Source organism: Streptococcus sp. 29887, from assembly GCF_032595075.1.
In the GTDB taxonomy this organism is placed as follows: Bacteria; Bacillota; Bacilli; order Lactobacillales; family Streptococcaceae; genus Streptococcus; species Streptococcus iners.
Genome location: NZ_CP118735.1, coordinates 90,001 through 147,671, shown reverse-complemented (window position 1 = coordinate 147,671; position 57,671 = coordinate 90,001). Strand labels below are relative to the sequence as shown.

Here is a 57,671-nt window from a genome sequence, read left to right as displayed (position 1 = left end):
TTGTCAGATTATTCAGATGATTGTCTTGCTGTTCAAGTGAAGCCAGGGTTGTCATTGTATGCGCAAAATCAATTTGTGCATTTGGAGATTCATGATTTATGTCAATTGCATTTGTAGCAATAATTCTATTATAATGGTCATACGGCTTAACAAAATTATTAAGTAATTTTTGTAATTTATCTGTACTGTAACTACTGTAAGCAAGCATTATAGCCAAATCACGGTTGATTTTTGCCTGATCTCCTTTATGCTTTTCGCCTAATTTTTTAGCTAAAAAGTCAATATAATCAAGTGTGCTGTCCGAGTTAGCTCGAGTGTCGATGTTTAGATTTTTCTGGAAATAATCATTGATATCAAGTTTAGCCTGCTTGTCTTTTAGCTCCTTTTCCATAAGAGAGGGCGTTGAAGCATGTGTCCATGGTTTTACCTTTGGAGAAGTCTTGCTTGCTTTGTTTACTATTGACGGTTGATAGGTAGGGTAATGGGAAACTATCGGAGACTTTGGCTCAGGATTGCTACGTATTCGTGGCTGATTAACGGGATAGGTTGTTACAGGAGGAATAGCACGCGCTGGTAGAGTTTTGATTGCTGCTACTGGTTTACTAGAGCGCGAAGGTCGTTTTGTAGGTGGTCTATAAATACTTCTATGATAAAAGACAACCATTGGCTTCGGAGAGTTTGGCTTTTTAACAACCAATGGCTCCCTTGGATTTTTCACTTCCTTTGGTTTGACAGGTTCCAGTGGAAGTGAAACAGAGACAAGCTTGGGTTCACTTGGTTTTACAGGAGGTATAGGTTTGCTAAGGATTTGATAATTGGGAACTAGAGGCTCAGTAGGTCTTACTGGCTCGCTAGGGATATTGATAACTTCACGAATCGGTTTAATGGGTGCAATAGGTTCTGGATCGAGTATTCCTTTGGCTTTTACATCACTATTAAAGGCGAACCAATAGGCGAAACCATTACTATTTCCAAAGTTGAAACGAATTGTTTCGGTAGACTTTCCAACTATAGCACCTATGTAGGCATCTGGGCTAGTATTACTATCCCAGCCTGATGCTAGGCTTTCTTGAGGTGTAGAAGAAAAGTTCATTGCACGCCCGTCTTTTATGGTAATTGTAGAACCAGTAATTGGGAACAAAATCCCATTGTAACCTGCGACATACTCACCACTGCCGTTTAGGGAATTGATACTGGCAAAACTGGTTAAGGCATATTGTTTATCATTTGGAATGATTTCCATACCCTCATTGTCAAAAAACTGTACCTTCATTTCTATTTCAAATGATCCTGTTGTTCGATCATCTTTATTATAAATATGAACATAAGCAGTAACAGTTGGATCATCAATGGCCTGAAGAATGACAGACTCATCATAATGTGTAGAGTTTAAAAGGGTATAGGTATATCTCACGCGAGCCAGCTTATGACCTGAGAAACTAGAATTTTCTAGCCCGCTATAGTCAACTTGTACACTATCACCAATTTTCATATAGGCAGCGTTCCATTGACCTTTAGTGGTAACCGTTTTTGTAGAAATTGGAAAGTTGACTGTTCCAGGGTCAAACCAGTTATTTGTATGCTTTGACAAAAGCGCTAATTGTTCGGGAGAGATGTATTTTCCAGTAAAAGTTTGAGTTGTATTTGGCTCAGAACGGAAAATTAAATTTTGAGCCAGTACCTCTGTAAGATATCCTGTTTGACCAAGTTTCCCTTGAGCTTCCAGCATTTCCTCGTCATATCTCGCTTTAGCCAGTATATAAGTTTTCTGCTGATTTTGATAGATTTCTAGGGCTTGTTGATAACGTTTTTCCGCCTCTAAATCGTCTAATTGAGCTTGATCATAGTTTTTCTTTAAATTTTGGTAAGCTAATAAGTCTTGTTCGTACTTTTGTTTCGCTTCTTCATATTGCTTTTGAAGTGCTTCATTTGTTAATTGCCCATTTTCATAGGCTTGAAGATTATCTTCATATGTACGAGACGCCTCTTCATAGGTTTTAAGTTCTGATTGATAGGTATCTTGTTTTTCTTTGTTTGCTACTAACGTTTCATCATACAATTTTTTATCAGCCTCGTATTGCTGATAATTTTCCTGATAGGCTGCAATTTCCTTTAGGTAGTTTTCATACTTGATACTATCTTGCTCATATTTGCTCTTATCCTCCAGATAAGTTTGGTAATTTTGAACCTCTTGATTGTATGTTTGTTCCTCTATTTTTGCAGATTCCACTGCTTGGTTGATCGTATTGATTTGTTTCTGAGTATCTTGCTCAGCTAATGGCTCGTCTTGAAATACCTGTTCCTTAGTTTCAACTAAGATAATTCCATTTTGCTTGGCAGCTTCAATCGATGTATCTAGTGTATTTGGAGAAGAATTGGAGTTATAATCAGTGTTATCTTCTTTTGTACTGACAATATCATCTGCTAGTACGTTATCATTTGTTTGTAACAGTAGAACTGTACTAAAAGAACTAGTCCAAATGATTGTAATAAAGTGCATTTCTTTTTCATATTACCTCTTTTTCATAATTTCATAAAAGTTCATTATAGCACAACTGCTTTAAGATAATCTACCTTAATTAGCTTTTAGTCACGCCATAGGCATGAAAAAACGCATATAATCTTTTTCAAGCTACATGCATTTTTCAACAATATTTTCGCGACTTTTACATACTTGCGTGGATATATCCTTATTTTCCCTTACATTATCAAAAGTCTCAGGATAAAAATATAAGTTTTTATGAAAAATTTATTTCTACCAAACCCCAAGCATCCCCTGCCAAACCAGTGTCAGCACCATCACTCCCAGCCAGCAAACCAGTCCGACCAAGAGTGCAGCTCTGCCATTTTTCACCAAGGAAAATAAATTGGTCCGCAAGCCAATAGCAGCCATGGCCATACAAATGAGAAACTTGGACAGGGTTTTGAGCGGGCCAAAAAGATCCGTCCCCAATCCAACATGACCTGCCATTGTAGTCACCAGACTAGCCAAGATAAAATAGAGGATAAAGGTCGGAAAACTTGCCAAGAGGGACTGCTTGTCTGCCTGAACTCCCTTTCCTCGAGCCTGCCAAATCGCCAAAACCGACGTAATGGGAATAATTGCCAGAGTCCGCGTCAGCTTGACGGTCACTGCCGTGTCCAAGGTCTGACTGCCCAGTCCGTAAAGGCTGTCCCAAGTGGCTGCTGTCGCGGTGACCGACGAGGTGTCATTGACCGCCGTTCCGGCGAAGATCCCAAAGGCCTGACCCGAATCGGTCGAAAACCCAAGCCAAGTTGCCAAAGTCGGAAAAATCAAAGCCGCCAAAACATTAAAGAGAAAGATGACTGAGATAGCCTGAGCCACATCCTCATCATCTGCCTGAATAACGGGAGCTGTCGCCGCAATGGCAGAGCCTCCACAGATAGAGGTCCCTACGCCAATCAAGGTCGCCAGATGAGATGAAATGGGCAAGATTTTCCACATCAGGAATGCCAAAATCAAAGCAAAACTGATGGTTGACAGAATAATCGGTAGAGATTGGCGACCGACTGCCAAGACCGCAGATAAGTTTAATCCAAATCCCAAACAAATCACCGCATACTGCAAAATCTTCTTAGAGGTAAAGGTCAAGCCTGACTGAAATGAATTTTTCCTTGAAATGTAAGAATGCAGGCTCATCCCGATTAGAAGGGCAAAAACGGGCCCACCCACTACTGAAAACCAACTTCCTAAGCACCAGCTTATTCCAGCCAAGACTATACAAAGTACCATACCTCTGGCATTTTCCTTTACCATAAGTCCCTCCTAAAAAAGCAAGCGGAGGGCAGCAGTCGTCAGAACGCCAACCAGGACAGCCAAGAGGATATTTTTTGTCTTCAAAACCACCCAGAAGGTCGGAAGGAGGGCTAGGCTTTCGACAGGGAGCAGGCTAGGTAGCGAGCCGACTTCTTCGTCCATGATGCTAGAGAGGGTCAGGGCAAAGATAATGGTAATGGGCAGGAAACTGAGGAACTTGACCATGCGGGGTGGTAGGGACTTGTTCTGCGTCAGGACAAAAGGCAGGACGCGTGGCAGCCAAGTCACTAGGGCTGACGCCAGAATAATCAGTAAAATACTAGTTTTTATCATCAATCATCACCCCCACAAAACAGCCCAAAAGCGTCGCCAGAAGCACCGCAACATAGGACGACACCAGCACAGACAGACCGACATAGGCCAGACCAACCGCCAGCAGAATCAAGCCGATTTTTTTCAACGGAATGATCCGAGCCATAGCCTCCAACTGACCTGAGAAAATGCCGACAAACATAGCCACTAGGGCAAAATCCAAGCCAAACTGCTCTGGATTTGGAATCAGCCCTCCAATCAGATTACCCAAAATGGTAAAGCTTACCCAAGAAGCGTAGCTCGCAAAGTTGTTACCGTACATCCAGCTAGAGGCAATCTGCTTTTCCTCAATGTGTTTCCGCAAGAGAACCGCATAGGATTCGTCCGTCACAAAAGAGCCAATCAGGATATTGGAGCCCAGACTATTGCCCTGAAAAATGGTCGTCGTGTGCAGGCACATGAGGAAATTCCGCAGATTGACAAAGAAAACGGTCACCGCAATCGACACCAAGGGGGCACCTGCCAAAATCATGGCACACATGACAAATTGGGCACTTCCTGCATAGACCAAAAGGCTCATCAGCCCCATTTCCACCGCAGAAATGCCGGAATTAACCGATACGACACCGCAGGCTAGACCGATACTGGCATAGCCCAGAGCTGTTGGGATGGCATCCCGCAAGCCTTCGCGAAAATCCTCTTTTTCCATCTTCTCTCCTTTGAAAAGCAAGTTATACTCAATGAAAATCAAAATCAGACGATCTCCAAAGGTTTGGGGAACCTTTGGAGGTTGGAGATAGAGCGAACGTAGTTCGTTTCTACTTAGCAGATAGAATCCTGTTACTATTTTGTTTCAAGGTAACCGGCTGAAAGGCTCCACTGGAGCCTTTCACTCATCAAATCAAGTCAACAAGGTCCGATTTTGATTTTCGAAGAGTATTATATCACTCTAGTATAGAGGACAAGCCCCCCTCCGTCAACAGAAAAAGTCGCTTTCGCGACCCATCTTTCTTACAAATTCTCAAAAGCCAGACTTGGCTTAGCATTGAGGTCCCATCCAGCAAGTTTTTCCTTGTTGTACTCACTAACGGCTGCCAAGGCAATCATGCCCGCATTATCACCGCAGAGGCGAAGCGGGGGAATAATGACCTCCACATCGGTGATTTCAGCTGCCAACCGCTCTCGTAAGCCCTGATTAGCTGCCACACCGCCCGCTACGACCAAGGTCTTAACAGGGTATTGCTCCAAGGCCTTCTTGGTCTTAGCCATAAGGATGTCCATAACACAGGCTTGGAAAGAAGCTGACAGGTCCGCATTAGACAAGGTTTCCCCTTTCTGCTGGGCATTGTGGTAGAGGTTGATAAAGGCAGATTTGAGTCCAGAAAAAGAAAACTCCAGATTATCTTCCTTGATCATAGCCCGTGGGAAGTTATAAATGTCCTGCCCCTCATGTGCCAACTCGTCAATCACCCGACCAGCTGGATAGGGCAGTCCCATAACCCGCCCCACCTTGTCATAGGCCTCGCCAACCGCATCATCTCGCGTTTCACCGACGATTTTGTAGTCACCTGCCTCTGACACATAGACCAACTCCGTATGTCCACCACTGACCAAGAGGGCCAGGAGCGGAAACTCCAATTCCTTGACCGCACGCGCCGCCATCAAATGCCCTGCCATGTGGTTGACAGGAATGAGTGGCAAACCATTAGCCCAGGCAAAGGCCTTGGCAGCCGAAATCCCGACTAGCAAGGCACCGACCAAGCCAGGTCCATAGGTCACAGCCACTGCCGTTAAGTCCTCTGCCGTCACTTCCGCCTCCAGCAAGGCCTCCTCGATGCAGGCCGTAATCACTTCCACATGGTGACGGCTGGCCACCTCGGGCACCACCCCGCCAAACCGCTGGTGGCTGGCAATCTGGCTGGCAATGACATTGGACAAAAGCTCCGCCTCATTTCGCAAAACAGCCACCGATGTCTCGTCACACGAGGTCTCAATCGCCAAAATCAATCTATCTTTCATCACGTTCTCTCTTCATCATCACCGCGTCCTCGACAGGATGGCGGTAGTAGTCTTTTCGTTTTCCTATTTTGGTAAAATGCTGGCGTGTATAGAGGGCCTGAGCTGCGCTATTGGACTCCCTCACTTCGAGGAAGATGTCCCCCTCCCAGTCCATCACAGCAGCCATCAGTTGACTGGCGATTCCCAACCTCTGAAAATCAGCCTTGACAGCAATCTGCAAGATTTCCATCTCATCCATCACCGTCTGCACAGCCAAAAAACCGACTAGTTCCTGACCCTCATAGGCCAGATAATAATCCTCATCCTGACTAGCCATACTGGAGGCAATCTGCTCCAAGGTCCATGGAGACTGCTCATAAACCGACTGCATAACTGCCAAAACAGCCTCTGTCAGATTTTCCTGACCATCGTAGTGTCTAATCTCTATCATACACGTTTGATATAACTTTCTGAGCCAGCTTGGTTGTCCTTGAGCCAGTTCTCCTCTGCCTCTACTCGCTTGAGATAGTTGGGCTCAAAGCTAGTGACATCCACTGCTGGCAAGTCTTGACCAATCACCGCCAGCTGATAGGCAGACGGCAGACTCGTTTGGTACTGAGCAGTTGGCAGTGCTTGCTCGATTTGCTCCATGAAGTTTTCTACTTCTCCGACAAAGGTGATGTTTTCCTTGCCAGACAGGCTAGAAAGTAAGTCCTCAAAAGACCAGTAGCGATCTACCTCGACTGCTCTGCCATTTTCATACACACCCGCATAGACGCAGCTACGGCGGGCATCAATGAGGGGTACCACCAGACCCGTCAGGCTGGACGGAACCAGGGACTGAAGACTGGATAGCCCCACCAAGTCGATCTTGAGGGTGTAGGCCAAGGTCTTGGCAGTCGCCACCGCTACCCGCAGACCCGTGTAGGAGCCAGGGCCCTGAGCGACCACAATCCGCTCCAAGTCTTTGGGCGTCCAGCCCACCTGTGCCACTAAAAAATCGACCACAGGCATGAGGCTGATACTATGATTTTTCTTGACGGCCAGCAGAGTTTCCGCCTGCAAACGACCGTCCTCCACCAAGGCCACCGATAGGGCCTGATTGGAGCTGTCTAAAGCTAGTATTTTCATAAGTTTCTCTTTCTTTACAAGTCTACTCTCTATTGTAAGCTATCTTGGATATTTTTTCAAATAATGAAAAGACTGGGTTGTGATTTCCCCAGTCTTTTCAGTGCTGTAGAATGAATAAGTACGAGTAAAGGGATAATAGCTCGAAAAACAACTATCATCAGTTGATTTTTCGATAGTGTTTTTTGATATAACTGTAAAAAGTATGAATAGCAATACTGTTCAAGAATAACAAGCCAAAACCTAATGTTATCAAAGAATCCGAGGTGACCGCCCCCTTATCCCAAGCATTTTTTAAAAAATACAATGCAAATAACTCTTGAACCGTTAACGCTATAACAATCATAATAGCTACTTTTTTCATAGGAACCTCCTATTGACAAATGCTCTTTCTACCAGATTCCCTACGCCCAACGTATCGTTTCCACTTCTTTCCTCCTTTCCAGAGCGACAGAAGAACCTCCAGTAGATGACCATTTCCGTATCAAAACATTTTACAACTTTAGTATGGCAAAAAAATTTGACATCCTTCCAACTTCATTTACGATTCCATTGCCACAGGCTACCTTCCTCCTATTTTTATAAAATAATCCGTTTTCATTTATTATAATATCCAAATATATATTTGTCAATTTCACTCATTTATCCATTTATTCTCTGCTTGTTTCTGAAAATCATGACACTTTTCCATTTTCCTACCTAACCCTTTTACCATCAGCATTTTTTATGGTATAATGAAGAGTATCATTTAGACTGAATAAATTGACAACTCGAGAAAATTGAATAGATAATACCAAGCAGAATAACTGTTTGGGACTTTTTTCATAGTTGCCAGTCAAAAAGAAAGGAACTATACTACACATGATTTATAAAGTATTTTACCAAGAAACAAAAGTCAGCCCACGCCGTGAGCAGACACAGGCCCTCTATGTCGAAGTTGACGCAACTTCTGAATTGGAAGGTCGCATCAAAGTCAAAGAATTGGTTGAAACAAAATTCCCAGCCTACAACGTTGAATTCGTTGACCTACTCTCTGACAAACACCTCGAATACGAAAAAGAGCACGCAGATTTCAAACTTACGGAGTTCTAATTTATGTCATCAGTCAATCTAAAACCTCATGAAGTTGGCGTTTTCGCCATCGGTGGTTTGGGAGAAATCGGGAAAAACACCTACGGTATCGAGTATAAAGACGAAATTCTCATCGTCGATGCGGGTATCAAGTTCCCAGAAGATGACCTATTGGGTATCGACTACGTTATCCCAGACTACTCCTACATCGTTGAAAACCTAGACCGTGTTAAAGGTCTGGTCATTACCCACGGGCACGAAGACCACATCGGAGGCATTCCCTTCCTGCTCAAGCAGGCCAATGTCCCAATCTACGCAGGCCCCTTAGCCCTTGCCCTTATCCGTGGCAAATTGGAAGAACACGGACTGCTTCGTGATGCAACCTTGCATGAAATCAACCACAAGACTGAGTTGACCTTCAAGCACCTCAAAGTCAGCTTCTTCCGCACCACCCACTCCATTCCAGAGCCACTCGGTATCGTCATTGACACCCCTCAAGGAAAAATCGTCTGTACCGGTGACTTCAAGTTCGACTTCACACCTGTTGGCGAACCTGCAGACTTGCACCGCATGGCTGCCCTTGGTGAAGAAGGCGTTCTCTGCCTCCTCTCCGACTCTACCAACGCCGAAGTTCCAACCTTTACCAACTCGGAAAAAGTGGTCGGTCAGTCTATCATGAAGCTGATCGAAGGCATCCACGGACGCATCATCTTTGCTTCCTTTGCCTCCAATATCTTCCGTCTGCAACAGGCAGCTGATGCAGCGGTTAAGACCGGACGCAAGATCGCTGTCTTTGGACGTTCCATGGAAAAAGCCATTGTTAACGGTATCGAGCTCGGCTACATCAAGGTGCCTAAGGATACCTTCATCGAGCCAAACGAGATTAAAGAATACCCTGCCAGCGAGATCATGATTCTCTGTACAGGTAGCCAGGGTGAGCCAATGGCTGCCCTATCCCGCATTGCCCACGGTACTCACCGTCAGGTGCAACTCCAGCCGGGCGACACAGTTATTTTCTCGTCCAGTCCTATTCCGGGAAATACCACAGGTGTTAACAAGCTCATCAATATCTTGATTGAAGCCGGTGTCGATGTTATTCACGGCAAGATCAACAACATCCATACCTCTGGACACGGTGGCCAGCAAGAACAAAAACTCATGCTCCGCCTGATCAAGCCAAAATACTTCATGCCTGTTCACGGCGAATACCGCATGCAAAAAATCCATGCCAGTCTAGCAGTGGATACAGGTGTACCAAAAGACAACATCTTCATCATGGAAAACGGCGATGTCCTAGCCCTGACCAAGGATTCTGCGCGATTAGCCGGCAAGTTCAACGCCCAAGACATCTACGTGGACGGAAACCGTATCGGTGAAATCGGTGCAGCTGTCCTCAAAGACCGACGTGATCTCTCAGAAGACGGCGTCGTCCTTGCTGTCGCAACCGTTGACTTCAAGTCCAAGATGATTCTGGCAGGACCAGATATCCTCAGCCGAGGCTTCATCTACATGCGCGAATCTGGTGACTTGATCCGCGAAAGCCAACGCGTTCTCTTTAACGCTATCCGCATCGCCATGCGCAATAAAGATGCCAATATCCAGACGGTCAACGGAGCCATTGTCAATGCCCTACGACCATTCCTATATGAAAAAACAGAACGTGAACCAATCATCATCCCAATGATTCTCACGCCTGATCAATAACACACTAAAATCCCATAGGTGATACCTGTGGGATTTGTTGTATCGGTCCAAAGAAGCCATCCTTGAAAATAGACCATTACTCGCTTTACAGTTTCTCGGCTCGTGAACAAAGGACCCGTCGGGGTCCTAATTCGCTATCTGGTTTTCAAGCTCATGAAAAAATGGTCCAAAGCCATTACTCGCTCTCTAATTTCTAAAGCTCGTGAACAAAGGACCCGTCAGGGTCCTTTGTTTAATACATATCCAAATAGTTGTCGATTTCCCATTGGGAAACATAGGTTGCGTAGCTTGCCCACTCGATTTTCTTAGCTTCCAAGAAATTCGTATAAATATGATCACCTAGGGCTGCACGAACTACCTCATCCTTACGAAGTGCCTTCAAAGCATTGTGAAGAGTTGAAGGAAGATCAGTGATACCAGCTTCACGGCGTTCCTCATCAGACATTGCATAGATATTTGTTTCAACAGGTGCTGGTGCCTCAATCTTGTTTTCAACACCCTCTAGACCTACTTCTAAAAGCACAGCCATTGCTAAATATGGATTAGCAGTTGGGTCAACTGAGCGCAATTCCAAACGAGTTCCCATACCACGAGAAGCTGGAACACGAACCAATGGAGAACGGTTTTTACCAGCCCAAGCGATGTAAACAGGAGCTTCAAAACCTGGAACCAAACGTTTGTAGGAGTTTACAGTTGGGTTTGTAATAGCAGTATAGTTATAAGCGTGCTTGATCAAACCACCCAAGAAGTGATAGGCTGTTTCTGACAATTGCATACCACGAGGATCTTCTGGATCAAAGAAGGCATTGTTGCCATCCTTGTCAAAGAGTGACATATTACAGTGCATACCTGAACCAGCGATACCATATTTTGGCTTAGCCATAAAGGTTGCATACATTCCATGTTTACGGGCAATTGTTTTAACAACCAACTTGAAGAGCTGAATCTTATCACAAGCACTCAAAACATCATCGTATTTGAAATCAATCTCATGCTGACCAACGGCACATTCATGGTGACTAGCCTCTACTTCAAAACCCATTTGCGTCAAAACATTGACAATTTCACGACGAGTATTATCAGCCAAATCCGTCGGAGCAAGGTCAAAGTATCCACCCTTATCGTTCACTTCAAGGGTTGGATTTCCTTGCTCATCCATCTTGAAGAGGAAGAATTCTGGCTCAGGACCCAAATTGAAAGAAGAAAATCCAAGTTCTTCCATGTGACGAAGGGCTTTTTTCAAGTTACCACGAGGATCACCAGCAAATGGCTCGCCTGCTGTTGTATAAACATCACAAATCAAGCCCGCTACTGAACCATTCTCATCACCCCAAGGGAAGATTGTCCAGGTATTCAAATCTGGATATAGGTACATATCTGATTCATTGATACGAACAAAACCTTCGATTGATGAACCATCAAACATCACCTTGTTTGATAAAACCTTATCCACCTGCTCATCAGTTGCTGGAATTTCTACGTTTTTCATTACTCCCATGATATCTGTAAACATCAGACGTAGGAAGGTAACGTTTTTCTCTTTGATATCGCGTTTAATGTCCGCTACTGTGACTGCCATTGTTTTTCTCCTCTATTTTTAAAAATATTTACGATGAACGGAAAATAGAACTAGGACTTGAAAAGCGTCCTTGACGACTGAATTCATCATGTAAGATACGGCGTACATCTTCATCGGTCAAGGTTTTCTGTTGTTTTTGGACCTTAGCTTTTGCTTCACGGTTTGCATATTCCTTCTTAATAGCCGCAATATTCAAACCCTCGTCCAAAAAATCCTTGATTTCAAGAAGCAAATCCATATCATTTAGAGAATACAAGCGACGATTGCCCTCATTACGATCGGGCTTAATCAAGCCATGATCTTCATAGTAACGAATCTGACGAGCCGTTAGGTCAGTCAATTTCATAACACTGCCAATTGGAAAAATGGCCAAGGAACGACGGAACTCTTTTTCTCTCATAATGAACTCCTTTCTGCAGACTATTATAGGAGAATTTTGACCATGGGTCAAGCGATTATGTTATATCTTCTAACATCTCCTCTTTTGGAAACGTTTTTTTATCAAATTAACATCGTAATTTACCAAAATCGCTATAAAAACACCCACAAAGGTTTCAAAAACACGAACAAAGACATACTGAATGGTATCACCTGCTGGAATTGATAAAGAAATAATCAACAGGGCCGATACCGCACCGATAATGCCAGCCTTATTATTCATAGCTACATTAGTCATAATAGTCAGCATGACAAAGATAGGCACAAAGACCGCAGTTACCCAGAACTGATCAGAAAATAATCTATCTAGTAAAAAGAAAATCAAGGCGTAGAAACCACCTATCGAATTGCCTAAAACACGAGAGGTCCCAAAATGGACACTCTGGTCAAAGTCCTCACGCAAACTAAAGACCGTTGTCAAGGCTGCAATCTGAATACCTTCCCAACCCAGATAACCAAAAAGCAAAATAACCAAAAAAACCGCTAGACCAGATTTAAAGGTCCGCATTCCTAATCGAAATTTTTTCGGATCAAACTTATATTTTTCAAACATATCTCTATTCTAACATGATTTTATGGAAAATGGGGTCATTATCCCAAGAAAGGCAGAAAAGAGTTGGTCACCCAACTCTTTTCGTCATAATTTTTACTTTTCAGTCAAGGCTGCACCTAGCCAGTCTTTCTAGGTCACACTTCCCAGAAAGACTAGGCATGGCACTAGGCACTCCGTGCCGTCGCAAGTCCTGGAAGAGCCTTACACCTTGCTAGACTTTCTAACTCGCTTAGCTTCGTAGAAACTCTACGCGATGCACTAGAAAAGAGCTGGAAATCCAACTCTTTTCGTCGTAAGTTTTTACTTTTCAGTCAATGCTGCAAGACCTGGGAGGACTTTACCTTCAAGGAGTTCCATAGATGCACCACCACCAGTTGAGATCCATGAGAACTTGTCTGCACGGCCAAGGTTGATAGCAGCAGCTGCTGAGTCACCACCACCGATGATTGATTTCACGCCTGGTTGTTTCACGATAGCATCCATTACACCGATTGTACCCGCTTGGAAGTCTGGGTTTTCAAATACACCCATAGGTCCGTTCCAAACAACTGTTTTCGCACCAGTCAAAGCTTCGTCAAACTTAGCAATTGACTTAGGACCGATATCAAGACCAAGGAAGCCTTCTGAAACTGCTTCGCCTTCTGTATCGCGAACTTCAGTGTAGCCAGCAAATGCGTTAGCTTCTTTTGAGTCAACTGGCAAGATCAATTTACCGTTAGCTTTTTCAAGAAGTGCTTTTGCCACATCAAGCTTGTCTTCTTCTACAAGTGAGTTACCGATTTCGATACCTTGAGCTTTGTAGAATGTGTACGTCATACCACCACCGATAAGAACTTTGTCAGCTTTTTCGAGAAGGTTTTCGATAACACCGATCTTATCAGATACTTTTGAACCACCAAGGATTGCCACGAATGGACGCTCTGGAGTTTCAACAGCTTCTTGGATGTATGCAATTTCGTTTTCCAAAAGGAAACCAGCTACTGCTTTTTCTACGTTTGCTGAGATACCAACGTTTGATGCGTGCGCACGGTGTGCAGTACCAAACGCGTCGTTAACGAAGATACCATCACCAAGTGAAGCCCAGTATTTACCAAGTTCTTCGTCGTTTTTAGATTCTTTCTTACCATCAACATCTTCGAAACGAGTGTTTTCAACAAGGAGAACTTGTCCATCTTCCAAAGCGTTGATTGCTGCTTCCAATTCAGCACCACGAGTAGCACCAGCGATGAAAGCAACGTCTTGACCCAATTTAGCTGCCAAGTCAGCTGCTACAGGAGCCAATGATTTACCTTCTTTGTCAGCTTCTTCTTTCACACGACCAAGGTGAGAGAAAAGAATTGCACGTCCACCTTGCTCAAGAATATACTTGATTGTTGGAAGAGCTGCTGTAATACGGTTATCGTTAGTGATAACGCCATCTTTCAAAGGCACGTTGAAGTCCACACGGACAAGAACTTTTTTGCCTTTCAATTCTACATCTTTAACAGTCAATTTTGCCATTAGATAAGAACTCCTTAATTTAAATTTACCCTACCATTGTACCATATTTTCTGTATTTTTTCTTGTATAAAGATATTTTTTTCACAAATCTACAAAAAGAACGAATGAAAAAAAGAGGCCGAAGTCTCTTTGATTTTCACTAAGGATTATTTAGCGATTTTTGCGAAGTACTCTCTATTCTACGCCTAGCTGTTGAAGAATATATTTTGAATATATTAAATCAAAATACTTATCCTGAGTAGCAAAATACGTCGTTATCGCTACTCCCAAAGCCAGAATCAGTAGAGTATAAACCAATTTTATTTTCATCATATCCTATTCTCCTATTCCTTTGTGTAGCCACTAGCCTCATAAACCCTATCTATCGCCCGACCATTTCTGCTTGTATATAATGTAGAATTAATTCCACTACTTTCAATATCCCATATTCCCCACTCATAAATTTCATCACCATTGACATTTTGCAAGAATACTTCAACTTTATTCAAATATACTCTTATCCGTCCGATTTTTCCTGTACGAGATAAGTAATTAACATTACCATCTTCAGAAATTTTGATAAACTTATCATAATCAATACCCCCATGACCATCATACTCATAGAAAGTATTTCCAATTATATAGTTTCTAACAATTTCAGGCGCTTTTGTTTCATATTCTAACATCATATCACGGTCATGACTAACTAAATAAGTCGTACCTGGTGTAAACTGAGCATTGAAATAACCTGTCAGGAATTCCATCGGTTCTAGCTTCAAAGCTTTCTGACGATTTTCTAGACTAGTTAAATCTCCTTTCAAAATGCGAGTTACTTCCTTTGCTTCTATCAGTTCAGAGTTTGAAAGTGAATACGATTCTAACCGAGATAGTTGTGAAAGAGCTTCGCCATAATTCTTGTTTTCAACAGCACCAACAAAAGTAGCAACATCGGCTTTGTATTGTTCCGTTTTCTTCTGTATAGCGAAAATTTGGTAGACAAACCATAATAGAGCCACGATTAGCAAACCCATAATAACTGCATGTATATTTTTCCTCATCGACACACCTATTTTCCTACTATTGCTTTTCAAATACAATCATCTTCCCTGAAAAATCGACCTCTAAATCTCCATTTTCTAATTTTTCATAGGTTCCTGAAATCGATTTGCTATCTGAAAGATCGATATCTATCTCTTGCCCCTGCAAATCTACACTGCCAGTAATGTCACTATCCACAATACCAACACTGGCTTCACCAGTAATAGTTTCACCATCGATTTCAAGGTCGAGCTCGAAACCATAGGCATTGGCAATATAACGTCCATCTACATTATTGATAGTTTCTACAACAACTTCCTCAGCCTTACTGCAAGCAACCAAGAAAAAAGTTCCCAAAACCAATACTGTAGCCGATAAATACTTTTTCATAATTATTTCTCCTTTAAATAAGTTTCTAAACAACGTTTTATATCTTCGAGAATATCTAAGTATAACTCCTTATATCTCATAACATCCTCTTCTTCTAGATCACCTCTATGAATAGAAAGGTAGTGATCCGATAGTTGCAAACAATACTTGCGAAACCTGAGTATCTGTTCTGTCTTATAGTCAGACAGGAGAGCCTCTGATTTTTGAACAAGCAACTCTACCAATTCTTCAACAATATACGGATTGCTTTCAAAAATATCCTGCAAAGGCATTGAACCTGAATAGGTAATAAGTGTCTTGAGCATGTCCAAATAAAGCATATTCTTTTGAGAACGACTTTCCTGCATCCGTAATTGATTTAATTGTTTATCAAATACCTCCGGACCTTCCTCATATAGAATATAATCATTCCATCCCTCAATTAGCTCTAATTTTTCTTCCATCACTTCTATAGAAGAATTAAAACTGTCAATGATTTCCAGAAAAGATACTTCTTTCTCAAAACTTTTTGCTTTTAGATACTGATAAAGACTTCCTACAATGGTCAGACCTCCAATAATCGTGACAATATCTGATGCTATTGATAACATATGTTTCCTAAAACCTCCCATTCTCCTTCAGGAGCCCAAATTCGTCAAAACCAGTATCCTCAGACCAGCCGAAAACATTTATGGTCGTAAAATATCCCTTATTCTCAATACCAAACGAAACATCAAACTCCACTCCGTACTTCTTCTTGATATGAGCCAGTTCCTCATCCGTTAATGCTCGACCGTTTTCTTTTATGTAGCTCTCCAACTCTGCATCTGTCGGATCAGTAACTTTATTATTAGCAATCTGCCACAGCCCCTTAGCTGTTTTCCGAATACTCGAGCCATACATTTGTAAAAAGTCGGATAAGGTGACTTCCTCTATCAAGACTTCCTCAATTGCCCATTTCTCAATCGGTTGTTCCCAAATGTCATAAACATCTTTGGATTTTGTGAATTCAGATTTTGGAGTATAACTTGTCTTAAAGGGACCATCTCTAAAACTATGTGCATGATAATGGGAATAGCTAACCAGTTTCTCCTTGTCAAACAGTAAAAAATTAGGAGTAAACACTGCATTTGTTTCATCAATCGTCAACACATCTTGCGGAACATATTCATTATGGCGGAAAACCGCTTCTCTCCGAAGCTTCTGGAACATGGATTTTAAAAGATCAACTTTACCATCACTATCTATATATAAGCCATTTGATAATATCTCTAGCCCCGTCAGCGTATCATCATCTATAGTATCTTTATACCGATAAAATCGAACATAACCATGCTCCTCTACAAGAATACCTATTTCTAATCCAACCGTTTCTTCCTGCTTATAGCGAAGCTCTCCATTCTTATCCAAATATGTTTCAGTAAGTCGCTCCCCCTTACTAATTATTTCATAGGTACCGTCAGGATTAACTCTTACTTGAACTTCATGCCCATTCTCAAGCCCTTTATAAACACCTACTAAATTAGCAATGTTTCTCGGTAGTCGATAGGACTTACCATCTTCTAACACTACTGAACTAGTATCAATCTTTAAGGGAGCATTTTTCACTTCCTCACTGATACGTGGAGTTAACCGATAATTTTCATATTGTGAATAGGCAAATGACAAACAAGCCAATGCTGCAACAAGTAACAAAATAAAACGAACCGACTTGGAATGTAGTTTAAAAAATTTTTTCATAACTTTCTCCGTGTTACTATTAGGTTAAGTATTGACTGGTAAGTCAATACTTGTTATGCATAGTATAACAAGCTTTTCTGCACAAAGAACATAGTTATATATGTTTTTGTGTAAAAAAAAGAGGCCGAAGCCTCTTTGATTTTCACTAAGGATTATTTAGCGATTTTTGCGAAGTACTCAAGAGTACGAACAAGTTGTGCAGTGTAAGACATTTCGTTGTCGTACCATGAAACAACTTTAACCAATTGCTCACCATCAACGTCAAGAACTTTAGTTTGAGTTGCATCGAACAATGAACCGAATGAGATACCTACGATATCTGAAGAAACGATTTGGTCTTCAGTATAGCCGTATGATTCAGTAGCAGCAGCTTTCATAGCAGCGTTTACTTCTTCAGCAGTAACTTTCTTGTTAAGAGTTGCAACCAATTCAGTTACAGAACCTGTTGGAACTGGAACACGTTGTGCAGCACCGTCAAGTTTACCGTTCAATTCTGGGATTACCAAGCCGATAGCTTTAGCAGCACCAGTTGAGTTAGGAACGATGTTCGCAGCAGCAGCACGAGCACGACGAAGGTCACCACCACGGTGTGGTCCGTCAAGAACCATTTGGTCACCAGTGTAACCGTGGATTGTAGTCATCAAACCTTTTTGAACGCCAAATGCATCGTGAAGAGCTTTAGCCATTGGTGCCAAACAGTTTGTAGTACATGAAGCACCTGAGATAACTGTTTCAGTACCATCAAGGATATCGTGGTTAGTGTTGAAAACGATAGTCTTAACATCGTTACCGCCAGGAGCAGTGATAACAACTTTCTTAGCACCATTTTCGTGGATGTGTTGCTCAGCAGCAGTTTTTGAAGTGAAGAAACCAGTTGCTTCAAGAACGATTTCTACGCCGTCAGCAGCCCAGTCAATTTTTCCTGGCTCACGCTCAGCAGAAACTTTAACGAATTTACCGTTAACTTCGAAACCACCGTCTTTAACTTCAACAGTACCGTCGAAACGACCTTGAGTTGTGTCGTATTTCAACAAGTGTGCAAGCATTACTGGGTCTGTAAGGTCATTGATACGAGTAACTTCAACACCTTCTACGTTTTGGATACGACGGAAAGCAAGACGACCGATACGTCCGAAACCGTTAATACCAACTTTAACTACCATGAATGATTTCCTCCTTATGAAAATCGAGTTCTTTATTTTAAAAGGCAAGCCTTTTAATCCTTTTGTGAAAATATTAACTTGTAAGCCTACAAGCATCTTTTCAACGTTTTTATTATATAACTTATTCAATAAAAAAGCAAGAATTTCATATAGTTTCATTGTTAATATTGTCGGAACTGCATGGAATTTCTGAAAACTTACTGATGCAATTGGATAAAACCTATAAAATTTGATACAATCATAAGTAATGTTTTAGAAAGTTATTACTCCTATGCCGACAAAATACTCAAAAATCCGCCAGAAACACTTATCCAAAAGAAAACATCGGTCTAAATTTCAAAAAGCCAGCCTCAGCATTCTCACTCCTTTATTCAGTTTAGGATTATGGTATGTATTAAATACAATCAGCATATCTATCCAGCCAGTCATCTCTACTATTTTCCCCAGTCATGTGCAAATGAGCTATAGCCTATTTTTCGCTTTTCTTTACAGTAGTTTAGTCCTTGCGCTCACACTTACCTTGTGGTTCTGGTGGAAAATACTCTTTAACGAAAAATTTACTTGGTGGAAGCCCTCTTCTCTCCTTTTCATCTTCCTTCCAGTTGTGCCGGTCTTCTTATTAGCCCGATACGAAGCCGCCTTTCATACCCCCAAAGCGCCACTCATTATTTCTCATCGCGCTTTAAACGACCACCACGCTATTGAAAATACCGTTGAAGCACTGCAATTAGCAAGTAAGAGCCAGCCAGACTACATCGAAATCGACCTTTGGGAAACAGCTGACCTAGAGTTTATTGCTTTTCACGATGCAAGTTTAATCAATTGGGCTGGTGTAGACTATCGTCCCCATGATCTTACTTTGGCAAACCTAACAGAAACCATCATAACAGATGCGACTGGCTACTCTGCCAAAATTGCAAGTTTTGACCAAATTCTAACTGAAGCTAGGGCACAAAATCAGAAACTCTTAATTGATTTTAAAACTTCTGCACAAGATAGTTCCCAAATGGTAGACAATTTTATGAAGAAATACCAAGCAAGCTTTGAAAATGAGGGGCATCAACTTCAGTCTGCTGACCCTCATTTCATAAACGCTATTCTAAAGTATGCTCCAAAATTTGAAACCTACTTATTGATGAGCGCACCTCCGGAAATTGAATTACCTAATCTGACTGGCTATAGTGTCCCCTTGGATCAACTCACTGATGAGTTACTTAATTATATTCGCAAATCGGGAAAATCTTTCTACGTATGGACTGTCAATACTCCTGAGGGAGTGCAACAAGCAGACACCATAGAAGTAGATGGTATCATCACCGACTACCCAACTCGTACACAAACAGTATTATCTAGCCTTTCACAAGCCAACAAATACACAAAACTGTATCAAGAACAATTACAATATTTTAAAATATTCCCCATCCAAGAACAATGATTTTATATCTAATAGGGATGGGAAAACGTCAACTTGATTATTTGCTTTCCACTTGGTTTGTCCGACTTCCACGTACCACAGTTCAGCCCTAGACTGTTGGAGGTGATTTTTAGTGAACTACAACACCTTGGCAGCCACCAGTTTAACTGGTGGTTTTCATTTTGTTCTTGACGAAAGAGAGATAGAAGGTATGAAAAAAGCCCGCTCTTTCGAGCAGGCTTGAGCAATCAATTAAGCGTTGCCGCCGTTTTTCTTGATGATTTCATCTTGTACAGATTTTGGTACATCTTCGTAGTGGTCAAATACCATCATGAAAGTACCGCGACCTTGTGTTGCTGAACGAAGAACAGTTGCGTAACCGAACATTTCAGCAAGTGGCACATAAGCACGAACGATTTGTGTGTTACCACGAGCTTCCATACCGTCAACGCGACCACGACGTGCAGTAACGTGACCCATAACGTCACCAAGATTGTCTTCTGGTGCAGTGATGGTTACAAGCATCATTGGCTCAAGGATAGTTGGTTGAGCTGATTTAGCTGCTTCTTTAAGGGCAAGAGATGCTGCCACTTTGAAGGCTGTTTCAGATGAGTCGACATCGTGGTATGAACCATCGTAAAGCTTCGCTTTAACGTCAACGATTGGGTAACCAGCAAGAACACCGTTCGCCATAGATTCTACGAGACCTTTTTCAACCGCTGGGATGAATTCACGTGGAACCACACCACCGACGATAGCGTTCTCGAACTCGAAACCTTTACCTTCTTCGTTTGGTGTAAATTCAATCCAAACGTCACCGAATTGACCTTTACCACCAGACTGGCGTTTGAAGAAACCACGAGCTTGAGTAGAAGCACGGAATGTTTCACGATATGATACTTGAGGAGCACCTACGTTTGCTTCAACCTTGAATTCACGACGCATACGGTCAACAAGGACATCCAAGTGCAACTCACCCATACCAGAGATAACTGTTTCACCAGTTTCAACGTTTGTTTCAACGCGGAATGTTGGATCTTCTTCAGCCAATTTAGAAAGGGCGATACCCATCTTGTCTTGGTCAGCTTTAGACTTAGGCTCAACCATCAATTGGATAACTGGTTCTGGAACGTGGATTGACTCAAGGATTACTTTTGCTTTTTCATCTGTCAATGAGTCACCAGTTGTAGTATCTTTCAAACCAACCGCAGCGGCGATGTCACCAGCGTAAACAGTTTCAATTTCTTGACGGCTGTTTGCGTGCATTTGAAGGATACGTCCGATACGCTCACGTTTACCTTTAGAAGTGTTCATTACGTATGAACCGCTGTTAAGGACACCTGAGTAGACACGGAAGAATGTCAAACGACCTACGAATGGGTCAGTCATGATCTTGAAGGCAAGAGCTGCAAATGGCTCTTCATCAGAAGCATGACGCTCTTCTTCAGCATCTGTATCTGGGTTGATACCTTTGATAGCAGGGATATCAACTGGGCTTGGAAGGTAGTCAATAACCGCGTCAAGCATCAATTGAACACCTTTATTCTTGAAGGCTGAACCACACAATACTGGGAAGAATTCAACGTTGATAGTCGCTTTACGGATACCAGCTTTCAATTCTTCGTTAGTGATTTCTTCACCTTCAAGGTATTTCATCATCAATTCTTCATCAGTTTCAGCAACTGCTTCAACCAATTTTTCACGATATTCTTGAGCTTGCTCAAGGTATTCAGCTGGGATATCTTCTTCAAGAATATCTGTACCAAGGTCGTTCGTATAGATTTCAGCTTTCATCTTGATCAAGTCGATGATACCACGGAACTCATCTTCAGAACCGATTGGCAATTGGATTGGGTGTGCATTTGCTTGAAGACGATCGTGAAGTGTGCTTACTGAGTAAAGGAAGTCCGCACCGATTTTATCCATTTTGTTAGCAAATACGATACGTGGAACACCGTATTCAGTTGCTTGACGCCAAACTGTTTCAGTTTGTGGCTCAACACCTGATTGTGAGTCAAGAACGGTAACCGCACCATCAAGAACGCGAAGTGAACGTTGTACTTCGATTGTGAAGTCCACGTGTCCTGGTGTGTCGATGATGTTTACACGGTGGTTGTTCCATTGAGCTGTTGTTGCAGCAGATGTGATTGTGATACCACGCTCTTGCTCTTGCTCCATCCAGTCCATTTGTGATGCACCTTCGTGAGTTTCACCGATTTTGTGGATTTTACCAGTGTAGTAAAGAATACGCTCAGTTGTCGTTGTTTTACCCGCGTCAACGTGCGCCATGATACCGATATTACGAGTTTTTTCTAATGAAAATTCGCGTGCCATGAGGTTTGTTCTCCTATAATTTTAGTTTTATACTTTATTATACCATATTTTAAGAAAAGCGAGTGGGCAAGTCCCACCCGCTTGATTTCTTACTAATGGTGTGAAGTGGATGAGGCAAGCCTCAATCCGATTTGTGATGATTGAACGAGAAGTTTGTACCATAATCATAATTGATTTATGTAGAACCGACTTAACGTCCTCACATCCTATCTTACCAGCGGAAGTGTGCGAATGCGCGGTTTGCTTCTGCCATTTTGTGAGTGTCTTCACGTTTCTTAACAGCTGCACCAGTGTTGTTTGCTGCATCCATGATTTCTTTCGCAAGGCGATCGATCATAGTGTGCTCACCACGGTTACGAGCGATTGTTACCAACCAACGAAGACCAAGTGTTGTACGACGCTCTGGACGAACTTCAACTGGGACTTGGTAGTTAGAACCACCGACACGACGTGCACGTACTTCAAGTACAGGCATGATGTTTTCCATTGCTGTTTCAAATACTTCAAGTGCATCGTTACCAGTTGCTTCTTTGATTTGATCAAAGGCACCGTAAACGATTGATGCAGCAGTACCACGTTTACCGTCCAACATAACACGGTTGATCAAACGAGTTACCAATTTTGAGTTATACAATGGATCTGGCAATACTTCACGCTTAGGCGCTTGATTTTTACGACTCATTTATATTTCCCCTTTCTTAGCCTTTTGGACGTTTAGTACCGTATTTAGAACGGCCTTGCTTACGATCGTTAACACCTGCAGTATCAAGTGCACCACGAACGATATGGTAACGTACCCCTGGAAGGTCTTTTACACGTCCACCACGAAGAAGAACAACGCTGTGCTCTTGCAAGTTGTGGCCGATACCTGGGATGTAAGCAGTAACTTCGATAAGGTTGCTCAAACGTACACGAGCGAATTTACGAAGGGCTGAGTTAGGTTTTTTAGGTGTCATTGTTCCGACACGAGTTGCAACACCGCGTTTTTGTGGTGATGAAACATTTGTTTGAACTTTTTTACGGCTGTTGTAACCAACGTTCAAAGCTGGTGATTTAGATTTTTCTACTTTAGACTTACGTGGTTTACGTACCAACTGGTTAATTGTAGGCATCTACATTCTCCTGTATATATTTTTATTTTTGGTGATAGGGCATTGGTGACAACCCCTATCTGTGTGTACTTTTGCAACATTTGTCAGCACGTCCCTGTACACTCTTGAGAGACCAAAAGTAAAAAGTACCGTCTAATATAGTACCACATCCCAAAACCATTGTCAAATAGATATGTTTGAAATTTTCAAGAAAAAAACACAGCCAAGCTGCTGTGTCATTTCTGTATTTTCTAATAACCCATACCCATTCCATCCATACCTTGTGGCATAGCTGGAGCGGCTGGTTCTGGTTTGTTGGCAACGACTGCTTCAGTTGTCAAAATCAAGCTGGCTACGGAAGCCGCATTTTGAAGGGCAGAACGTGTTACTTTAACAGGGTCAATGATACCTGCATCCATCATGTTGACCCACTCACCTGTCGCTGCGTTAAAACCAGTGCCAAGTTCTGAATTCTTCAACTTGTCAATGATAACTGAACCTTCATAGCCTGCGTTATAGGCAATCTGACGAACTGGTTCTTCCAAGGCACGCAGGACAATATTGCGTCCTGTTTCATCGTCGCCTGTCAACTCCAATTTCGCTACGCTATCGATAACATTGACAAGGGCTGTACCACCACCGGCAACGATTCCTTCTTCAACTGCGGCACGTGTTGCGTTAAGGGCATCTTCGATACGGAGTTTCATTTCTTTCAACTCAGTCTCAGTAGCGGCACCAACTTTGATGACTGCAACACCGCCTGACAATTTAGCCAAACGCTCTTGCAATTTTTCACGGTCAAATTCTGAAGTTGTTCCCTCAATTTGTGACTTGATAACGGCGACACGGTTGGCAATGGCTTCTGGATTTCCAGCACCTTCAACAATGGTTGTACCATCCTTGTCAACCACAACCTTGGCAGCTTGACCAAGTGCTTCAATGGTCGCATCTTTCAAGTCCAAACCAAGGTCTTCTGTAATGACTGTACCACCTGTCAAGATAGCGATATCTTCCAACATGGCTTTACGACGGTCACCAAAACCTGGAGCTTTGACTGCAACAACATTGAATGTACCACGAATCTTGTTGAGAACAAGGGTAGGAAGAGCCTCGCCATCTACATCGTCAGCAATAATCAAGAGAGGACGACTGGTCTGAAGGATGCTTTCCAAGAGTGGCAAAATGTCTTGGATATGAGAAATTTTCTTATCTGTAATCAAGATGAATGGATTTTCAAGTTCTGCCACCATTTTCTCATTATCTGTTACCATGTATTGTGAGAGGTAACCACGGTCGAATTGCATACCTTCAACTACATCCAATTCTGTTTCCATACCGCGAGATTCTTCAATGGTGATAACACCGTCTGTTCCCACGCGCTCCATAGCTTCTGAAATGTACTCACCAACTTTTTCAGAACGTGAAGACACGGCTGCTACCTGAGCAATTTCAGCTTTATTGGATACTGGGCTTGCTTGTGCTTTCAAGGCTTCAACCGCAGTCGCAACTGCTGCTTCAATCCCACGACGGATACCGATTGGATTGGCACCTGCAGTTACGTTTTTCAATCCTTCACGAACAATAGCCTGAGTCAAAACAGTGGCAGTTGTTGTACCGTCACCAGCAATGTCATTGGTTTTTGATGCCACTTCGGATACCAACTTAGCACCCATATTTTCAAAATGGTCTTCCAATTCAATTTCTTTGGCAATGGTTACACCATCATTTGTAATGAGTGGTGAGCCATAAGCCTTTTCCAAGACAACATTGCGACCTTTTGGACCCAAGGTTACTTTGACTGTATCAGCCAAAATATCAACACCACGGACCATGCTCTCGCGTGCATCTGCTGCAAATTTAATTTCTTTTGCCATAATTATACCCTCCCGCCTAAATCAATAAAAAATCCTATTTCACATTTCTTACAATTCCACAAGCGGGTTCAAATCCTTTTCTATAAGTTTCTTATTCAACGATTGCTAAAATATCAGCTTCACGAATGATGTGAACGGTCTGGTCACCGTCTTTGACTTCCAAGCCTGCATGAGCATCAATCAACACTGTGTCACCAACTGCCACAGCAGGAGCAACCAGATCTCCGTTCAAGGTACGAATCCCTTGTCCAATCGCTAGGACACTTGCTTCTTTTGTCTTTTCTTGGCTTGCACCTGCAAGGACAAAACCACCAACTGTTTGTTCTTTTTCTTCAATTTTTACGACGATACGATCGCCCAATGGTTTCAACATGGTATTACCTCCTGGTATTTTTAGCACTCTATGTTTGCGAGTGCTAACTCACATTTCCTATTGTATCACTTGGTCAAAAATAGTCAAGATTTTTTTACCACATCTGACAAAATCCGTCTCCAGGCGGACATACAAAAAACACCAACTTTTGTCGGTGTTTTTAAGGAGATATGAAAAATATTTAGGATTGACTATAGTATAGCCTACTTTTCAACATTCTCCATCGGTCTTGGGACCGATATTAAAACGGTAATTCCTCCTCTTCCAGAACTAAGTCAGCTAGGTCATCGACAGCATTAGTTTCTCGCATGGCCCGTTGGGCACGGCTTTCGAGTAACTGGAAAGTATTGCCCAAGATTTCAGTCACATAGTGATTGCTGCCGTCTTTTTCATATTTACGGGTCCGCAACTCACCGTCAACAGAAATCAGACTGCCCTTGCTACCATAGGAAACAAGTGTTTCCGCCAGTTTGCCCCAGAAAATAACATTCAAAAAGTCTGCATCACGTTCACCATTTTCCGTCTTAAAACGGCGGTTGACCGCGACGGTCACACGAGTCAAGTTTTTCCCGTTAGGTGTTTGAGTGAGTTCAGGTTGGGCCGTCAAGCGACCGATTAAAATTGTTTTATTATACATATTATATCCTCCTACTTATTTATTCGTAGAAGGATTAGAAAAGGAGCGAAAATTATGAAAGAATTTTTGATGGAAAAGATACAGACCTCCCAACCATATACCAATGCCGAACTGGCTTGGTTGCTGGAAAACATCGGTCATCCTGATCCTGCTATACGCGACGAACTGGTTTATGCTAGTTTTTGCCACATCTTTTTGGAGGGCTTGGTCACAAGGGAGCAAGCACAGTCGCTGCTACAATTCTCTCAAGAAACCAATCCTCTTTCCCTAGAAAGTTCCACACTAAAGCGAAGTTTTACTTGCTTACTTTACTATCTGTTGCTGTCTGTCGATAATGAGCCAGAGTCTATTTATCATGCATTTTTAAGCACTAACGACCGTGAGCTACTCTTCCAGCAGGCCTTGGATTATTTGGCGATTGAAAATGACTGGTCTGGCTACGATGAAAAACTCGGTTGGATCCATACCGCTGCCCACGGAGCAGATTTTCTTCTGGCCGTAAGCTGTCATGATCAATTTCCCACTGAAAAAAGCAAAGAAGTCTGGCAAACTATTGTCACTTGTCTAACCAGACAAAGTAAAGTTTTCTCAGCTGGCGAGGAAATCCGTCTGGCACAAATTCCTGTATATTTACTACTGAATGAAAAAGTAACCAGCCAAGAGCTGACAAGATGGATTAGCAAGCTGGACTTTCCAAATCAAGAACCAGTAGACTACTTCCGGTGGCTCAATCTTCAACATTTCCTGTCCAGTCTTTATTTCCAACTCAAATCACAACAGGCCTTGACCGAAGAAATCGGACAGGCTATTGAAGGAAAAATTGAACCAGCATAAAAGAATTGGCCACCTGACCAATTCTTCTTTTTCTATCCCTTCCAGTGTTTAGCTGGATCAAGTGCTTCTCCGACTACTGCGGAGTCGTCCAATTCGATAATGCCACGGACTTGTGGTGCGTTTGGTAATGCCAATTCACGTGGGCTACACATCATACCAAAGCTATCTTCACCACGCAACTTCCCTGGGAAAATCAGGCTACCGCTCGGCATCATTGCTCCCGGAAGAGCCACAATAGTTTTCAATCCTTGGGCAGCATTTGGGGCACCAGCCACGATTTGCACTGTTTTGTCACCAACATTGACCTGGCAAATATTGAGGTGGTCACTGTCTGGATGCGGAACCAGTTCCACAATCTGACCAACAACGAATTTCGGACTATTGTCGTTGACCAAGCTTTCAGTAAAACCTTCCTTAGCCAATTCAGCATTCAAGGTCGCAACTTGCTCGTCTGTCATGAAAACCTGACCATTTCCAGCAAGCTCAACCAAACTTGATGCTTCAAAGATATTCCAAGCGACTGTTTGACCCGTTTCCGCTAAGAAGACACGTGCTACCTTGCCCTTGCGTTCAAATTGAACAGCCTGACCCTTGTCTTCAGCCACAATCACCATCAGAACATCGCCGACCTGTTCCTTATTATATGTAAAAATCATTTCTTTTTCATTTCTCCTTTATGCAAATAGACCGGTCAGGCCCTTCCATAGATTTTCAAAGAAGGCACCGATTTTTTCTAAAATCCCTGAATCTTGTAGATTCTTATAGGCTTCTGAAATTTGTTGCTCCGCCTGTTGCTTGAACTGGTTGAGCTGGGCAGCAACCTCAGCCGAATCAATAGCAGAGGTTTCCTGATAAGCTTTGGCAAATGTGACTAGCTTAGAAATTTCATCTGCTGTGATGACATTTTCCAAACCATTTTGGGCCAAAACATCATTGATGATGGTGTTGATGTCAGCCTCAGAAGCCACCTGACCATTGGATTGCTTGTAATCTGCAAGAGCTGTCTTGATTTCTGCTACTGCCTTATCCAAGGCAGAGCTGTCAAATTGTTCATCACCAGCATGGGCTGTCGCTACTTCATTAACAGTTGTTAATTCTTGTTGAGCTACTTCAGTTCGAGCCGGATCAACTGTTTCACCATTGGCTGCAAGAGCCTTGTAAACACCTGTCAGAGCGGACTCCCCCGTCACCTGAATGGGTGCCGCAACGTCAATCAAGACATCTGTCGCACCAGCTGTAATAGCCGCATTGGCATACTGCGTTTCGGTAATCAAGGTGATGTTCTGTGGCGTCTTAATATCCACCACAACCCCTTTGCCAGCGTCCTGCTTTTGCACCAAGACAGATGAATAGAGGGAGGCTGTGTCCGCTCCAGATGTACCTAAAAACTGATCCATATCGGCACCGACAACAACCTGACGACTAACATTATTGACAGCCGAAATACCAAATAGATTGTTAACCTCTGTCGCCTGCGCATCTGACAAACCGCCACCGTAGACCAGTGTTGGCTTGCCCCATTTTTCATTGATGACATCCGTCTGGATTTCCGCTTGAACCAGCGGTGCCAAACTTAAACTCAATCCCAGCACCACAGGTGCTAAAAGGATTTTTCCTAGTGATTTCTTCATGTTTTTTCCTTTCTTTTGGGAATAGCAGAGCTTCTCTACTAATTTATCTACCCAGTCCAGATAAGAAGTTCATGATTTCTTCCTTGGTCTTGCGATTCTTATCGACAAAACGACCGATTTCCTTCCCATTTTCCAAAACAACTAGACTTGGAATGCCTAAAATAGCCCATTCTTGTGCTAGAGGCATAAAGTCATCTCGATCCAGTTGCACAAAACGGAAATCCGGAAAAGCCTCTTCGATAGCTGGCAAATGTGGTTTGATATAGTGGCAGTCTCCACACCAAGTCGTCACAAATAGAAAAACAGTTGGCTTGCCATCTTCAACCAAGGCCGCCACTTCTTTAAAATTTGTTGGAAAAATCATCTTTCTTCCTCCCTGTACTGAATAGAACCTTGGGTATTTTCAAATAAAAACACCTGTCCTGCCTCCATCACAACCCCGCCAATAAGCTGGTCACGAGTTGAGGCTGTTTCATCCACATAGACCGTGGCAATCTCTCCTAAATCAGTGAAAAAGTCACGCACCTCCTGCAAGGCCTGTGCTTTTTTACGGTCTTCTTGGATTTTACGGTAAAATTGAGCACTAGCGGTGAGCACACCTGCCCCCAATAAGCCTGCTAGCAAGGCTGTCTTTTTCTTTTTCATGTTGACTATTTTATCATATTTCTCCGGATTTTTCCCAAAAATGCCATTGGACTTGTGACAGCTGAGAATATCCTTTTGACATAATAGTAGGACAAGTCTAACTGTTCGTGATAAAATAGTAGTAATCATGTCATGGAGGAAGAAGAATGACTCTTTTTGGAAAAATCAAAGAAGTAACAGAATTGCAAAGCTTACCTGGATTTGAAGGACAAGTCCGCAACCATATCCGCCAAAAAATCACGCCACATGTGGACCGCATCGATACAGATGAACTAGGTGGAATTTTTGGCATCAAGGATACAGCTGTTGAAAACGCTCCTCGTATCCTAGTGGCCGCCCACATGGATGAGGTTGGCTTTATGATTAGCCAAATCAAGCCTGACGGTACTTTCCGTGTTGTTGAATTAGGTGGCTGGAATCCTCTGGTTGTTTCTAGCCAGGCTTTCACTCTTCAGTTGCAGGACGGTCGTACCATTCCAGCCATCTCAGGCTCAGTACCACCTCACCTTTCACGGGGAGCTAACGCTCCTGGCATGCCTGCCATTGCTGATATTATTTTCGATGCTGGTTTTGCCAATTATGACGAAGCCTGGGCTTTCGGTGTTCGTCCGGGGGATGTCCTGGTTCCCAAAAACGAAACAATTCTAACAGCCAACGGAAAAAATGTCATTTCTAAGGCTTGGGACAACCGCTTCGGTGTCCTTATGGTGACTGAATTGCTGGAAAGCCTATCCGGTCAAGCATTACCAAATCAGTTGATTGCTGGGGCAAATGTGCAAGAAGAAGTTGGCCTACGTGGAGCTCATGCCTCTACAACCAAGTTCAATCCAGACATTTTCCTTGCTGTTGATTGCTCGCCAGCTGGAGATATTTATGGCGACCAAGGAAAAATTGGTGACGGTACTCTGCTTCGTTTCTACGATCCAGGTCATATCTTGTTGAAAAACATGAAAGACTTCCTCTTGACGACTGCTGAGGAGGCTGGTGTCAAATTCCAATACTACTGTGGTAAAGGTGGAACAGATGCTGGTGCAGCCCACTTGAAAAATCATGGTGTTCCATCAACAACTATCGGTGTCTGCGCTCGCTACATCCATTCACATCAAACTCTCTACAGCATGGATGACTTCTTAGAGGCCCAAGCCTTCTTGCAAGCTATCGTTAAAAAGCTAGACCGCTCAACGGTTGATTTGATTAAAAACTATTAAAACAAAAGACTTTGCTAGGTAGAATGCCCGGCAAAGCCTTTTTTCTATATAAGCTCTTCTAAAATGTACTTCCTCACATGGGTAATGAAATAAAGCGAGCCTGTAACAAGGTAAAATTTTTCGAGATTGTCCAAGTCCGCCCGCTCCAACCACTCCTGATAGGTCTGAACTCGTTCATAACCTGACGGATAATCATTCAGCTGTACCGCACGGAAATCATCAAAGGTCGTCACGCTAACAGGACCAAATTGGCTAAGCTGGGACAACATCTGGTCCACTGGCTTGGTATTGATGGCCGCAAAGAGGATTTCAATATCCCTGTCCGCATACTTTTCTTCCAAGAGCTGGGTCAGGACGGCGATACTTTCATTATTGTGGGCTCCGTCAATCATAAGCGTTGGTTCCATCAATTCTAAGCGGCCTGGCCAGATGGCTTGGGACAAGCCCTGGCAGATGGTTTCATTGGTAATTGTTGGAAAATGAGGTTTAATGAGCTGAGCGGTTGTTACTGCCAAGGCTGCGTTGACCTCTTGGTGACGGCCCTGCATAAGCAACCTTAAATCTTCTACTCGGCCGAGAAGGCTTGAAACTGCAAAGCCTGCTCTGCTATTGTCCAAAAGAATCTCTCGCCCCACCGCATAGGTCGGACTCTGAAGCTGACGAGCCTGCTCCTCAAAAACTGCCTCCACTTCTGGCAAATCGGTCGCATAAATGAGAGGAACCCTCTCACGCAAGACGGCAACCTTGTGACGGGCTATAGCAGCGTGGGTCTCTCCCAAAAAAGCCTGATGGTCCAAGCCGATAGACGGGCAAACCACCGCTAGAGGATTAAGGACATTGGTCGCATCCTGCAAACCGCCCATGCCCGCCTCCACCAAAAGAATGTCGGGGCGCTGGTAGTGGGCAAAGTAGACAAACATAGCCACTACTACAATCTCAAACTCCGAGATGGCATCCAGTCCAGCCGTCTGGTCCAAGTCCTCAATCAAAGGCTGCAAGTCTGTCACAATCCTTGCAAAATCTTCCTCCGCGATCATCTCCTGCTGGTAGACAATCTGCTCTCGAAAATCAATGATAGACGGTGATGTAAAACGACCAACCGTGTAGCCAGAAGTCTGTAAGATAGACTGCAGGGCATTGAGGGTCGAGCCCTTGCCATTTGTGCCTACGAAGTGAATGGTCGGCACTTGAAGTTGGGGATTGTCCAAGACTTCCAATAGCCATTTGACACGCGCAACCCCATGTTCTAAATCAGAGGCCGGGCGACTAGACAACCACTGCCTCATTTCTAAATAATTCATTATTTCCTCTCTACAAAAAGCAACAGGGGGATGACCTGTTGCTAGATAGTTTCTTATTTAAGGCCCATTAACCTAGCCAATTCAGGTATTTTTTGTAAACTTGGTAAGACAAGCATGGTCACGACAATGCGTAATGGAATTTCAAAAATAGCCTTAATCAAACGACTGCTATACAGAACAATCCAAGGTGTTCCAAAATGGAAATGAAGAGCAATCGGTGTCATAACGAATGAAATCACAAGTTGAATTAAGACAACAACCCCAGCCACATAGAGCCAATCAGCCTTCTTCTTGCTATCGAGTGGTTTCTGATAGAAAAACCAGCCATAGAGAAAAGCCGATACCGCTTCAATCAAGATAAAACTGAATAGCATGGTCTGTCCACTAAACAAGACAAAAACTGGGTCTGAAATCGCCGCAAATACAGCAGCCCAAACAGGACCGGCAATAGCTCCCAAAATAGCATTTGGGATAAAGGTAAACTGGACCTGCAAGGTATCCGAAAGACGAATAGAGAAATAGTTCTCCACAATCATGACCAAGGCAAGGGTCACAGCAATAGCAGCCAACAGCTGCACCGTTAGTTTTGGAATTTTCTTTTCCATAAAAACGCTCCTTTTTTCAAAAAATGGAGCTGTCGTATGTATTCGACAGCGGATGCAATGGTTTACCGCGCTGACGCTTCGTTATGTGGCAACATCCCATCCACATACACTTAACGCAAACCACCTACTCTGTGCAAATTTCTTTGCTCGTCCATTATACCACACTCACCAGCGAGTAGCCAATAACTTTTAGCACTGATGAAAACTAAAAATCTATAAAAAAGGCCAGTAACTAGTACCGACCTCTCTACATTTTCTTATTTCAACCGCTCTACGTCGCGAGCAATAACCAATTCTTCATCAGTTGGAACAACCAAGACTTTAACGCGAGATTCTGGAGTTGAAATATCTCCTTCAGCACCACGAACATTCTTCTCTGGATCCAATTCCATACCGAACCAAGTCAAACCGTTAACAACCGCTTCACGAACAAGAGTAGAGTTCTCACCGATACCTGCTGTAAAGACAAGGGCATCAGCACCGTTCAAGACTGCAAAGTATTGACCGATGAATTTTTGCAGACGATTGACAAGCATATTGAAGGCAAGAGTACATTTTGCTTCGCCCGCCTCAAATCCAGCTTCGACCTCACGCATATCGCTCGATACTTCCGCAATACCAAGAATACCAGACTGCTTGTTCAAAACGTTGATAACATCTGCAGCGTCTTTCAAGTCAGCTACATTTTCAATCAAGTAAGGGATGATGGCTGGGTCAATGTCACCAGAACGAGTGCCCATCATAGGACCTGCAAGCGGTGTGAATCCCATTGAAGTATCCACTGATTTACCACCATCAATAGCAGAAATTGAAATACCATTTCCGATGTGGGCAGTGATAACTTTCACTTCCTCGATTGGCTTGTTCAACATTTTTGCTGCCTCGCGTGAAACATAAAAATGAGATGTTCCATGCGCTCCGTACTTACGAACTTGGTGCTCTTCATAGTACTTGTTTGGGATTGGGTAGCGGTAAGCTACCTCTGGCATTGTTGAATGGAAGGCCGTATCAAAAACAGCCACACTTGTTACTTCTGGCAAGATATCCTTGAATGCCTTAATTCCTGCAGCATTGGCTGGGTTGTGGAGCGGTGCAAGGCTAGAAAGGTCTTCAATCTGTTTCAAGACTTCATCTGTAATCACAACAGAATCCTTGAAGATTTCACCACCAGCTACCACACGGTGACCAACACCTGTAATTTCTGAGAAATCTGCGATAATATTGTGCTTGAGCAAGTCTTCCAACAAGATTTTTACTGCTTGCACATGGTCCGCAATATCCAAGACTTGTTCAGCTTTTTGATCCCCAAATTTTACTGTGACAATTGAATCTTTCAAACCGATACGCTCAACAATACCCTTTGCCAAGACTGTTTCTTCTGGCATTTGGTACAGTTGCCATTTTAAACTTGAGCTACCAGCGTTAATTGCAATTGTTTTTGACATAATATTCCCCTTTAAAAGCGTTTTCCTTATTAGTATAACAGATTTTCACCTAAATTGCATTCTCTTGCTTCCAATTTTTGAAATTGACCATGAACTTCTGAATAGCTTCAGGTTCTTGCAAACTCTGCAAAGGATAGACAAATGGTACTAGCGGTCTAGCAGTCTTCTTCTGCAATACAAAAATTGACTTGGCCATGGCTGCTTTGCCAAAAAGACTTGGTGGCAGGGCAATCATGGCAACGATATTAGCCTCTGCTTGCAACCAACCTTTCAACAAATCGCTCTGTGGACTGCTTAAAAGATCATTTGGAGCCAGCATAATCGCAAACCCATCTTTTTCAAGATACTTGAGGGACTGTTCCATGAGCAAATGATGAGCGTAGGTATGCTCCGTCTGGCTAGCCACCTGATAACGACTGGCAATCTGGTCATCTGGATAAAAACCAATCGGCAAATCCGCAAGAATGATTTGGCTTTCCTTCAAAATCTGCGGACGTACCGCATCACCCTGGGCAAAGGAAATCTCTGCCTGCATAACATCTGCCATGCTAGCTGATAAATCAATCAAGAGATCATCCACTTCAATCCCCAAGTAATCCAAGTCTTTCTGGCTGGCATTTAGGATGGTCTGCGCCAAGTTACCCGTTCCGGAACCAATTTCCAAGACGGTAACCTGCTGAGTCGTCACCAACTGGTCCACTAGGAAGGATAGAATAAAGCCGATAGAGTCTGGCGTAAACTGGTGATTGTACTGCATAGGCTCTGTCTGATTGGCCTTGATCAGTAGGAATTGAAAGGCACGACGCCATTCTTCCTTGGTCAAGTGCAAGTTGTGTAAGGTTTGATTATTGCGGACAATCAAATCCGTGTCGTGCTGACCAGCTAGATAGGCTGCGTTTTGCTCAATCATGGCATCATAAATATTGGTGCCTAGCTGGTTTTGGATGGTCTGTACGTTTTCTAATAGCAGGTCGTAGGCCTGTTCAATCTTCTCAAAATTCATACTCCTATCTTATCAAAATTTCACAGACTTTGCACTCAAAAGGGAAGTAGTAGTTAGCCACTCCCCTCGGGTACTATTTTAACCGGAAATTGATAGCGATACATTCCTCCTCTCCCTAATGCTACGATAATTGTTACTTGCTGGTTTTTGACATGATAGCTAGCCTGCCCCTCTTGAAAAGTGACCGTTCCCTTATCTTCTATTGGTTTGCTTTGCTCAGAACTAGTTTGAGCTGGTTTTTCAGCGGTTTCTTGACTTTCTCTAGTTGGTTGTTCCTCCTTTTTCTCCTTTTCATCGACAGTTTGGCTAGCAGCCATGGCATCTTCCTTCATTTCATCTGTTTGACTTGCTACCTTCTTGGCAATTGCTTCACGCTCTTGCAAGTCCTCTTCGACTTGGTCCAAGACCATCTGAGCCATGATGTAGGCTGTCGATTCTTGCTTAGCAAGTTGAGCTATTTGACTTTCAGCCTCTTGACGATGGAGATAAAACTGGAGTAGCAGACTAAAAACTGCCAACATCAAGAGGGCGTAGAGCAAAATTCCTGCCTTAACTTTTTTCTTTAAAAGCATAGATAAAGGTCCGCTCCTCTCCGTTTTTAAAGCTAAAGTCGATGCGCACCAGCTGGTTTTCTTGGGAAATGGCTGCGCTATCCACCTGATAGAGCATGGGCTGGTAACCCTGTCCCCTGTCATTTGTTTTCCGAAAATCATCCGACCGTGACTTGCCAAAGGCCAAAGCCTGTTCGCCTTTGTTGACATAGACCTTGCCATTTTCAACCTTGACCAATTCAGCCTGGTCCCACTCCGACCGCAATTGACTAGAGAAGACCAACCATTCCTTCTGGATGCTATTTCTTTGATAATGCGCTTCTTGGACCAGCAGTTTTGACAAGCCTTCAAAGATCAGAAGACTTCCTGATAGGATGACTAAGGCTACCAAGCATTCCAAGAGAGTAAAAGCAGGAATTTTACTTTTTAACAACCGATAAAACCTCCTTTCCTTCATGGAAAACCGCAACTCTTTCCGCAGTGCGTTGAACCCGGACTACAACTCCGTTTAAGGCTAGCTTATCTTGCTCGGTCTGCACGGCCATCTGAGCCAGATTGAGAACTTCCTGTTGTTCTAATTCCCAAGCCTGCCTCCTACGACCTGCATCCACCGCAGTCAAAATCAAGCTACAAATGGTCACTAGGGTCGCAAGGGCAACTAAACTTTCTAGCAAGATATAAGCCTTATTCTTCTGTTTTCTTATAGCGACCACTCCCTATATATAATTGATACGTAACTATTTTTTGACTAAGCCGAAAACGAATCTTGGTCAGAGAAGAATTTCCACCATCTTCTTCAAATGTGATGGTCTTTCCTTCCAACACTGCTACATTTCTGGGTATCTGTACAACTTGATGACCATTTGTAACCTCCTGTCCACCGATAGCAAGGTTCACTTTTTGATGGGAACTGGCTGCCAATTTCTGGCTGTCTTTGTAGATGGCTTCAAACTCCCAAAGAAAAATCTCTTCCTGAACAGACCGAAAGGCCGTTTGCACCGTTCCTGATAAGGAAACAGCTAGAAAACTAACGACAAATAGAGTTAACAAACTTTCAAACAAGGTAACGGCCTTATTGTTTCGCCGTAGCATACTGCTCCGCTTGTTTTGGAGTAATATAACCTTTCGCCTGCAACTCGGCCACCGTTGCTTCCGTGTCATGTTCCAATTCATAGAGCTCCATCTGACTTTCCACAACCTTGACGACCGCCGCATTCCCTTTCTCTTGAACAGCTTCTTTTTGCTTACTCAAATTTGGTACAAAGAGGAGCAAGAGTAGGCTAATGATACCCAAAACAACTAACATTTCCACCAGAGTGAAGGCTTTTACTTTCATTTTATTCAATTTTTTCATTTTATAACTCCATATTTTGATAAATCGGCAACAACATGGCTGCGTAGATAAGAACGACCATTAAGGCCACAAAGAGAAAGACCAGCGGTTGGATTAGATGCATGGCTCTATTGACCCGAGAGAAAAATTCCTCCCAACACTCAGCTGCATAGACTGTCAACTCGCTCCCTAATTTGGACTTGACCTGACCGTACTCGACAATCAAACTCAACTCCCGCTTAAAAAAGGCGTAGGTCTTGATGTGTTCGTGAAAATCCCGTCCATTGGAAAGCGACTGCTCCAAGTCCTGACCAATCTCCCAAAAGAGCTGAGATTGTTGTTCCTGCATCAGGCCCACAATCTGCGGCAGGTCCAAGCCTTGCCCAATCAAACTCCCCCACTCCCTAGCGTAATAGGCCGTCAGGTAGGTTTGGATGAGTTTTCCGAAAAATGGCAGAGCTGCCAAGCGGGAAAATGCTTTGATTTTGCTAGTTTTGCGAAACCAAACCATACCAGCTAAGACCGCCACCAAACTAAGGCCACTTAGAGATAAAAAGATGGTCGGTAGATGATTAATTAGCACGGTCGCTGCATTGCCTTCCTCCAACTGGGGCAAAAGGTAGTTTTTCAAACCCAGCATAATCAAGAGCAGAAAACCTAGCAAGATAACTGGATAGGTCGCCACCTCAATCAGCTTTTTACGAACCTTGCTGACGTTTTCCAGATAGGACTGAATATGACTTAAACTCAGACTGGTATTGCCATGAACTTCTGCCAGTGCCACCTGTGTGACCACCGCATCTGAAAACCGCAAATCCGCCAGCAAACTTGAAAAAGGTTTGCCTGCAAGAAGACCATCGGATAAAACTTGGGTATATGGGTCTGCCAAAAGCTGACTGCGTTTAAGAAAATCAACAATCTCCCCCAGATGAAAACCGCTGGCAAAGAGATTGTTAAACAGTTCAATGACCTTACGCTGGCGAGCCAAGGGCAATTTTTTCTGTTTCTGCCTGCCGAAGACTGATATGTCCTGCTGCAAAAAGGCGATCAATTTGTTCATTCCACTGGTTTGCGGAATGGTTTTGGTAGTCTCCATTTGCAAAATCCACTACACCTCCTCCCCCTATCAAGCGTTGATAGGCAATGCCTTGAAGGGCATTATTTAACTCTTCAGGCCTGACCCCCAATTCCAACATACGAGCATAGACACCTGAAATAGACCTTGCATGGACTGTTGAGAAAACGGTAGCTCCCGTCAGGCTGGCTCGAATGACTGCTCGAGCGGTTTCCGCATCCCGAATTTCACCGATGATGAGCAAGTCTGGTCGATGACGGAGGGACAGTTTGATCAGATTGTCGTAGGTGGCTCCGATGGCTTCATTGAGCTGGAGTTGCAGCATGTCCTCCTGCTTGATTTCGACAGGATCCTCGATAGTCAAAATCTGCTTGTCTGGGAATTTCAGCCTGGCAAGATGGTACATAAGTGTGGTCTTACCAGAGCCGACTGGACCCGAAAAAAGGTAGAGCCCTCGTCCCTTGATTTCTTCTGCAAGCCGCTCAGCCGCCTCAAACCAGAACTTGAGTTCCTTGTCATTGTCATAGAGCAGGCGGATAACCAGACTTTCCTTGCCACGATAATCTCCGACAGTTGATAAGCGAAGTGAAATCTCGCCGTTCCCATAATCATAGTCACAGGAACCCTGCTGGCTACGGCGTTTTTCACCGACATTTAAACCTGCTAAGAACTTGAAATGGCTGATGATGGCTGTTACTTCCTCCTCAGCCAAGTCGTGCACAAACTCCCGTTCGTCCATGATGCGATGGTAGACTTGGTAGTCCTGACCACGAGGAACCAGATAAATATCACTGACCCTATCCGCCACCGCCTCTTCAATCAACTTTCTTGCTTTTTCTTGAATCATAAAACCTCCTCACCCTATCTATTCGCAAGGAAACTTGATTTTCCATACTTTTTTGTTAAAATAATAAAAAACTTGGAGGTTCCTATGAAAAAATTAAAAAAAGGCGACCACATACGTGTAGTCAGTCCCTCTTCGTCTATTGAAAGAATTGGTGGTTTTGAAGCCAATCTTGCCGCCAAGGAAAAATTGGAAGACCTGGGCTTCAAACTCTCTTTCTCAGAACATTATTTTGAAAACGATATGTTCGATTCGGCTCCGATTGCTAGTCGTGTTGCGGACTTGGAAGCCGCTTTTGGGGATGAGTCGGTCGATGCCATTCTGACAACCATTGGCGGTTTCAACTCTAACGAACTCTTGCCCTATCTGGATTTTGACCTAATTGCGCGCCATCCGAAGATTTTCTGTGGCTATTCAGATACGACTGCCCTGCTCAATGCTATCTACGCCAAGACAGGCATACAAACCTATATGGGGCCAGCCTATTCTAGTTTTAAAATGGTGCAAGGCCAAGACTATCAAACACAATCTTGGCTAAATGCAGTAACTCAGAACACATATAAATTAAGTCCCAGTACAGAATGGTCTAGCGACGCTTGGTACCTATCAGACGCCCCTCGCACCTTTTACCCAACAGAATGGAAAGTTTACAATCCAGGACAGGCCTCTGGCATTGCCATCGGCGGAAACATCTCAACCCTCAATCTGCTGACTGGAACCGAGTTCGCACCCAAACCTGACAAGTATGTGCTCTTTTTGGAGGAGGCGGAAGACGACGATTATCTGATTATTGCTCGTCACTTGACTGCCCTGCTACAAGCCTATCCTAATCCGCAGGCGGTTGTCTTCGGTCGTTTTCCTAAGGAAACCAAGATGACGGAGGAGATTTTGCTGGCCATTTTGGACAAGCACCCGATTCTCAAAACCATCCCTGTTCTCTACGATTTGGACTTTGCCCATACCCAACCTCTTTTTACTATCACAATCGGAGGTCAAGTGGAGCTCGACACCAAAGCATTTTCTATCAGATTCAGCTAAAAAGGATTGACATTCCAATGTCAATCCTTTCAGAATGAAGACAAAGTCGTTAGAATTATATTTCTAACGGCTTTTTCATATGTAAAGTAGTATAATAGAGATAGGAATACTAGCTAATAAGCAGAGGGAGAATCGCTATGTTACACAAAGAAAATCCAGACTACAATCGCGGTCAATTTGGTTTCTACAGTTTAGATGACCTTGTTCCTCAAGATCATCTCCTTCGTCAAATAGAGGAAGCTATTGACTTCTCCTTTATCTATGACTTAGTCGCAGATAGCTATAGCGATGATACAGGGCGTCCTAGTCTTGACCCTATTCTGCTCATTAAAATTCCAATCCTTCAGTGTCTCTTCGGCATTCGTTCCATGCGTCAAACCATTAAGGAAATCGAAGTCAATACTGCCTACCGTTGGTTTCTTGGTCTTCGACTGGATGATAAGGTGCCTCATTTCACTACCTACGGAAAGAACTATGTCCGTCGTTTTCAAGATAGACAAGTTATTGAAGGCATTTTCACCCATATCTTAGGTCTCTGCGTCAATGCAGGCTTCATAGATCCAACAGAAATTTTCATTGACGGTACCCATATCAAGGCTGCGGCGAATAATCGTAAATTCATCAATCGTGAAATTGAAAAGCAAGCCAAGTTTATGAGTGACCAGCTAGAGATTGAAATTAACAGGGATAGAGAAAAGCATGCAAAAAAGCCGCTAGGGCCCGCAAAAGAGGAGGGACCCATCGCTAAGAAAATTTCTACAACTGACCCTGAAAGTGGCTGGTTTCATAAAGGGGACCATAAGGAAGTATTTGCTTATACAGCTCAGGTTGCTTGTGACAAGCATGGTTGGGCTCTGGCTTATAGCGTGGAGGCTGGCAATGTCCATGACAGCCAGGCCTTTCCTGTACTCTTCGCTAAACTCCAACCCTTTCAGCCTAGCTTTCTCGTTGCCGATTCTGGCTATAAGACCCCAAGTATCGCTCGCTTCCTCCTAGAACAAGAGATTACTCCAGTCTTTCCGTATACACGACCGAAAGGAAAGAAAGGGAAACTACGCTCGAAGGATTTTGTCTATGATGAATACTATGACTGTTATATCTGTCCTGAGAATCAGGTCTTAACCTATCGCACTACAACCAGAGAAGGTTATCGGGAATATAAGAGTGACTCAGCTATCTGTGCTACTTGTCCACTTCTATCAATTTGTACAGAAAGCAAGAACAAGCAGAAAGTGGTAACTCGACACATTTGGAAAGAGGCTTTAGAAAGCTGTGAAGAGATTCGGCACAGGAAAGGTATGAAGGAGCTCTACCAGAAGCGGAAAGAAACCATTGAACGCCTCTTTGGGACAGCCAAAGAGTACCACAATCTTCGTTACACAAGAGAGAAAGGCAAGTCCAAAATGGAGGATAAGGTTGGACTGACTTTGGCGTGTTTAAATCTCAAGAAATTGGTAAAAATGAGGGCAGGGAAGCCTTTTTATTTTGTCCAAATAGCCACTATTCTGGCAAAAAGACGGACTATCAGACCAATAAACAGAAAAAGACAAACATCAAGCGAGATGTTTGTCTTCATTCTGAAAGGATTGACATTCCAATGTCAATCCTTTTCTTCATGGTTCATACATTTGTCTTGTTTCAGCCTACAAGTACGCAAACGAGGGGGTGTCTGCGACTTGACAAAACCAGCAGGTAAATTTTCCTTAGCTTCTACTAGCATGAGCGAATGATAACGCTGTAAATACTCATCACATTCCTCACACCAATGCTGGTCTGATTCATCCCAAAAAGCCACCAGGGTTCCATTTTTACTCTGCTTCTTAGGGAATTTTTCTGACAAACGTACCCATTCTTTTTGAAAGGCAGTATAGGCATCCTCATAACGACTAAAGACATCCTTACTGACAATGTCTTCTTCCCAACCATCCAAGAACCACCAGGGTTCATAATCTCCATATAATTTTATTACCTGATACATAAGCACACACTTCCTTTTTCACACTCATTATATCGAATATAAAATCGTATAGAAAGTATTCTGCTTGTTAATTACTGATCAAATCCTGTATGCGCTTCATTTCCAAATAGCAAAAAACACATCCTTAGAAAACTAGAGATGTGTCTTTTGCAACTTATTCAGTTACAGCTTCGAGATTTGCTTCTGCAGCAAGCTCTTCAGCCACTGTGTCTTCAATGATTTCAACTTCATTGATGGCTTGTGGTTCAAGATTACGGTAGCGGGCCATACCAGTACCTGCTGGGATAATCTTACCGATAATAACGTTCTCTTTAAGACCGAGAAGGTTGTCACGTTTACCACGAATAGCAGCATCTGTAAGGACACGTGTTGTTTCCTGGAAGGATGCGGCAGACAAGAATGAGTTGGTTTCAAGGGAAGCCTTAGTGATACCCATAAGAACTGGACGAGCTGTTGCTGGGATACCACCAGCAATCACCACTTCAGCATTGGCATCTGTAAAGTCTGTGATATCCATGAGGGTACCCATGAGAAGATCTGTGTCTCCTGGATCCATGACACGAACTTTACGAAGCATTTGACGAACCATTACCTCGATGTGCTTGTCGCCGATTTCTACACCCTGGCTACGGTAAACTTTTTGAACTTCAGAAAGTAGGTAAGTTTCAACCGCCAAGACATCACGGACTTCAAGCAAGTGTTTTGGTTGAATAGAACCTTCGGTAAGAGCTGCTCCACGCGCAACTTGGTCACCAACTTCAACCTTCATACGGGCTGTAAATGGAACCACATATTCGCCTTCGCCAGTTTTACCTTTAACAAAGACTTTCTTGGTACGAGTTGCTGCATCTTCTTCGATGGCTGTAACTTCACCTTTGACCTCAGTGATAACCGCTTCCCCTTTCGGATTGCGAGCTTCAAAGATCTCTTGGACACGAGGAAGACCCTGCGTGATATCGCTGTTTGAGGCTACACCACCCGTGTGGAAGGTACGCATTGTAAGCTGTGTACCAGGCTCACCGATCGATTGGGCAGCGATTGTACCAACTGCTTCACCCACTTCAACCGCATCACCTGTCGCCAAGTTGATACCGTAACAATGACGGCAGACACCGTGACGAGTGTTACATGTAAATACGCTACGGATAGTGACTTGTTCAACACCGGCATTGACAATTTCACGAGCAATGTCTTCGGTAATCAATTGGTTTGGACCGATGATAACGGCACCCGTTTCAGGATGTTTAACAGTTTTCTTAGTGTAACGACCTTGCAAACGCTCTTCAAGTGGCTCGATCATTTCCTTGCCATCTGTGATTGAACGGATGTCAAGACCACGGTCTGTTCCACAGTCGTCTTCACGGATAATAACGTCTTGGGCAACGTCAACCAAACGACGAGTCAAGTAACCTGAGTCGGCTGTCTTCAAGGCCGTATCCGTCATACCCTTACGGGCACCATGAGTGGAGAAGAACATTTCCAATACCGAAAGACCTTCACGGAAGTTAGACAAGATTGGCAATTCCATGATACGTCCGTTCGGAGCTGACATCAGACCACGCATACCGGCCAACTGGGAGAAGTTGGAGATGTTACCACGGGCACCAGAGTCCATCATCATAACGATTGGGTTCTTAGGATCTTGTTTTTCAACCAGGCGTTTTTCCAATTTTTCCTTAGCTGAACGCCACTCATCTGTAACCGCTGTGTAACGCTCGTCGTCTGTAATCATACCACGACGGAATTGTTTCTTGATTTGTTCTACACGTTCGTGAGATTCTTCAATAATTTCAGCCTTGTTGTCGATAACTGGGATATCGGCAATACCCACTGTCAAACCAGCAAGTGTTGAGTGATAGTAACCCAAGTCTTTCAAACGGTCAAGAAGGGCTGATGTTTCAGTTGTACGGAAACGCTTGAAGATTTCAGCGATGATGTTACCAAGATTTTTCTTCTTGAATGGCAGGTTGATTGGCAATTCTGCAATAGCAGCCTTAATATCTGATCCTGGTTCCAAGAAGTATTTATCAGGAGTTCCTTCTGTCAAGTTAGCGTTGTTTGGCTCTTGTAAGTAAGGAAGTCCTTCAGGCATAATCGCGTTAAACAAGATTTTTCCGACAGTTGTCATCATAATCTTGTGCTTTTGGTTGTCTTTCCATGGTTTGTCCAAGCTATCCGTTGCGATACCAACACGGGTATGCAAGTGAACATAGCCATTGCGGTAAGCCATAACAGCTTCATCCGCATCCTTGAAGACCATACCTTCGCCTTCGCGACCAGCATCTTCCATGGTCAAGTAGTAGTTACCCAAAACCATATCCTGAGATGGTGTTACAACTGGTTTACCATCTTTAGGGTTAAGGATGTGTTCTGCCGCAAGCATGAGGATACGAGCTTCTGCTTGTGCTTCTTCTGACAATGGAACGTGAATGGCCATCTGGTCACCGTCGAAGTCGGCGTTGTAAGCTTCACAGACAAGCGGGTGCAAACGAAGGGCTTTACCGTCGATCAGAACTGGCTCAAAGGCCTGGATACCCAAACGGTGAAGGGTAGGTGCCCGGTTCAAGAGAACTGGGTGTTCTTTAATCACTTCTTCCAAGATATCCCAAATACGATCATCACCACGTTCAATCAAGCGTTTAGCTGCTTTCACGTTACCTGCAATCTCACGGGCAACGATTTCACGCATGACAAACGGTTTGAAGAGCTCGATAGCCATTTCACGTGGCACACCACATTGGTACATTTTAAGCGTTGGACCAACGGCGATAACGGAACGTCCTGAGAAGTCAACACGCTTACCAAGCAAGTTTTGACGGAAACGACCTTGCTTACCTTTAAGCATGTGGCTGAGTGATTTGAGCGGACGGCTACCTGGTCCTGTAATTGGACGACCACGGCGACCGTTGTCAATCAAAGCATCCACAGCTTCTTGGAGCATCCGTTTTTCGTTCTGTACGATAATGCCTGGAGCGTTAAGTTCCAAAAGACGAGCCAAACGGTTGTTACGGTTAATAACACGGCGATAGAGTTCGTTCAAGTCAGACGCCGCAAAACGACCACCATCCAACTGAACCATCGGGCGCAAATCTGGTGGAATAACTGGAAGGATGTTAAGAATCATCCACTCAGGTTTATTTCCAGATTTATAGAAGGCATCGAGTACATCCAAACGACGTACAGCCTTGATCCGTTTTTGTCCTGTAGCAGTTTTCAATTCTTCTTTCAAAGCTGCGATTTCTTTTGGAAGATCGACTTGCTTCAAGAGGTCTTGAATGGCTTCTGCACCCATCTTAGCAACGAAAGAACCATAACCATGTTCACGCAAACGCTCACGGTATTCGCGCTCAGTCATGATTGACTTGTGCACAAGGTCTGTATCTTTTGGATCAATGACCACGTAGGCTGCGAAGTAAATAACTTCTTCAAGCGCACGCGGACTCATGTCCAAGGTCAAGCCCATACGGCTTGGAATACCTTTGAAATACCAAATGTGTGAAATTGGCGCTTTCAACTCAATGTGTCCCATACGCTCACGACGGACTTTGGCACGAGTTACTTCAACACCACAGCGGTCACAAGTAATCCCTTTATAACGGATACGCTTGTATTTACCACATGAACACTCCCAGTCTTTTGTTGGACCAAAGATGACTTCGTCAAAAAGTCCATCACGTTCTGGTTTAAGTGTACGATAGTTGATTGTTTCAGGTTTTTTAACCTCACCGTAAGACCATGAACGAACCTTACTTGGTGAAGCTAACGTGATTTGCATACTTTTAAATCGATTTACGTCAACCACTAATAATCCCTTTCTTTTCTTGTGAGAGGCTGGATTCCCAAACCTCAAATTCTTGAACAATAAACAGCAGAATAAGTAGCTGATAAGCTATTCTTTCATCAAGCAAATAGAGGAAGACCGTTGGTCCTCATCCCTTTCCGTTCTGAGATTTGGACCAACTTGTTCCATCCATTTGAATTACTCTTTGTCTTCCGCTTCTTCCGCTGCAAAGGCTGCCGCTGCGTCAGCTGCTGCTTTTGCACGTGCTTTTTCAAGATCATCTACGTGGATGATGTCATCATCTTCACCTTCATCAAGGTCACGCAATTCTACTTCATTGTTATCTTCATCAAGGACACGCATATCCAAACCAAGTGATTGCAATTCTTTGACAAGAACGCGGAATGATTCTGGAACACCTGGTTTTGGAATTGGTTTACCTTTGGTGATGGCTTCATAGGCTTTCAGACGGCCTGTCACATCATCTGACTTGTAAGTCAAGATTTCTTGAAGGACGTTTGAAGCACCGTAGGCTTCAAGGGCCCAAACCTCCATCTCACCGAAACGCTGACCACCAAACTGAGCCTTACCTCCGAGTGGCTGTTGGGTAACGAGTGAGTATGGTCCGACTGAGCGGGCGTGAAGTTTATCATCAACCATGTGGTGAAGCTTGATCATGTACATGACACCAACAGATACACGGTTGTCAAACGGCTCACCGGTACGGCCATCGTAAAGAATGGTCTTGGCATCTGAGTCCATACCTGCTTCTTTAACAGTTGACCAGAGGTCTTCTGAACTTGCACCATCGAAAACTGGTGTTGCAATGTGGATGCCCAAGTTGCGAGCCGCCATACCCAAGTGAAGCTCCATAACCTGACCGATGTTCATACGCGATGGCACCCCAAGTGGGTTCAACATGATGTCAACTGGTGTTCCGTCTGGAAGATACGGCATATCCTCAACAGGTACAATACGTGAAACGACACCCTTGTTACCGTGACGACCGGCCATCTTATCTCCGACCTTGATCTTACGTTTTTGAGCGATGTAAACACGGACCAGCATGTTAACACCTGATTGCAATTCATCACCGTTGGCACGGGTAAAGATTTTCACATCACGAACGACACCATCGGCACCGTGAGGTACACGAAGAGATGTATCACGAACTTCACGTGACTTATCACCGAAGATAGCGTGCAAGAGGCGCTCTTCAGCAGAAAGATCTTTTTCACCTTTTGGAGTGACTTTACCAACAAGAATGTCGCCTTCTTTAACCTCAGCACCAATACGGATGATCCCCATTTCATCCAAGTTGCGAAGAGCATCTTCACCAACGTTTGGAATTTCGCGAGTGATTTCTTCAGGGCCTAACTTAGTATCACGGGTTTCTGATTCGTATTCTTCCAAATGAACAGATGTATAGACATCGTCTTTCACAAGGCGTTCAGACATGATAACCGCGTCCTCGAAGTTGTAACCTTCCCAGGTCATGTAGGCAACGATAGGGTTTTGACCAAGAGCCATTTCCCCACGTTCCATAGAAGGACCATCTGCGATGAAATCACCTTTTTCTACAACATCGCCCAATTTAACAAGGGTGCGTTGGTTGTAGGCTGTACCTGAGTTTGAACGACGGAATTTCTGAATGCTGTAAACATCCAAAGAGCCATCTTCACGACGAACCTCAACTTTGTCTGCATCCGCGTAAACAACTTTACCATCGTGTTGGGCAATAACTGCGGCACCTGAGTCATGGGCAGCCTGGTATTCCATACCTGTACCAACGTAAGGCGCTTTAGGATCAATCAATGGAACGGCCTGACGTTGCATGTTGGCACCCATGAGGGCACGGTTGGAGTCATCGTTTTCCAAGAAAGGAATACATGCTGTCGCAACGGCAACTACCTGCTTAGGTGAAACGTCCATGAAGTCTGCTGAGTCAGCAGCAAATTCTTGGTTGTTACCTTGGTGACGGCCCATTACAATCTTATCAACGAAACGGTTGTTTTCATCAAGTGGTGAAGTTGATTGTGCTACGATGTAGGCATCTTCTTCATCCGCTGTCAACCAAACGATTTCGTTCGTAACTGTACCAGTTGCACGGTCAATCTTGCGGTATGGTGTTTGGATGAAACCATACTTGTTGAGGTGACCATAAGAAGACAAGTTGTTGATCAAACCGATGTTTGGTCCCTCAGGTGTTTCAATCGGACACATACGACCATAGTGGGTGTAGTGAACGTCTCGAACCTCATAACCAGCACGGTCACGAGTCAAACCACCAGGTCCCAAGGCTGACAAACGGCGTTTGTGAGACAACTCAGAAAGCGGGTTGTGTTGGTCCATGAACTGTGACAACTGAGATGAACCAAAGAATTCTTTGATTGCGGCTGTAACAGGACGGATATTGATGATTTGTTGTGGCGTCAATACTTCATTGTCTTGAACAGACATACGCTCACGCAAGTTACGTTCCATACGAGTCAAACCGATACGGACTTGGTTGGCAAGCAACTCACCAACGGCACGAATACGACGGTTACCCAAGTGGTCAATGTCATCTACACGACCAAGGCCTTCCGCAAGGTTGAGGAAATAGCTCATCTCAGCCAAGATATCTGCTGGTGTAACAATACGCACATTTTCAGCCGGATTAGCATTACCAATAACTGTTACAACACGGTCTGGATCTTTTGGTGCAACAATCTTAAACTTCTGCAAGAGAACTGGTTCAAGAAGAACAGCATTATCATTTGGAATGTATTCTACCAAGTTGAGCTCATCGAATTGTGCTTCTACTTTTTCAAGCACATCACGGCTCAAGACAGTACCAGCTTCCAAGACGATTTCGCCTGTTTCACCGTTAATGACATGCTCAGCAAGTGTTTGGTTGAGCAAACGAGTACGGAGGTTGAGTTTTTTATTAATCTTGTAACGACCAACAGGTGCCAAGTCGTAACGACGAGGGTCAAAGAAACGAGCTGTCAAAAGGCTACGAGAGCTTTCGGCTGTCTTTGGTTCACCTGGACGAAGACGCTCATAGATTTCCTTAAGCGCTTCATCTGTACGAGAATCCGCTGGATTTTTATGAATATCTTTCTCAATAGTGTTGCGGACCAATTCGCTATCACCGAAGATATCAAAGATTTCATCATCACCTGAGAAACCAAGCGCACGCACCAGCGTTGTAAATGGAATTTTACGCGTACGGTCGATACGAGTATAGGCAATATCTTTTGAGTCCGTTTCCAATTCCAACCAGGCACCACGGTTAGGGATTACCGTTGAACCATAACCAACCTTACCGTTCTTATCAACTTTATCGTTGAAATAAACACCTGGTGAACGAACCAACTGAGAAACGATGATACGCTCTGCACCGTTGATGATGAAGGTACCCATTTCAGTCATGATTGGGAACTCACCGAAGAAAACTTCCTGAGTTTTAATCTCGCCAGTTTCCTTATTCACAAGACGGAAAGTTACATAGATTGGAGCTGAGTAGTTGGCATCATGTGCACGCGCCTCTTCCAAAGTATATTTGGGTTGCTTCAACTCATAACCCACAAATTCCAATTCCATGGTATCCGTAAAGTTTGAAACTGGAAGTACATCTTCAAAGACTTCTTTCAAACCATAGTCAAGAAAATCTTTAAATGAATCCGTTTGGATTTCAATCAAATTTGGTAAATCAAGAACTTCCTTGATTCTTGAAAAACTACGACGGGTACGGTGTTTACCGTACTGAACTTCATGTCCTGCCAAAAGTTTTCTCCTTTGTAATAAGATACGAGGGCGTACAGCACTCCAAAAGAAAATAGGACATCGACGAAGCAATCAAAGGATTGCAAGGAGATGTATCTTTTTCTACAGGAGTGTAGCCCGAGTTCAATTAAAGATACTAAGCCGTAAGCAACTCAAAGAAAAATAAGCGGTAAGTCCAAAATCTTTGATTTTGTAGACGCACCCTCGTCAGAACGACTAGGACTTTCTAGACCAATAGTCGAAGAAAGTTCAGTCGTTTACGACGCCACGAAGTAAACAAAAACAAAGCTCTACAAACCTTATCTTTTTTCACAGAGTTGTAGGCGAGTTCAATTATAATAGCCATAAAATGACCGACACTTGTCCTTTTTCTGAATATTTAGAATTTTTAAGAATAAGTAACAATTCTCAATATAATCCCTCATAGACACAAAAAGAGCAGCTAAATCTTCCTTATAAAAAGTTTGATTTAACTGCTGCAAGCCTTGTTTGGACAATATTTCAAACAAGACACACGACAAATTATTTACAAAATTATACCACAACTTCTTCCAAAAAGCAAGGCTAATTACTATTCTCTTGCTGACTTGTTGTTGGCTGAGTTTCAGACGATGGACTAGTATTGGTAGCTGAGGAACTAGAAGAACTTGGACGAGTAGAGTTGCTAGATTGATTTGAATTCGTAGCTGAACCAACTACGCTATTCCAAGCCTGTGCCCGATCGCTATCTGTACCACCGACCATAAAGTTGTAGCTCGTAACAGGAGCGCCATTTTTAGCCCAATAACTAGTAGTCGTCGCGCCACCAATCATGACCTGACGTCCGTTTACTTGCGTTGCTCCTGCACGTTGACCTGTAGAGGCAACAACATTCGAAGCAATCACGCTACCATCCAACTCAAAGCGACCTGCAAACATATCTGCATTCACATTATAGAGCGCATTAACCATATGAGCGACATATTGCGAATTGTTGTGATAGCCTGTCCAAACATACATTTCTGAGTTATCATCATTTCCAGCCCAAGTCCCCAGAGTTACTTTTGGAGTTGATAACATGAGCCAGACGTCATTTACCTCGTTACTTGTTCCCGTTTTACCGACAAAGTCCGAAGCTGCTGCCTGAGGATTTAAGCCACTCAACCGATTCTTGAAGGTCGTTGTATAGCCCGAATTCACTACTTGGCGCAAGAGTTGGTTCATGATGCTTGCGGTGGCCTTGGAATAGACTTGAACAGGAGCTGCTTCATGCTGGTAAACAACCGTTCCATCCGCAGCCGTAATATTCTCAACAATATAGTGTTTGTGATAGACACCACCATTGGCTAAGGTCTGATAGGCATTGGTATTGGTCAAAACCGAAATTTCAACGCCACCACCGAGTGGCACACTTTCAATATCATACATAGGAATATGATAGTTCATCTTCTCCATGTATGCCTTGGCATCAACTCCTGCATTTTGAATCATCTTATAAGTCCAGAATGCCGAAATGTTCACAGATCTATCAATTGCCGTCTGCAAGTTCATCATGCCCGAACCTCGACTGGTTCCATACATGATTGGTTGGCCACTTGAGAAATTGGTTGGATAATCTGACAAAATACTTGCTGAACCGATTAAACCTTGGTCAATGGCGATACCATAAGCCAATAAAGGTTTAATGGTCGAAGCAGGCGAACGCAGGGTATCAAAGGCATGGTTGTTTTGGTTAGTCGCATAATCCCGACCACCAACGAAACCTAGAATAGCTCCTGTGGAATTGTCAATCAGCACACTACCTGTTTCAACGTACACATTTCCATTATCCAACACCGAGCCGTAATTGGCAACAACTGACTGCATGGTATCATAAATACCCTTATCAACTGTACTCTTAATGGTATAGCCACCTTGACTAAGCTCCTGCTTAGCTAAGTCCTCGTAAGAGCTCCTTGTCACATCGTTCTTCAAATCATTCTCAGAAACCTTATCACGTTTCACCAAGTAGTCAAACATGACTTGCTGAGCCTCTTCCATGACCTCATAATAGAGATAGTCTTTGGTATCAGCTGTCACAGGCGCTGGGGCAATGAAGTCCTGCTTAATATCGTAAGCCTTATAGGTTTCATATTCTTCCTTGGTCAAGAACGAAGCACGATACATATTGAAAAGAACATCTTGATAACGTTCGATACCGTAAACCATATCCTCATCCGACTTACGAGTACCATCGGAAGCATATGGAGAATAGACAATTGGACTTTGCGGTAGACCTGCAATAAAGGCTGCCTGTGGAACTGTCAACTCACTGGCAGGTTTGCCAAAAATTCCTTGAGCAGCAGCTTCTGCTCCCGCAATATTTCGACCTTGATTGTTCCGCCCAAACGGTGAAACGTTCAGATAGATGGTCAAAATCTCTTCCTTGGTCATATTGCGTTCCAAGGCCAAAGCTGAAATAATCTCATTCGCCTTTCGAGTAAAGGTTGGTGCATCACCGACCAACTGTTGTTTAATGAGCTGCTGAGTCAAGGTCGAACCACCACTGGATGACCCAAGACCAACCGATCCCAATGCCGCACGCAAAACAGCCTTTGGCACAACACCATTATGGCTTTCAAAGGTTTCATCTTCTGTTGCAATGACAGCTTGTTTAAGGTATTCCGATACATCACCCGCACCAACTGGGACGCGAAGCAAGTCTGAATTAACCTCCGCTACCAGGCTGCCATCAGAATAGACCACTTTGGAAATACGGCTTACTTCTGAAACCTGTGTCAGCAATTCTTCCGTCTGAGGCACTTCAACCTTATCAAACAAACTAGCAACAAAACCAACCCCTATCCCTGCACCAAAAAGAACAAATAGGAATAATAGGACTGCGATGGAATTAAACAACAATTTCAAGGTGCGAAGGAAAACACCAAACGTATCTCCGAGCCCTAGAGCATTTGATTTATCTTTATGTTTTTGCTTATCTGATTTAGTCGTCATAGTAACTCCTTATCTTACCATTATACCAAATTTTGTTTATTTTCCACAATTTCATGGTATAATAAGGGAGAATTTTTATTGGTTAGATGTGGTTTTTATCACATTCTATTTAAGGAGAAACGCATGAACATTTTTGAAGAACTAAAAGCACGTGGCTTGGTCTTTCAAACGACTGATGAAGAAGCCCTAGTAAAAGCATTAACAGAAGGGCAAGTATCCTATTATTCTGGCTACGACCCAACTGCTGACAGCCTGCATTTGGGGCATTTGGTACCAATCCTCGTCTGCCGTCACTTGCAATTAGCAGGCCACAAGCCTTACGCTCTAGTTGGTGGAGCTACTGGTCTGATTGGCGACCCTTCCTTCAAGGATGCGGAGCGCAGCTTGCAGACCAAAGACACCGTAGACGGTTGGGTAACAAAAATCCAAGGTCAACTCTCTCGCTTCTTGGATTTTGAAAATGGTGACAACAAGGCAGAAATGGTCAACAACTACGACTGGTTCTCAGACATCAGCTTTATCGACTTCCTCCGCGATGTCGGCAAATACTACACGGTCAACTACATGATGAGCAAGGACTCTGTGAAAAAACGGATTGAAACAGGGATTTCCTACACCGAGTTTGCCTACCAAATCATGCAGGGCTATGACTTCTACGAGCTCAATGACAAGCACAATGTCACCCTGCAAATCGGTGGCTCGGACCAATGGGGCAACATGACAGCAGGTACTGAATTGCTTCGTCGCAAGGCTGAGAAGTCTGGCCACGTGATGACTGTTCCTCTCATTACCGACTCAACAGGTAAGAAGTTTGGTAAGTCTGAAGGCAATGCTGTTTGGTTGGATGCTGACAAGACTTCTCCCTATGAAATGTACCAATTCTGGCTCAATGTCATGGACGACGATGCCGTTCGTTTCTTGAAAATCTTTACTTTCTTGTCATTGGATGAGATTGCTGAAATCGAGAAACAATTTGACGCTGCCCGTCACGAACGCCTAGCTCAGAAGATTTTGGCTAAGGAAGTCGTGACATTGGTCCACGGTGAAGAAGCCTATAACCAAGCCCTTAACATTACCGAGCAATTGTTCGCTGGCAACATCAAAAACCTATCCGCAAAAGAACTCAAACAGGGCCTCAGCAACGTTCCAAACTACGCTGTCCAGGCTGAAGACAACCTTAACATCGTTGAACTCTTGGTGACCTCTGGTATTGTCAACTCAAAACGCCAAGCTCGTGAAGACGTAGCAAATGGTGCCATCTATGTCAACGGTGAGCGTGTGCAGGACTTGGACTATACTCTTTCTAACAGCGACAAAATCGACGGCGAGTTGACCGTTATCCGCCGTGGGAAGAAAAAATATTCGGTGCTGACTTATTAACGTCTCCCAAGGAAATCCATTGTGATTTCCTTTTCTGCTAACCTAGGAGAAAAGACATGACCTGCATTTTTTGCCACCAACTCAAAGAAGAAGATATTCTCTACCAGACAGAGCATTTCATGATCGTCTGGGACATTGACCCTATTCAAACTGGGCATCTGTTGATTATCAGCAAAGACCACTATGACACACTCAGTCAAGTCCCACCTACTATTCGCTATGAACTGTCGGACTTGGAAGTCTTTTTGACTGAAAAACTCTGTCAAACATTGGCAATTGACGGTGTGACCACAGCCTGCAACGATCGCTTATTTGACGCTGGTACCCATTTCCATGTTCATCTCATCCCACGCTTTCGAACAAACGGCTTCTGGGACCAAGTTAGGCTTACGCAAGCCCAGCTGGACCTGAACAAACTCCTCAAAGCATTATAAAAAGCAGCCCGACAGCTGCTTTTTCGCTTATATCAAGTCTTCCACTTCATAGATAGTATCATCCAGCACCTCTTGGTACCGTTCCAAGTCATAGACCACAGAGGTTTCCACCTCCGCCAACTGTTCTTCCAGCTGGATGTTCACTTCTTCCACCCCGTCCAAGCCCAAGAGATGATTGGTTACATGTTTGACACAGTTCTGACAGGATAAGTTTTTCAATTTCAAGGTTTGCTTCATGTGTTTTCTCCTTTTGTATGGTGTCCACAGGTACATTGACCTGCCAAGCATTGACAGGCGATGCGCTCAGGTGCAGTCTTTTGAAGCTGCGAGATTTTGCTAGCTAGATTTTCTAGGCTTTTTTTGGAAAATGTCCCTGTGTCTAGCAAGTTTTCAACCAATTGACCTTGTTTAGTGGAACAGATGGTAGCCAGTAAGAGCTCCACCTGCCCCTGCAAATGTTCCTCTTCACTGACCAGCGGGTAGTAGTGGTACTTGCTAGTTTCCTTAACCATTCTCAGATAGTTTTTCTTCCGCAGCCGCCCCAAGAGTGTCTTAATGGTCGTCGCCTGCCAATCAAAACCTTCCTGCAAGGCCTGAATAATTTCCTGGGAAGTCGCACCAGGCTGGGCCCACAAGACCCGCATGACCTGCCACTCCGCAGCTGAAATCATCTGTTCCACAAACTCACCTCCAAGCAATCACATTTTTACAATTAGTTTACATTTGTAGTCATAAAATGTCAAGAAGAACGACCGAGCAAGATACTCGGTCGATTTTCATATTAGTGAGCCAACATTTCCTGAGCAATTTCATAACCAGTCAAACCAACTGGATAGTAAGTCGGCCAGTTTTCCAATTCTTCCAAGAGTTTTTCTTGGCTCTCTCCACCAAAGTAGATATGGAAGTGGTCCGTTTTTTCTGGTGCAATCTTGTGGTCACTAAATTGCACATACTTATACTCACCTGCATTCGCATCCGTAGCTTCAAACAAGAAGCGAACGCCACGGTTGCCTTTCTTGTAAGTAAGGATCTTATAACCAACATACTTATAAGTAAATGTTTGCTTTTTATCACCCACCACAAACTCCATGGTATTGTCTGTAATGTTGATTTGATCCACATCTGTCTTGTAGCCTGTGTCGTAGTAAGCCTTGTACTCTTCAGCTGTCATACCACCTTTGAGCTTGGCCTTATAGTCCCAAACCTGATCAAACGTTCCATCAAGCAAATATGGGTAAACTGACTGCCACTCACCAACATAATCTGATAGAGTGCGATCTTTAACAGCACTGTCTTCAAAGTAGCCATTGTAGACTGTTTTGGTTGTTACCTCTCCCTCTTCTGGCAAGATTTCAACACCTGCTTGGGAAGTCGTCTTCACAAGCGCAGTCAAATTGTCCTCCATCACAGAGATATAATCTTCTCCATTTTTTATCGCCTCATCCGTCAAACTTTCAAGCGGATTGAGAACATCTAGCTCTACACCCGTTTCTTTGGCAAGCGTTTCAGCTACCGATTTTGACGCATTTTCTTCGAAATAAATATACTTGACACCATACTGTTTGATATAGTTTGTCAATTCTGCCAAACGAGTTGGAGTTGGGTCTTCATCGGCAGAAACTCCTGTGATCGAAACTTGTTTCAAACCGTAGTCCAAAGCCAAGTAGGCAAAGGCGGTGTGCTGGGTTACGAAGTATTTTTGTTTTGCATCAGATAAGGTTTCAGTATACTGAGCATCCAAAGTCGTCAATTTTTCAATATAGGCAGCCGCATTTTCTTCAAAAACAGCTTTTTTCTCAGGATACTGAGCAATCAAACCATCCCGAATGGTTTCAACCAAGGTAATGGCACGTTCTGGAGATAACCAGACATGCGGATCGTAAGCGTGGCTATGCCCTTCCTCACTATGATCATGTCCCTCGTGTTCCTCTTCCCCACCTGGCAAGAGCAACATCCCCTCCGTCGCACTAATAACCGCAACCTTTTCCGTATCAATCGAATCTTCAATATCATGAACCCAGGTCTCCATGTTTTCATTTTCATAGACAAAGGCATCTGCTTCTTGAATACGAGCAATATCTTTGGCAGACGGCTCATAACCATGGACTTCTGTTCCTGCTTTAACCAACAAATCAACATTGGCTTCGTCACCTGCTACTTGTTTGGTAAACTCATACACAGGATAAAAAGTAGTAACGATATCCAATTTCCCATCTTCCTGAGAAGCTGTGCTATTGCCACAAGCTGCTAAGAGCAGGGTTGAAGCAGATAATAAAAATAAACCAAATTTTTTCATAAATACTCCTATTTCTTTAATTTCTGAATCATATTCACCAGTAAGAAAATACTAATGAAAATTAAGGTAATACTTGCACTAGCTGGCGTTTCAGCATAGTAGGATGTCAGTAAGCCCGTCACCATACCCAAGAAGCCAACAACCATACCAATAAAGATAACCGCCTTAAAACTCTTTCCTAGCCGAAGCGCAATAGAGGCCGGCAATACCATAATGGTTGACACCAGAAGAGCACCAGCAGCAGGAATCATGAGAGCAATGGCAACACCGGTCACCACATTAAAAGCAATGGACATGGCCCGAACAGGCAAGCCATCTACAAAAGCCGTATCTTCATCAAAGGTCAAGATATACATGGGTCTTAAAAATAGCAAGGTCAAGACAATAACAATCAAGGCGATGGTAAACAAGGCAAACACCTGTTCCTGACTAATTGTCACTATGGAACCAAAGAGATACTGTTCCAGACTAAGCCCCGACTTCCCACCCGACTTATTCATGACAATCAAGGAAATAGCCAAACCAGTCGACATAAGGATAGCCGTCCCGATTTCCATAAAGTTCTTGTAAATGGTCCGCAGGTATTCCAGAAATACAGCCGCCACGATGACAATCAGTACAGTTGAAAGTGTCGGTGAAATCCCCAAAACCAGACCAAAAGCCACACCAGCTAAAGAAACGTGACTGAGAGTATCCGACATCAGACTCTGCCTTCTCAAGATGAGAAAAACTCCCAGAACAGGCGAAAACAAGCTCATGGCTATAATGGCTAGAAAGGCCCTTTGCATGAAATCATAGTTGAAAACAGATAAATCAAGCATTGGACACCTCCTCATCCGCTTCGTGGACGTTAAAACAACGCCAAGGAGATTGCTGATCTCGCACCAGATGAATATTGCGATCCGCATACTGACTTAACTCATCAGGATCATGGGTAATCATCAAAACAGCCTTCCCATGCTTTTTAGCCGAGTGGTGCATGAGTTGGTAAAAAGCATCCTTGGTTCCAGCATCCATTCCCGTTGTCGGTTCATCCAAGATAAAAATATCTGGATCCGAAGCGAACATTCGGGCAATGACAGCACGTTGTTTCTGTCCCCCGCTCAAAGACCCCAATTTCTTATCCCTGTGTTCCCACATACCTACTGCTTCCAAACTAATCCGAATATGTTCCTCATCATGTCCAGTGAGCCGACGAAACCAACCCTGACGTGGATAGCGACCTGATTTTACAAATTCATAAACCGTGCTCGGAAAACCAGCATTAAAGCTAGCAATCTGCTGAGGTAAATAGGCCATGCGCAACTTTTTGCCCTTAACACTTTTCTCTGCAAAGGTCACTTTTCCAATCCTAGGCTTTAGAATACCCAAGGTAGCCTTTATCAAAGTTGTCTTAGCAGCTCCATTTTCTCCGGTTAGAGTAACAAACTCCCCACTATCCAAGTGGTAACGGATATGTTCCAATACAGGTT

Annotated in this window: 56 protein-coding genes, 1 pseudogene and 1 riboswitch (2 of these 58 only partly in view); of the genes and pseudogenes, 9 read left to right on the top strand and 48 right to left on the bottom strand. The window is 43.5% G+C overall.

The window, feature by feature from the left end; translation table 11 throughout:
• From PW252_RS00900 to PW252_RS00865, 8 genes are all read right to left on the bottom strand, one after another.
• Nucleotides 1-2,500 carry the 5' portion of a GbpC/Spa domain-containing protein gene (locus tag PW252_RS00900; protein WP_316716830.1) on the bottom strand. 1,148 nt of this gene lie to the left of the window's left edge, so only the first 2,500 of its 3,648 coding nucleotides appear in the window; it begins with the start codon at nucleotides 2,498-2,500; its stop codon lies off the left edge, out of view.
• 255 nt (nucleotides 2,501-2,755) lie between these two features.
• A complete protein-coding gene (locus PW252_RS00895) occupies nucleotides 2,756-3,778 on the bottom strand; it encodes a YeiH family protein (RefSeq protein ID WP_248049617.1) in 1,023 nt (340 codons plus the stop codon).
• Between the two features lie 9 nt (nucleotides 3,779-3,787).
• Nucleotides 3,788-4,111: an AzlD domain-containing protein gene (locus PW252_RS00890; protein ID WP_105117605.1), complete on the bottom strand. Its 324-nt coding sequence runs from the start codon at nucleotides 4,109-4,111 to the stop codon at nucleotides 3,788-3,790.
• Entirely contained in the window at nucleotides 4,098-4,799 is a 702-nt protein-coding gene (locus tag PW252_RS00885) for an AzlC family ABC transporter permease (protein ID WP_248049616.1), read from the bottom strand. Before PW252_RS00885 ends, PW252_RS00890 begins: the two co-directional genes overlap by 14 nt.
• Nucleotides 4,800-5,101: 302 nt before the next feature.
• Nucleotides 5,102-6,109, bottom strand: a complete 1,008-nt coding sequence (gene tsaD / locus PW252_RS00880) for a tRNA (adenosine(37)-N6)-threonylcarbamoyltransferase complex transferase subunit TsaD (protein ID WP_248049615.1) — start codon at nucleotides 6,107-6,109, stop codon at nucleotides 5,102-5,104.
• Complete coding sequence (gene rimI / locus PW252_RS00875) at nucleotides 6,099-6,539, bottom strand: ribosomal protein S18-alanine N-acetyltransferase (RefSeq protein WP_248049614.1); 441 nt, start codon at nucleotides 6,537-6,539, stop codon at nucleotides 6,099-6,101. Before rimI ends, tsaD begins: the two co-directional genes overlap by 11 nt.
• A complete protein-coding gene (gene tsaB / locus PW252_RS00870; RefSeq protein WP_248049613.1) occupies nucleotides 6,536-7,219 on the bottom strand; it encodes a tRNA (adenosine(37)-N6)-threonylcarbamoyltransferase complex dimerization subunit type 1 TsaB in 684 nt (227 codons plus the stop codon). Before tsaB ends, rimI begins: the two co-directional genes overlap by 4 nt.
• 157 nt (nucleotides 7,220-7,376) lie before the next feature.
• Nucleotides 7,377-7,580, bottom strand: coding sequence for a hypothetical protein (locus PW252_RS00865; RefSeq protein ID WP_029942694.1), 204 nt, complete (start codon nucleotides 7,578-7,580; stop codon nucleotides 7,377-7,379).
• A 497-nt stretch (nucleotides 7,581-8,077) separates the two neighbouring features.
• Here PW252_RS00865 and PW252_RS00860 point away from each other — a divergent pair, with 497 nt between their 5' ends.
• Together PW252_RS00860 and rnjA are read left to right on the top strand one after the other, a co-directional pair.
• Nucleotides 8,078-8,308, top strand: coding sequence for a DNA-dependent RNA polymerase subunit epsilon (locus PW252_RS00860; protein WP_024377812.1), 231 nt, complete (start codon nucleotides 8,078-8,080; stop codon nucleotides 8,306-8,308).
• Nucleotides 8,309-8,311: 3 nt separating this feature from the next.
• Nucleotides 8,312-9,991 (top strand): ribonuclease J1, encoded by a 1,680-nt coding sequence (gene rnjA, locus PW252_RS00855; protein WP_248049611.1) that lies wholly within the window; start codon nucleotides 8,312-8,314, stop codon nucleotides 9,989-9,991.
• A gap of 232 nt (nucleotides 9,992-10,223) precedes the next feature.
• Here rnjA and glnA read toward each other — a convergent pair whose 3' ends face one another.
• The 10 genes from glnA to gap all read right to left on the bottom strand — a co-directional run bounded on the left by glnA (nucleotide 10,224) and on the right by gap (nucleotide 18,350).
• Complete coding sequence (gene glnA / locus PW252_RS00850; protein ID WP_172102827.1) at nucleotides 10,224-11,570, bottom strand: type I glutamate--ammonia ligase; 1,347 nt, start codon at nucleotides 11,568-11,570, stop codon at nucleotides 10,224-10,226.
• Between the two features lie 28 nt (nucleotides 11,571-11,598).
• Complete coding sequence (locus PW252_RS00845) at nucleotides 11,599-11,970, bottom strand: MerR family transcriptional regulator (RefSeq protein ID WP_105117596.1); 372 nt, start codon at nucleotides 11,968-11,970, stop codon at nucleotides 11,599-11,601.
• 69 nt (nucleotides 11,971-12,039) lie between these two features.
• The gene (locus tag PW252_RS00840) at nucleotides 12,040-12,561 is read right to left on the bottom strand and encodes an FUSC family protein (RefSeq protein ID WP_248049609.1); all 522 of its coding nucleotides are present in this window, start codon (nucleotides 12,559-12,561) and stop codon (nucleotides 12,040-12,042) included.
• 300 nt (nucleotides 12,562-12,861) lie between these two features.
• Nucleotides 12,862-14,061, bottom strand: coding sequence for a phosphoglycerate kinase (locus tag PW252_RS00835; protein ID WP_014637337.1), 1,200 nt, complete (start codon nucleotides 14,059-14,061; stop codon nucleotides 12,862-12,864).
• Nucleotides 14,062-14,235: 174 nt separating this feature from the next.
• Nucleotides 14,236-14,373, bottom strand: a complete 138-nt coding sequence (locus PW252_RS00830; RefSeq protein ID WP_248044470.1) for a hypothetical protein — start codon at nucleotides 14,371-14,373, stop codon at nucleotides 14,236-14,238.
• 11 nt (nucleotides 14,374-14,384) lie between these two features.
• Nucleotides 14,385-15,104, bottom strand: coding sequence for a hypothetical protein (locus tag PW252_RS00825; RefSeq protein ID WP_172090711.1), 720 nt, complete (start codon nucleotides 15,102-15,104; stop codon nucleotides 14,385-14,387).
• 13 nt (nucleotides 15,105-15,117) lie between these two features.
• Nucleotides 15,118-15,468 (bottom strand): hypothetical protein, encoded by a 351-nt coding sequence (locus PW252_RS00820; protein ID WP_105114178.1) that lies wholly within the window; start codon nucleotides 15,466-15,468, stop codon nucleotides 15,118-15,120.
• A gap of 2 nt (nucleotides 15,469-15,470) precedes the next feature.
• Nucleotides 15,471-16,058 (bottom strand): hypothetical protein, encoded by a 588-nt coding sequence (locus PW252_RS00815; protein WP_105114179.1) that lies wholly within the window; start codon nucleotides 16,056-16,058, stop codon nucleotides 15,471-15,473.
• A 7-nt stretch (nucleotides 16,059-16,065) separates the two neighbouring features.
• A complete protein-coding gene (locus PW252_RS00810; protein ID WP_248049605.1) occupies nucleotides 16,066-17,187 on the bottom strand; it encodes a hypothetical protein in 1,122 nt (373 codons plus the stop codon).
• A gap of 152 nt (nucleotides 17,188-17,339) precedes the next feature.
• The gene (gap, locus tag PW252_RS00805; RefSeq protein ID WP_029176999.1) at nucleotides 17,340-18,350 is read right to left on the bottom strand and encodes a type I glyceraldehyde-3-phosphate dehydrogenase; all 1,011 of its coding nucleotides are present in this window, start codon (nucleotides 18,348-18,350) and stop codon (nucleotides 17,340-17,342) included.
• Nucleotides 18,351-18,621: 271 nt separating this feature from the next.
• On the opposite strand from gap, the gene PW252_RS00800 reads away from it, so the two are divergent.
• Nucleotides 18,622-19,785, top strand: a complete 1,164-nt coding sequence (locus PW252_RS00800) for a glycerophosphodiester phosphodiesterase family protein (protein WP_248049603.1) — start codon at nucleotides 18,622-18,624, stop codon at nucleotides 19,783-19,785.
• A 231-nt stretch (nucleotides 19,786-20,016) separates the two neighbouring features.
• Here the strand turns inward: PW252_RS00800 and fusA are convergent, their stop codons facing one another.
• The 6 genes from fusA to PW252_RS00770 all read right to left on the bottom strand — a co-directional run bounded on the left by fusA (nucleotide 20,017) and on the right by PW252_RS00770 (nucleotide 26,073).
• A complete protein-coding gene (gene fusA, locus PW252_RS00795; protein WP_105114182.1) occupies nucleotides 20,017-22,098 on the bottom strand; it encodes an elongation factor G in 2,082 nt (693 codons plus the stop codon).
• 211 nt (nucleotides 22,099-22,309) lie between these two features.
• The gene (gene rpsG / locus PW252_RS00790) at nucleotides 22,310-22,780 is read right to left on the bottom strand and encodes a 30S ribosomal protein S7 (RefSeq protein ID WP_002940031.1); all 471 of its coding nucleotides are present in this window, start codon (nucleotides 22,778-22,780) and stop codon (nucleotides 22,310-22,312) included.
• A 16-nt stretch (nucleotides 22,781-22,796) separates the two neighbouring features.
• Nucleotides 22,797-23,210 (bottom strand): 30S ribosomal protein S12, encoded by a 414-nt coding sequence (gene rpsL / locus PW252_RS00785; RefSeq protein WP_002940030.1) that lies wholly within the window; start codon nucleotides 23,208-23,210, stop codon nucleotides 22,797-22,799.
• 230 nt (nucleotides 23,211-23,440) lie between these two features.
• On the bottom strand, nucleotides 23,441-25,063 hold the full coding sequence (gene groL, locus PW252_RS00780) for a chaperonin GroEL (protein ID WP_099832326.1): 1,623 nt from the start codon (nucleotides 25,061-25,063) through the stop codon (nucleotides 23,441-23,443).
• 91 nt (nucleotides 25,064-25,154) lie between these two features.
• Nucleotides 25,155-25,436 carry a co-chaperone GroES gene (gene groES, locus PW252_RS00775; RefSeq protein ID WP_014637330.1) on the bottom strand — a complete coding sequence of 94 codons (282 nt, stop codon included), beginning with the start codon at nucleotides 25,434-25,436 and terminating at the stop codon, nucleotides 25,155-25,157.
• Between the two features lie 241 nt (nucleotides 25,437-25,677).
• A complete protein-coding gene (locus PW252_RS00770; protein ID WP_248049601.1) occupies nucleotides 25,678-26,073 on the bottom strand; it encodes a single-stranded DNA-binding protein in 396 nt (131 codons plus the stop codon).
• 54 nt (nucleotides 26,074-26,127) lie between these two features.
• Between PW252_RS00770 and PW252_RS00765 the strand changes: the two genes are divergently transcribed.
• Nucleotides 26,128-26,907, top strand: coding sequence for a DUF2785 domain-containing protein (locus PW252_RS00765; protein ID WP_248049600.1), 780 nt, complete (start codon nucleotides 26,128-26,130; stop codon nucleotides 26,905-26,907).
• Nucleotides 26,908-26,939: 32 nt separating this feature from the next.
• Here the strand turns inward: PW252_RS00765 and ytpR are convergent, their stop codons facing one another.
• Genes ytpR through PW252_RS00745 form a run of 4 tightly spaced genes read right to left on the bottom strand, consistent with a single transcriptional unit; the run spans nucleotide 26,940 to nucleotide 29,183 of the window.
• Nucleotides 26,940-27,563 carry a YtpR family tRNA-binding protein gene (gene ytpR / locus PW252_RS00760; protein ID WP_248049598.1) on the bottom strand — a complete coding sequence of 208 codons (624 nt, stop codon included), beginning with the start codon at nucleotides 27,561-27,563 and terminating at the stop codon, nucleotides 26,940-26,942.
• 18 nt (nucleotides 27,564-27,581) lie between these two features.
• The gene (locus tag PW252_RS00755) at nucleotides 27,582-28,538 is read right to left on the bottom strand and encodes a DUF1002 domain-containing protein (RefSeq protein WP_248049597.1); all 957 of its coding nucleotides are present in this window, start codon (nucleotides 28,536-28,538) and stop codon (nucleotides 27,582-27,584) included.
• A 43-nt stretch (nucleotides 28,539-28,581) separates the two neighbouring features.
• Nucleotides 28,582-28,902, bottom strand: a complete 321-nt coding sequence (locus PW252_RS00750; RefSeq protein WP_248049596.1) for a thioredoxin family protein — start codon at nucleotides 28,900-28,902, stop codon at nucleotides 28,582-28,584.
• The gene (locus PW252_RS00745) at nucleotides 28,899-29,183 is read right to left on the bottom strand and encodes a DUF4651 domain-containing protein (protein WP_044753388.1); all 285 of its coding nucleotides are present in this window, start codon (nucleotides 29,181-29,183) and stop codon (nucleotides 28,899-28,901) included. The genes PW252_RS00750 and PW252_RS00745 overlap by 4 nt, the downstream gene beginning before the upstream one ends.
• 146 nt (nucleotides 29,184-29,329) lie before the next feature.
• On the opposite strand from PW252_RS00745, the gene pepA reads away from it, so the two are divergent.
• Nucleotides 29,330-30,391: a glutamyl aminopeptidase gene (gene pepA, locus PW252_RS00740; protein ID WP_248049595.1), complete on the top strand. Its 1,062-nt coding sequence runs from the start codon at nucleotides 29,330-29,332 to the stop codon at nucleotides 30,389-30,391.
• A 44-nt stretch (nucleotides 30,392-30,435) separates the two neighbouring features.
• Here the strand turns inward: pepA and PW252_RS00735 are convergent, their stop codons facing one another.
• The 11 genes from PW252_RS00735 to comGA form a co-directional block, all read right to left on the bottom strand.
• A complete protein-coding gene (locus tag PW252_RS00735; RefSeq protein WP_248049594.1) occupies nucleotides 30,436-31,692 on the bottom strand; it encodes a bifunctional folylpolyglutamate synthase/dihydrofolate synthase in 1,257 nt (418 codons plus the stop codon).
• 53 nt (nucleotides 31,693-31,745) lie between these two features.
• Nucleotides 31,746-32,297, bottom strand: coding sequence for a folate family ECF transporter S component (locus PW252_RS00730; RefSeq protein ID WP_105125238.1), 552 nt, complete (start codon nucleotides 32,295-32,297; stop codon nucleotides 31,746-31,748).
• A 44-nt stretch (nucleotides 32,298-32,341) separates the two neighbouring features.
• Nucleotides 32,342-32,431: riboswitch (THF riboswitch) on the bottom strand.
• Nucleotides 32,432-32,554: 123 nt separating this feature from the next.
• Nucleotides 32,555-33,742, bottom strand: a complete 1,188-nt coding sequence (locus tag PW252_RS00725) for an acetate kinase (RefSeq protein WP_105125239.1) — start codon at nucleotides 33,740-33,742, stop codon at nucleotides 32,555-32,557.
• 49 nt (nucleotides 33,743-33,791) lie between these two features.
• Nucleotides 33,792-34,745 carry a class I SAM-dependent methyltransferase gene (locus PW252_RS00720; RefSeq protein WP_248049593.1) on the bottom strand — a complete coding sequence of 318 codons (954 nt, stop codon included), beginning with the start codon at nucleotides 34,743-34,745 and terminating at the stop codon, nucleotides 33,792-33,794.
• A 53-nt stretch (nucleotides 34,746-34,798) separates the two neighbouring features.
• Nucleotides 34,799-35,317, bottom strand: coding sequence for a competence type IV pilus minor pilin ComGG (gene comGG, locus PW252_RS00715; protein ID WP_248049592.1), 519 nt, complete (start codon nucleotides 35,315-35,317; stop codon nucleotides 34,799-34,801).
• Nucleotides 35,295-35,729: a competence type IV pilus minor pilin ComGF gene (gene comGF, locus PW252_RS00710; protein WP_248049590.1), complete on the bottom strand. Its 435-nt coding sequence runs from the start codon at nucleotides 35,727-35,729 to the stop codon at nucleotides 35,295-35,297. The genes comGG and comGF overlap by 23 nt, the downstream gene beginning before the upstream one ends.
• Entirely contained in the window at nucleotides 35,716-36,009 is a 294-nt protein-coding gene (gene comGE, locus PW252_RS00705) for a competence type IV pilus minor pilin ComGE (protein WP_248049588.1), read from the bottom strand. Before comGE ends, comGF begins: the two co-directional genes overlap by 14 nt.
• Entirely contained in the window at nucleotides 35,981-36,388 is a 408-nt protein-coding gene (comGD, locus tag PW252_RS00700; RefSeq protein ID WP_248049586.1) for a competence type IV pilus minor pilin ComGD, read from the bottom strand. Before comGD ends, comGE begins: the two co-directional genes overlap by 29 nt.
• A complete protein-coding gene (gene comGC / locus PW252_RS00695) occupies nucleotides 36,369-36,650 on the bottom strand; it encodes a competence type IV pilus major pilin ComGC (protein WP_248049584.1) in 282 nt (93 codons plus the stop codon). The genes comGD and comGC overlap by 20 nt, the downstream gene beginning before the upstream one ends.
• 1 nt (nucleotide 36,651) lies before the next feature.
• Nucleotides 36,652-37,689, bottom strand: a complete 1,038-nt coding sequence (gene comGB, locus PW252_RS00690) for a competence type IV pilus assembly protein ComGB (RefSeq protein ID WP_248049583.1) — start codon at nucleotides 37,687-37,689, stop codon at nucleotides 36,652-36,654.
• Complete coding sequence (gene comGA, locus PW252_RS00685) at nucleotides 37,601-38,551, bottom strand: competence type IV pilus ATPase ComGA (protein WP_248049581.1); 951 nt, start codon at nucleotides 38,549-38,551, stop codon at nucleotides 37,601-37,603. Before comGA ends, comGB begins: the two co-directional genes overlap by 89 nt.
• 84 nt (nucleotides 38,552-38,635) lie before the next feature.
• Between comGA and PW252_RS00680 the strand changes: the two genes are divergently transcribed.
• Nucleotides 38,636-39,586: a S66 family peptidase gene (locus tag PW252_RS00680; RefSeq protein WP_248049579.1), complete on the top strand. Its 951-nt coding sequence runs from the start codon at nucleotides 38,636-38,638 to the stop codon at nucleotides 39,584-39,586.
• Between the two features lie 137 nt (nucleotides 39,587-39,723).
• Nucleotides 39,724-41,067: pseudogene (locus PW252_RS00675) on the top strand (IS1182 family transposase); the annotation flags it as partial.
• 119 nt (nucleotides 41,068-41,186) lie between these two features.
• On the opposite strand, the gene PW252_RS00670 reads toward PW252_RS00675, so the two are convergent.
• The 4 genes from PW252_RS00670 to pbp1b form a co-directional block, all read right to left on the bottom strand.
• Nucleotides 41,187-41,564, bottom strand: coding sequence for a DUF1033 family protein (locus PW252_RS00670; protein WP_172049590.1), 378 nt, complete (start codon nucleotides 41,562-41,564; stop codon nucleotides 41,187-41,189).
• A 154-nt stretch (nucleotides 41,565-41,718) separates the two neighbouring features.
• Entirely contained in the window at nucleotides 41,719-45,366 is a 3,648-nt protein-coding gene (gene rpoC, locus PW252_RS00665; protein ID WP_248050828.1) for a DNA-directed RNA polymerase subunit beta', read from the bottom strand.
• Nucleotides 45,367-45,543: 177 nt separating this feature from the next.
• Entirely contained in the window at nucleotides 45,544-49,116 is a 3,573-nt protein-coding gene (gene rpoB, locus PW252_RS00660) for a DNA-directed RNA polymerase subunit beta (RefSeq protein ID WP_172049588.1), read from the bottom strand.
• Between the two features lie 564 nt (nucleotides 49,117-49,680).
• Entirely contained in the window at nucleotides 49,681-52,089 is a 2,409-nt protein-coding gene (pbp1b, locus tag PW252_RS00655; protein ID WP_248050830.1) for a penicillin-binding protein PBP1B, read from the bottom strand.
• A gap of 123 nt (nucleotides 52,090-52,212) precedes the next feature.
• Between pbp1b and tyrS the strand changes: the two genes are divergently transcribed.
• Both tyrS and PW252_RS00645 read left to right on the top strand, forming a co-directional pair.
• On the top strand, nucleotides 52,213-53,469 hold the full coding sequence (gene tyrS / locus PW252_RS00650) for a tyrosine--tRNA ligase (RefSeq protein ID WP_248050832.1): 1,257 nt from the start codon (nucleotides 52,213-52,215) through the stop codon (nucleotides 53,467-53,469).
• Nucleotides 53,470-53,525: 56 nt separating this feature from the next.
• On the top strand, nucleotides 53,526-53,903 hold the full coding sequence (locus PW252_RS00645; RefSeq protein ID WP_248050834.1) for an HIT family protein: 378 nt from the start codon (nucleotides 53,526-53,528) through the stop codon (nucleotides 53,901-53,903).
• 27 nt (nucleotides 53,904-53,930) lie between these two features.
• On the opposite strand, the gene PW252_RS00640 is transcribed toward PW252_RS00645, so the two are convergent.
• The 5 genes from PW252_RS00640 to PW252_RS00620 form a co-directional block, all read right to left on the bottom strand.
• Entirely contained in the window at nucleotides 53,931-54,140 is a 210-nt protein-coding gene (locus tag PW252_RS00640) for a heavy-metal-associated domain-containing protein (RefSeq protein WP_105125253.1), read from the bottom strand.
• Complete coding sequence (locus PW252_RS00635) at nucleotides 54,137-54,583, bottom strand: CopY/TcrY family copper transport repressor (RefSeq protein ID WP_248050837.1); 447 nt, start codon at nucleotides 54,581-54,583, stop codon at nucleotides 54,137-54,139. Before PW252_RS00635 ends, PW252_RS00640 begins: the two co-directional genes overlap by 4 nt.
• Before the next feature lie 101 nt (nucleotides 54,584-54,684).
• Nucleotides 54,685-56,199: a zinc ABC transporter substrate-binding protein AdcA gene (locus tag PW252_RS00630; protein ID WP_248050840.1), complete on the bottom strand. Its 1,515-nt coding sequence runs from the start codon at nucleotides 56,197-56,199 to the stop codon at nucleotides 54,685-54,687.
• Nucleotides 56,200-56,207: 8 nt separating this feature from the next.
• The gene (locus PW252_RS00625) at nucleotides 56,208-57,020 is read right to left on the bottom strand and encodes a metal ABC transporter permease (RefSeq protein WP_248050842.1); all 813 of its coding nucleotides are present in this window, start codon (nucleotides 57,018-57,020) and stop codon (nucleotides 56,208-56,210) included.
• On the bottom strand, nucleotides 57,013-57,671 hold the 3' portion of the coding sequence (locus PW252_RS00620; RefSeq protein ID WP_248050844.1) for a metal ABC transporter ATP-binding protein. It continues 46 nt past the right edge of the window; 659 of the gene's 705 nt are visible here — the last part of the coding sequence; its start codon lies beyond the right edge, outside the window — the gene reads right to left on this strand; the stop codon is at nucleotides 57,013-57,015. Before PW252_RS00620 ends, PW252_RS00625 begins: the two co-directional genes overlap by 8 nt.

Bases quoted from the DNA above. Each gene is read 5' to 3' on its own strand.
- PW252_RS00895 (WP_248049617.1), bottom strand. From the start codon at position 3,778: ATGGTAAAGGAAAATGCCAGAGGTATGGTACTTTGTATAGTCTTGGCT.
- PW252_RS00890 (WP_105117605.1), bottom strand. From the start codon at position 4,111: ATGATAAAAACTAGTATTTTACTGATTATTCTGGCGTCAGCCCTAGTG.
- PW252_RS00885 (WP_248049616.1), bottom strand. From the start codon at position 4,799: ATGGAAAAAGAGGATTTTCGCGAAGGCTTGCGGGATGCCATCCCAACA.
- tsaD (WP_248049615.1), bottom strand. From the start codon at position 6,109: ATGAAAGATAGATTGATTTTGGCGATTGAGACCTCGTGTGACGAGACA.
- rimI (WP_248049614.1), bottom strand. From the start codon at position 6,539: ATGATAGAGATTAGACACTACGATGGTCAGGAAAATCTGACAGAGGCT.
- tsaB (WP_248049613.1), bottom strand. From the start codon at position 7,219: ATGAAAATACTAGCTTTAGACAGCTCCAATCAGGCCCTATCGGTGGCC.
- PW252_RS00865 (WP_029942694.1), bottom strand. From the start codon at position 7,580: ATGAAAAAAGTAGCTATTATGATTGTTATAGCGTTAACGGTTCAAGAG.
- PW252_RS00860 (WP_024377812.1), top strand. From the start codon at position 8,078: ATGATTTATAAAGTATTTTACCAAGAAACAAAAGTCAGCCCACGCCGT.
- rnjA (WP_248049611.1), top strand. From the start codon at position 8,312: ATGTCATCAGTCAATCTAAAACCTCATGAAGTTGGCGTTTTCGCCATC.
- glnA (WP_172102827.1), bottom strand. From the start codon at position 11,570: ATGGCAGTCACAGTAGCGGACATTAAACGCGATATCAAAGAGAAAAAC.
- PW252_RS00845 (WP_105117596.1), bottom strand. From the start codon at position 11,970: ATGAGAGAAAAAGAGTTCCGTCGTTCCTTGGCCATTTTTCCAATTGGC.
- PW252_RS00840 (WP_248049609.1), bottom strand. From the start codon at position 12,561: ATGTTTGAAAAATATAAGTTTGATCCGAAAAAATTTCGATTAGGAATG.
- PW252_RS00835 (WP_014637337.1), bottom strand. From the start codon at position 14,061: ATGGCAAAATTGACTGTTAAAGATGTAGAATTGAAAGGCAAAAAAGTT.
- PW252_RS00830 (WP_248044470.1), bottom strand. From the start codon at position 14,373: ATGATGAAAATAAAATTGGTTTATACTCTACTGATTCTGGCTTTGGGA.
- PW252_RS00820 (WP_105114178.1), bottom strand. From the start codon at position 15,468: ATGAAAAAGTATTTATCGGCTACAGTATTGGTTTTGGGAACTTTTTTC.
- PW252_RS00815 (WP_105114179.1), bottom strand. From the start codon at position 16,058: ATGTTATCAATAGCATCAGATATTGTCACGATTATTGGAGGTCTGACC.
- PW252_RS00810 (WP_248049605.1), bottom strand. From the start codon at position 17,187: ATGAAAAAATTTTTTAAACTACATTCCAAGTCGGTTCGTTTTATTTTG.
- gap (WP_029176999.1), bottom strand. From the start codon at position 18,350: ATGGTAGTTAAAGTTGGTATTAACGGTTTCGGACGTATCGGTCGTCTT.
- PW252_RS00800 (WP_248049603.1), top strand. From the start codon at position 18,622: ATGCCGACAAAATACTCAAAAATCCGCCAGAAACACTTATCCAAAAGA.
- fusA (WP_105114182.1), bottom strand. From the start codon at position 22,098: ATGGCACGCGAATTTTCATTAGAAAAAACTCGTAATATCGGTATCATG.
- rpsG (WP_002940031.1), bottom strand. From the start codon at position 22,780: ATGAGTCGTAAAAATCAAGCGCCTAAGCGTGAAGTATTGCCAGATCCA.
- rpsL (WP_002940030.1), bottom strand. From the start codon at position 23,210: ATGCCTACAATTAACCAGTTGGTACGTAAACCACGTAAGTCTAAAGTA.
- groL (WP_099832326.1), bottom strand. From the start codon at position 25,063: ATGGCAAAAGAAATTAAATTTGCAGCAGATGCACGCGAGAGCATGGTC.
- groES (WP_014637330.1), bottom strand. From the start codon at position 25,436: ATGTTGAAACCATTGGGCGATCGTATCGTCGTAAAAATTGAAGAAAAA.
- PW252_RS00770 (WP_248049601.1), bottom strand. From the start codon at position 26,073: ATGTATAATAAAACAATTTTAATCGGTCGCTTGACGGCCCAACCTGAA.
- PW252_RS00765 (WP_248049600.1), top strand. From the start codon at position 26,128: ATGAAAGAATTTTTGATGGAAAAGATACAGACCTCCCAACCATATACC.
- ytpR (WP_248049598.1), bottom strand. From the start codon at position 27,563: ATGATTTTTACATATAATAAGGAACAGGTCGGCGATGTTCTGATGGTG.
- PW252_RS00755 (WP_248049597.1), bottom strand. From the start codon at position 28,538: ATGAAGAAATCACTAGGAAAAATCCTTTTAGCACCTGTGGTGCTGGGA.
- PW252_RS00750 (WP_248049596.1), bottom strand. From the start codon at position 28,902: ATGATTTTTCCAACAAATTTTAAAGAAGTGGCGGCCTTGGTTGAAGAT.
- PW252_RS00745 (WP_044753388.1), bottom strand. From the start codon at position 29,183: ATGAAAAAGAAAAAGACAGCCTTGCTAGCAGGCTTATTGGGGGCAGGT.
- pepA (WP_248049595.1), top strand. From the start codon at position 29,330: ATGACTCTTTTTGGAAAAATCAAAGAAGTAACAGAATTGCAAAGCTTA.
- PW252_RS00735 (WP_248049594.1), bottom strand. From the start codon at position 31,692: ATGAATTATTTAGAAATGAGGCAGTGGTTGTCTAGTCGCCCGGCCTCT.
- PW252_RS00730 (WP_105125238.1), bottom strand. From the start codon at position 32,297: ATGGAAAAGAAAATTCCAAAACTAACGGTGCAGCTGTTGGCTGCTATT.
- PW252_RS00725 (WP_105125239.1), bottom strand. From the start codon at position 33,742: ATGTCAAAAACAATTGCAATTAACGCTGGTAGCTCAAGTTTAAAATGG.
- PW252_RS00720 (WP_248049593.1), bottom strand. From the start codon at position 34,745: ATGAATTTTGAGAAGATTGAACAGGCCTACGACCTGCTATTAGAAAAC.
- comGG (WP_248049592.1), bottom strand. From the start codon at position 35,317: ATGCTTTTAAAGAAAAAAGTTAAGGCAGGAATTTTGCTCTACGCCCTC.
- comGD (WP_248049586.1), bottom strand. From the start codon at position 36,388: ATGCTACGGCGAAACAATAAGGCCGTTACCTTGTTTGAAAGTTTGTTA.
- comGC (WP_248049584.1), bottom strand. From the start codon at position 36,650: ATGAAAAAATTGAATAAAATGAAAGTAAAAGCCTTCACTCTGGTGGAA.
- comGB (WP_248049583.1), bottom strand. From the start codon at position 37,689: ATGAACAAATTGATCGCCTTTTTGCAGCAGGACATATCAGTCTTCGGC.
- comGA (WP_248049581.1), bottom strand. From the start codon at position 38,551: ATGATTCAAGAAAAAGCAAGAAAGTTGATTGAAGAGGCGGTGGCGGAT.
- PW252_RS00680 (WP_248049579.1), top strand. From the start codon at position 38,636: ATGAAAAAATTAAAAAAAGGCGACCACATACGTGTAGTCAGTCCCTCT.
- PW252_RS00670 (WP_172049590.1), bottom strand. From the start codon at position 41,564: ATGTATCAGGTAATAAAATTATATGGAGATTATGAACCCTGGTGGTTC.
- pbp1b (WP_248050830.1), bottom strand. From the start codon at position 52,089: ATGACGACTAAATCAGATAAGCAAAAACATAAAGATAAATCAAATGCT.
- tyrS (WP_248050832.1), top strand. From the start codon at position 52,213: ATGAACATTTTTGAAGAACTAAAAGCACGTGGCTTGGTCTTTCAAACG.
- PW252_RS00645 (WP_248050834.1), top strand. From the start codon at position 53,526: ATGACCTGCATTTTTTGCCACCAACTCAAAGAAGAAGATATTCTCTAC.
- PW252_RS00640 (WP_105125253.1), bottom strand. From the start codon at position 54,140: ATGAAGCAAACCTTGAAATTGAAAAACTTATCCTGTCAGAACTGTGTC.
- PW252_RS00630 (WP_248050840.1), bottom strand. From the start codon at position 56,199: ATGAAAAAATTTGGTTTATTTTTATTATCTGCTTCAACCCTGCTCTTA.
- PW252_RS00625 (WP_248050842.1), bottom strand. From the start codon at position 57,020: ATGCTTGATTTATCTGTTTTCAACTATGATTTCATGCAAAGGGCCTTT.